Origin of the sequence: Streptomyces mangrovi, assembly GCF_900114215.1 — a bacterium.
In the GTDB taxonomy this organism is placed as follows: Bacteria; Actinomycetota; Actinomycetes; order Streptomycetales; family Streptomycetaceae; genus Streptomyces; species Streptomyces barkulensis.
On the sequence record NZ_FOSG01000032.1, the window covers coordinates 1 to 48,567 of the forward strand.

Sequence of the window (48,567 nt, forward strand, 5' to 3'; positions counted from 1 at the left end):
CCGCGTCCGGTGCCGACCATCAGGGCGGTGGGGGTGGCCAGGCCCAGGGCGCAGGGGCAGGCGATGATCAGGACGGCGACGGCCGCGGTGAAGGCCGCGGCCCACCCCCCCCCGGTGCCGAGCCAGAAGCCCAGGGTGCCCAGCGAGATCAGCAGCACCACCGGCACGAAGACGGCCGAGACCCGGTCGGCCAGCCGCTGCACCTCGGCCTTGCCGCTCTGGGCGTCCTCCACCAGCTTGGCCATCCGGGCGAGCTGGGTGTCGGAGCCGACACGGGTGGCCTCGACGACCAGCCGGCCGCCGGCGTTGAGGGTCGCGCCGGTGACCGCGTCGCCCACACCGACCTCGACGGGGACGGACTCGCCGGTCAGCATCGAGGCGTCCACGGCCGAGGAGCCCTCGACCACGGTGCCGTCGGTGGCGACCTTCTCGCCGGGGCGGACCAGGAAGCGGTCCCCGACGGCCAGCTCGGCCACGGGGACGAGCTCCTCGCGCCCTCCCCGCAGCACGGTGACCTCCTTGGCGCCCAGCTCCAGCAGGGCGCGCAGGGCGGCGCCGGCCTTGCGCTTGGAGCGGGCCTCGAAGTAGCGGCCGGCCAGGATGAAGGCGGTCACTCCGGCGGCGGCCTCCAGATAGATGTTGGCGGCGCCGTCGGTCCGGGCGATGGTCAGCTCGAAGGGGTGGGTCATGCCGGGCGTTCCGGCGGTGCCGAAGAACAGCGCCCACAGGGACCAGAGGAAAGCGGCCGAGGTGCCCACCGAGATCAGGGTGTCCATGGTGGCCGCGCCGTGCCGGGCGTTGGTGAAGGCCGCCTTGTGGAAGGGCCAGGCGGCGTAGGTGATCACCGGGGCGGCCAGGGTCAGCGACAGCCACTGCCAGTAGGTGAACTGCCAGGCCGGGACCATGGCCAGCGCGATGACGGGCACGGCCAGGATCACGGCGGTGGCCAGACGCTGCCGCAGCGGCCGCAGCTCGTCCCCCTCTTCCGCGGCGGGGGCCGCCTCGCCGGAGTCCCCGCCGGCCGCCTTGCGCTCGGGGGCGGGGGGCGTGGCGGTGTAGCCGGTGGCCTCGACGGTGGCGATCAGATCCTCCACGCCGACGCCCTCGCCGAAGGCGACCTTGGCCTTCTCGGTGGCGTAGTTGACGGTGGCGCTCACACCGTCCATGCGGTTGAGCTTCTTCTCGATACGGGCGGCGCAGGAGGCGCAGGTCATGCCGCCGATGGCGAGTTCGACCTCAGCTGCTTCGCTGGCGGTGGTGGTCATCACTGCTCCTCGGGCAGAAGTGACAGGTGCTGGGTGTGGTGCGGGTGCGGAAGAGAGGCCGGGCGGCTCGGCCGGGAGTTCGCGGCCGGTGATCTCACCGGCCGCGGTCGCGCTCCTCGTCCCCGCCGGGCGGGAGGGACGGGTGCCGGGCCCGCCGGACAGGGGGCCCGGCACGGGGGAGGCGCGTGGAGAGGACGGGTCAGGCGGCCCGGCCGGTGAGCTCGTATCCGGCCTCGTCGACGACCTCGGCGATCCGGGCGTCGTCGGGCGCGCCGGCGGTGGTGACGGTGACCCGGCCGGCCGCGACGTCGACCTCGACGTCCAGTACGCCGTCCAGCTCGCCGATGACCTTGGTGAGGGTGGCCTTGCAGTGGCCGCAGGTCATGCCGGCGACCGCGTAGACCGTTGCGGTGCCCTCGGCGGTGGCGGTCTGGGTGGCGGTGGTCGAGCAGCTTCCGTCAGGGGTGCAGCAGGACGACATGGTGTTCCTCCGGGAGATCTCGTTCATACCCCAGGGGGGTATCCCTGGTGTCGTCATGTATACCCCCCGCCCCTATGTTTGGCAAGTCCTCTCCGCCTGCTTGCGCATACCCCTCGGGGGTATATGCTTCCGTGTCGAGCCCTGTTAGGGCAGGGCACGTCCAAGGAGGGTGAGAGCACCATGAACACCGCGCTGAAGATCACCGCGTTCACCGCCGCGCTCGCGGCCGCGTTCGGGGCCGCGTACGGCGTGGGGAACGCCGTGGACCCCGTCTCCACCGAACCCGCCCCCGCGGCGCACGCCGGCCACGGGGCGGACGCGGGGCACGGGGACGCCGCGCCGGGGCGCGGGGGAGAGGGGAGCGGCCACGGGGAGGCGCGGGCCGGCGGCCTGCAGATCTCCGAGGGCGGCTACACCCTGGACCTGGACACCTCGCGGGTGAAGGCGGGCGAGGAGACGGAGCTGGGCCTCACCGTCCGGGGCGAGGACGGACGGCCGCTCACCTCCTACCGCACCGAGCACGGCAAGCAGCTCCATCTGATCCTCGCCTCGCGAGACCTGGCGGTCTACCGCCATCTGCACCCGAAGCGGGCGGCCGACGGTTCCTGGAGCGTCCCGGTGGACCTCCCCGCCGCCGGCGACTACCGCGTCTTCGCCGACTTCGTCCCGGCCGCCGAGGGCGCGAAGCCCCTCACCCTGGGCGCCGACCTCGCCGCCGTCGGCGAGTACGAGCCGAAGAAGCTCCCCGAGCCCTCCCGCACCGCCACCGTCGACGGCTACACCGTCACCCTCGACGGCTCCCTGCGCCCCGGCGCGACCGGAACCCTCGATCTGAAGGTCGCCAAGGACGGCCGCCCCGTCACCGACCTCCAGCCCTACCTCGGCGCCTACGGCCATCTGGTCGCCCTGCGCGCCGGCGACCTCGCCTACCTCCACGTCCACCCGAACGGTGAGCCCGGCGACGGCGCCACCGAACCCGGACCCACCGTCTCCTTCGCCACCACCGCCCCCAGCAGCGGCTCCTACCGCCTCTTCCTGGACTTCAAGCACGACGGGAAGGTCCGTACCGCCGCCTTCACCGTCGCCGCCGACGGCACGGCGAAGGCCGCAGAGGAGAAGGGCGGCAAGGACGCGGGCCACGACGACGGCGCACACCAGCACTGAACCGGTGCCGCCGGCCGCGGGCGGCCGCTCACCGGGTGGCGGCGGGCCGGACGCCCCGGGCGGCCTTCGGTGCGGGAGGATCCGGCGCGGTGGTCCGCCTGTACCGGCTCCTCTTCCCCGGAGCGGGGCCGCACCGCGTGACGCGGCCGGGCGTCGCCGCCGGATCCTTCGCGACCATGCTGCTGCCGCTGCTCGTCGCCTGTGGTCCGGTCCTGGGCCGACCGGGTACGGCGGCCGGGACCGTCGGCCCCTGTGCCGCGGTCGGCGCGGAGGCATCCTGGCAGTAGGCGGAACGCCGGAGCGGACGCGATGACCGCGTCGGCCGGCCCGGGAGGTGGCGGACGATGATGTTCTGGAACGGCCACGGTGTCAGCGGCTGGGAGTGGTTCGCGATGTCGGCCGGCATGATCCTGTTCTGGGTGCTGGTCATCACCGCGGCGGTCCTGCTCTTCCGCGCCCTGGACCGCCCCCGGCAGAGCCCCCGCGCACCCCAGGGGCCCGGCACGCCCGGGGTGTCCTCCGCCGAGCGGCTTCTGGCCGAGCGGTTCGCCCGCGGCGAGATCGACGAGGAGGAGTACCGGGGCCGTCTGGCCGTCCTGCACTCCTCCGGCCCACCCGCCAAATCCTGACCGGGGCGGTGATCCGCTCTCCGGATTCCGGCCCGGCCGGAGCGGTCGCCGTACGGAATGAATCACTCCTTGCGGGGTACCGGCGTGCGGACGCCCCGTGCGAGCCGGGGCGGACGACTCCGGACGGACGTTGGGCGAGGAGAACATGCGCGAGTTCCTGGACCTGGGGGCGATGCTGCTGTTCGCGGCCGGTGCGGTCGCCGCGCTGCGCCTGCTCCACCGGCTGACGGCCGTCCGGGGGGAGCCGCTGCTTGCCGCGCCCTTCCTCTCCGGGAACACTCCCGACGAGCACGCGCTGTCGCGTTTCCACGCCCGCTGGTACGCGCTGACGCTGCTGTTCCTCGCCTTCGACGTCGAGATGCTCTTCATGTATCCCTGGGCGGTCGTCGTCGCGGAGGTCGGGACGGCGGCGGTGGTGGAGATGTTCGTCTTCCTCGGCCTGCTGATGTGCGGCGTGGTGTACGCCTGGCGCGAGGGGGCCCTGCGATGGGCCTGAGCACCGCTCTGCGGAACCTGTCGGAGCGCCTGGCCGCACCGGCCGCCCGCAGCCCTCGCGTCCTGCTGGTGGCCTGTCCCGGGGCCACGGCCGTACGGCTGGCGGCGGAGGCGGCCGTGGCCGGGCTCGGCGGCCGTCCGGCCGGCTCGCCCGCGGAGGCGGACGTCCTGCTCGTGGCGGGAGAACCGTCCGAGGAGATGCGGGCCGCCGTCGACACGGTGTGGGGACAGATGCCGGAACCGCGCGTGCGGGGGGAGGTGTCGCGGCCCCGGGACGCCGGGGCGGTACTGCGCGGCCTCCTGCCCGCGCTCACCGGCCCGGGGCAGGAGGCGGAGGCCGCGCGGCGGGACGACGAGTGGGGGAGGAGCGGGGGAGAGGAGGGCCACGGCGGGCACAGGGGCGGTGGTCACGAGGGTGGTCACGAAGGCCACGGCGGGCACGGGGGCGGTGACGGTGGCGGCCACGGAGACCACGGTGGCCACGGCGGGATGCGGATGCCCGGCGGACTGATGATGGCCGACCGTGCCGAGGACCGCGACGGCCTGAAACTGGACGTGCTGCACGTACCGCTGGGGCCGGTGCTGCCCGGCTGGCCCGCCGGTCTGGTCGTCGACACCGTCCTGCAGGGGGACGTCGTACAGCGGGCCGGGGGCCGGGCGCTCCCCTCCGCGGGGCCGGTCGGTCCGCCGTTCTGGCAGGCCGACGGCGATCACCCCGTGCCTCCCGGGGCCCGTACGGCCGCCTGCCATCTGGACTCGCTGGGAAGGCTGCTCACCCTGGCCGAACGGGAGGACGCCGCGGCCGGGGCCCGCCGACTGCGCGACCGGCTGCTCGCGGGCGAGCCGGCGGAGGCGGTCCGCACGGACTTCGGACCGTGGCGGCGGCGGGTGGAGCGCTCGCGCATGCTGCGGTGGGCGACGGACGGCATCGGTGTGCTCACCCCGGCCGACGCGGTACGGCTGGGTGTGAGCGGTCCCGCCGTACGGGCCCGGCCGCCCCATGACGCGACCGCGCGGTGGCTGCGGTGGCTGGTGGAGACGGACGAGGCGCTGGCCGGCGGGCAGGCGCCCGGCGGAGGCCCGCGCGGCCACCGGGCCCCGGACGGCTCCCCGCCCTCGCGCGGCCTGCTGGACGCGGCCGTCGAGCTGATGCCGGGTCTGGAGCTGTTCGCCGCCCGGCTGCTGGTGGCGAGCCTCGACCCCGACCCGGACGAGCTGGCCGGGCCGGAGCACAGGCCGGAGCACGGGGAGGCCGAGGACGAGGCGCGGGGCGAGGAGACGGGGGAGGGCTCGCACCGGGATCACCACGGCAACAGTGAGCACGGCAACAGTGAGCACGGCAACAGTGAGCACGGCCACGGTGAGCACGGCAGCGGCGGGGGTGGTGAGCGGTGACCGTCACCGGAGCGCCGGTGTGGGCGGTGGTGCCCGCGGCCGGGGTGCTGCTGGCGATGGCGCTGGCCGCCGCCGTGCTCGACGCCCTCCTCGGCACGACGGGGACCGGCGGAGGCGGCGGAACCGCAGCGGCGGCGCGCGGCCGGAGGTGGTCCCGTCCGCTGGCCGAGTCGGCGCGGCTGATGCGGCAGCGCGGCCGGACCACGGTGGCGCCGGACCGGCTGCTGTGGCGGATCGGCACGGCGGGTCCGTTGGTGGCGGCCCTGCTGATGGCGGCGGTGGTGCCCGTGGGCGGGACGGTGGTGGCCGACCTGCCGGTGGGCATCGTCTGGTTCAACGCGGTGGACGTCACCCTCTGGGCGGTGGTGTGGCTGGCGGGCTGGGGGCCGAACAGCGTGTATCCGCTGGTCGGCGGCTACCGGTTCGTCGCCCAGGCGCTCGGCTACGAGCTGCCGCTGATGTTCGCGCTGACCGCGCCTGCGGTGGCGGCGCGGAGCCTGAACGTGGGCGAGGTGGTCCAGGCCCAGCGGGGGCTGTGGTTCGCGGTGTGGATGCCGGTGGCGTTCGTGGTGTTCCTGGGGGCTGTGGCCGCCTTCGGCATGTGGGGGCCGTTCTCCTCCCCGGTGGGCCGTGACGCGGCCGGGGGAGTGCTGGCGGAGGCGGCCGGGGTGGACCGGCTGCTGCTGCTGGCCGGGCGGTACGCGCTGCCGGCGGCCGGGTCGGGGATGGCGGTCGCGCTGTTCCTGGGCGGCGGCGCGGGGCCGTGGCTGCCGGGCTGGCTGTGGTCGCTGATCAAGACGCTGGCCGTTCTCGCGCTGCTGGTGGTGCTTCGGCGCCGGCTGCCGGTGCTGAGCCCCGAGCGGATCGTGCGGATCGGCTGGCTGGTGGCGCTTCCGGCGGTGCTGCTGCAGGTCCTGGTGGTGTCCGCCGTCGTGGTGGCGAAGGGGTGAGGTGAGGTGCAGACCGCGCTGTTCTGTGTGCCGGCCGTGGTGGCCGTCGCGTCGGGTGCCGCGGTGTTCACGGTGGACTCCATGGCCCGGGCCACCTACGCCCTGGCCCTGTCGTTCGTCGCCGCCGGTACCTCGCTGCTGCTGCTGGACCTGGCCTATCTCGGTGTGGTGACGATCCTGATGATGGTCATGGAGATGGCGATCATGGCCGTCTTCATGGTCATGTTCATGATGAACCCGGCCGGTCTCATGCCGATGTCGATGCTGCACAACAAGCGCGGAGCGGCGGTCATCTCCGGCGGGGTCTTCCTGGCCCTGGGCGCTGTCGCGCTGCTCGTCCCGTGGCCGGAGCGGCGCGGCACCACGCCCGCCGATCCGACCCGGGCGGCGGGCGAGGCGATCATGGGCTCGAAGATGCTGGTGATGACCGGTGTCGGCGCGGTGCTGTTCACCACCATCGTGTCGGCCCTCGTCCTGGCCGTCTCCCGCGGCCGGTACGGCGACGACGAGGGCGCGCAGGACGGGCACCGCGAGGGCCGCGGCCCGCACGGCGGCCACGGCGGCGGCCAAGACGCGCATGCCGGCCATACCGACCACGCCGGCCACGGCACACACGCCGCCTCCTCACCGCAGGAGGACGCCGCATGACGCTGGAACTGTTCCTGCTGCTGGCCTCGGCCCTGTTCGCCGTCGGGGTGTACGGGGCGCTGAGCCAGCAGTCCGTGGTGATGGTGATGATGGGCCTGGAACTGATGGTCAACGGCGTCATCGTGGCGGCGGCCGCCTTCTGGTACTTCCTCGCCCCGGCGGCCCCGGACGGACAGGTCCTGGTGCTGGTGGTCATCGCGGCCATGACCGTCGACATGGCCATGGGCTTCGCCGTGGTGACACTGCTGTTCCGCGCGAGGGACGCCGATATGACCGACATGGCCGCGGAGCTGAAACGGTGAGCGGGCCGAGCGCGCTGCTGTGGTCCCTGGTGCTGCTGCCCGCCGCGGCCGGAGGCGTCCTCGCCCTGTCCGGCGGCGGACGCCGCACCGCCGGGACGTACGACCGGCCCGGCGGCACAGGCCGTGCCGCGCCCGCCGTCGCGGTGGCCGTCGCGGCGGTCACCCTCGCCCTGGCGGTCGCCGCCGCCCTCGTCCGGCCCACCGCACGGGCCGGTTTCGTGGCGGGCGGGCCGCTGGAGCTGGCGGTGGACGGGCTGTCGGCCGCGGTGGTCGTGACGGTGGCGGCGGTCGGTCTGCTCGTGCTGGTCTTCGCCGCGGGCGGCATCCGCGCCGAGCGGCCCCGCTTCTTCGGCCTGATGCTGCTGTTCACCGCCGCCGTCCTGGTCACCGCCACCGCCACCACCCTGACCGCCCTGCTGCTGGCCTGGGAGGTGATGGGCGCCACCTCCTACGCGCTGATCGCCTTCCGCTGGCGCGAGGACGCCCCCGCGGCGGCCGGGACGACCGCCTTCCTCACCACCCGCGCGGGCGATCTCGGGCTGTACCTGGCGGCGGGCGCCGCCCTCGCGGCCCCGGCCGGGGGAACCGGCGCCGGTGACCGGCTCGCCCTGGACGCCCTGGCAGGCCTGGACGGCGCCTGGCCGCACCTGGCCGCCGCCGGGGTGCTGCTGGCCGCCTTCGGCAAGGCCGCCCAACTGCCCTTCTCCTTCTGGCTGTCCAGGGCGATGCTCGGCCCGAGCCCGGTCAGCGCCCTGCTCCACTCGGCCGCCATGGTGGCCATGGGCGGCTATCTGCTGCTGCGGCTGCGCCCGCTGCTGGAGTCCGCCGGCTGGGCGTCCGGCGCCGCCGCCTGGGGCGGTGCGCTCACCGCGCTCGCCCTGGGCGCGGTCGCCCTGGCCCAGCGGGACCTCAAACAGCTCCTGGCCGCGTCCACCGCCGCCCAGCTCGGCTTCGTCGTGCTGGCCGCCGGAGCCGGGAGCGTCGCGGGCGGAACCGCCCACCTCGTCGCCCACGCGGCCGTCAAGTCACTGCTCTTCCTGGCCGCCGGGGCCTGGCTGGCGGCACTGGGCACCGACGGCCTGCGGGAACTGCGCGGGGCCGCCCGCCGGGACCGGGCGACCGGTCTGCCGTTCGCGGTGGGCGCGCTCGCCCTGGCCGGGGTGCCGCCGCTGTCTCTGTGGGCCACCAAGGACGAGATCCTGGCCGCGGCGGACTCCCCGGCCCTGTACGGGGTGGTGCTGGCCGCCGCCGTCCTGTCGGCCCTGTACGCGGGCAAGGCGATCGGCCTGCTGCTGGGACCGGGCCCCGAACCGCCCGCCACGGCCGGACGGAAACCGGGGGGAGGGATCTCCGGCCCGCTTCGGACCGCGCCCCTGGCCCTCCTCGCCGCCGGAGCCGCCGTGCTCGGCGCCCTGGCACTGCCGCCACTGGCCGGAGAGCTGAAGCGGGCGGTCGGGGCGCCCGGCGAGCCCTCGGCCGGCGCGGCCACCATGGTCGCCACCGCCGTGCTCGCCCTGGCCGCGACCGCCTTCGCGGCCGCCTCGGCGCCCAGGCTGCCGGAGCCGGCCTGGGCCCGCGCCTGGCTGTACCTGGAGACGGCCGCGCACACCGTCGCCGTACGCCCCGCGCTGGCCGCCGCCCGCACCCTGGCCCGGTTCGACGACAGCGTGCTGGACCGCGCCGCCACGGGGACCGCCGCGGGGGTGCGGCGCCTGGCCTCGTGGGCGGCGGCCGCCGACCGCTCGGGGGTGGACCGGGCCGTCCGGGGCGTCGCCGACGGCGTCCGGTACCTGGGCGAGCTGGCGCGCCGCCCGCAGACCGGACAGCTCCACCAGTACTACGCCCAGGCCCTGGTCCTGCTGACCGCGGCCGCCGTCCTGCTCCTGCTGCTGGGGTGAGCATGCTCTCGCTGACCGTCTTCCTGCCGCTGGCCGCCGCCCTGGTCCTGTCGGCCCGGCGCGGCCTGCCCGACGCGGCCGTGCGGTGGCTGTGGGTGGCGGTCTCGGGAGCGGAACTGGGCCTGGTGGCCGTGCTGTGGGCCACCTACGACGGCCCGGGCATCGGCCATGAGACCGACCGGCCGTGGATCCCCGGTGCGGGCGCGGGCTACCACATCGGCGTCGACGGGCTGTCCCTGCCGCTGCTCGCCCTGACCGCCACCGTCTTCCTCGCCTGCGCGGTGTACTCGCTGCGGGGCCGCCACGCACGACACGGCATCCGCCGCTTCGCCGCCCTCTTCCTGGCCCTTGAGACCACCTGCCTGGGCCTGTTCGCCGCCCTGGACCTGATCCTGTTCTTCCTCTTCTTCGACCTGTCCATCGTCGGCATGTACCTCGTCATCGCCGGCTGGGGGCACGGGGAGCAGGCCGCCCGCTCGGCGCTGAAGTTCTTCCTCTACACCTTCGTCGGCTCCCTCGCGCTGCTGCTGGGCTTCATCGGTCTGTACACGGCCTCCGACCCGCACACCTTCGACATCACCGAACTGGCCGCCGACCCGCCGCTGGAGGGCGGCGGCGCGGCGGGCCCGCTGGTGCTGCTGGCCATCGCGGTCGGACTGGCCGTCAAGACCCCCACCTTCCCCTTCCACACCTGGCTGCCCCCGGCCCACACCGACGCGCCCGCCGCCGGGTCGGCCGTACTGGCCGCGGTCCTGCTGAAGATGGGCACCTACGGCTTCGTGCGCATCGCCATGCCGATCCTGCCGGAGGACTGGCGCGCCCACGCCATGGTCTTCGTCGCCGTCGGCGTCGTCTCCGTCCTCTACGGCGCCCTGGTCGCCCTGGCGCAGAGCGACTTCAAACGAATGGTCGCCTACACCAGCGTCAACCACATGGGCTACATCCTGCTGGCCCTGGGCGCGGCCGGGATGGTCGCCGACGCCGACGAGGCCGCCCGCTCCACCGCCGTGACCGGGGCGGTGGTCCAGATGGTCAGCCACGGACTGATCACCGGGGCCCTGTTCCTGCTGGCCGGAGTGCTGATGGAACGCGGCGGCACCTATGAGATGGACGCCTGGGGCGGGCTGGCCGGACCCATGCCGCGGTTCGCCGCGCTGACGGCCGTCGCGGCCTTCGCGGGCCTGGGGCTGCCCGGCTTCAGCGGTTTCGTCGCCGAGTTCCAGATCTTCGCCGGGAGCCTGGGGGCCGTACCGGTGGCCACCGCCCTGGCGCTGCTGGGCATCCTGGTCACCGCCGGGCTGTTCCTGTGGGCGCTGCACCGGCTCCTCCTGGGGGCCCGGCGCGAACCGAGGCCGGTCGGCGCGGACCTGCGCCCGGCCGAACTGCTGTCCGTGGCACCGCTGCTGGCGCTGTCCCTGCTCATCGGCGTCCTGCCCCGGTGGCTGCTGGACACGGTCGAGCCCGCCGCCCGCACGGTCGTCGACCTGGTCTCCCGGTGAGCGGCGTGGAGCGGGCGGGATCCTCGGGCAGGGCGCTCCGGGAAGGCGACGGTGACTGACATGCACAAGGAACCGCTGGCCCTCCTCCCGGAGATCCTGCTGCTGCTCGGCGCCGTCGCCGCACTGCTGGCCGGCTCCTTCCTGCCGCGCCGTCGCCAGTGGGCCGCCCGCGCCGGGGCCGCCGCCGCGCTCGCGGCCTCCCTGGCCGCCGCGGTGGTCCTCGCGCCCGGGGACGACCGCACCGTCTACGCCGGCACCTACGCGCTGGACGGCGCCACCGACGCGGTCCGCGTCATCGTCCCCGCCGCGGCCCTGACCGTCCTGGCACTGGCCTCGGGGCGGGTGCGCGGCGACCGGCGCGAGACCGAGTTCTGCGTCCTGGTGCTGCTCGGCTCGCTCGGCGCCGTGCTCCTGGCGGGCGCGTCCGATCTGCTGCTGCTGGCCGTCGCCTATCTGCTGGCCTCCATCCCCCTGTACGCACTGGCCGGCTGGGGGCGCGACGCGCGCGGCGCCGAGGCCGCCCTCAAGCTCTACCTGCTCGGTGTGCTGCTGGGCATCACCATGCTGCTGGGCACCGCCGTCCTGTACGGGCTGGGCGGCGCCACCGACTACGCGGCCCTGGCCGACGGGCTCCCCGGCGCGCCCAGGGCGGCACTCGCGGTGGGGACGGTGGCGCTGCTGGCCGGCCCGCTGTTCAAGGCCGGTGCCGTCCCCGCCCACTTCTGGGTGCCCGACGCCGCGTCGGGGGCGACGGTGCCGGCCGCCGCGTTCCTCACCACGGTTCCCAAGATCGGCGCGCTGGTCGCCCTGTACCGGGTGCTCACCGTCCTGCCCGAACAGGTCCTGCAGTGGCGGGTGCTGCTGGCCGTTCTGGCGGTGGCGACCATGACGCTGGGCAACCTGGCGGCCTTCGCCCAGAGGGACCCGCTGCGGCTGCTGGGCTACTCCACCGTCAGCCAGGCCGGCTATCTGCTGATGGCGGTCGCCGTCGCGGGGCGCGCCGAAGCCCTGCGCTCCCTGCTGCTCTACCTCGCGGCCTACGCCGTCACCAACCTCGGCGCGTTCGCCGTGGCCGCCGCGCTGCCCACCTCGCGCACCCTGGAGGCGTACCGCGGTCTGGGAAGGCGCCGGCCCCTGCTGGCCGCCGCGCTCACCGTCTGCCTCCTGGGCCTGGTGGGCACCCCGCCCACGGCGGTGTTCATGGGCAAGCTGACGGTCTTCTCCGCCACCTGGGACGGGGGCATGGCCTGGCTGGCCGTCGTCGCCGCCGTCAACACCGTCGCCAGCCTCTTCTACTACCTGCGCTGGATCGCGCCGGTCCTGTCGATTCGCGGCCCAGGCCGGCCCCCGCAGGACGCCGGGCCGTCCGGAGGGAACGGGCGACGGCGGGAGGCGGCGGCGGTCGCCGCCGAGCCCGGGCGCTGGGCGGCGGGCACGGCGGTGGCCGCCGCGTCGGTCACTTTGGTGCTCGGCGCCGGCGCGGGATGGGGGCTCGGCGCCCTCTCCGACGCCCTCGTACGGTGAGGCCGCCGCAAGGGGGCGGCCGGGACGGCCGGGACGGCTCGGCGGCGTAGAGGACGGCGGGCCCATGCCGCAGCGGGCGCCCCGGAGCGGGGATCCGCCGCCCTGCCGGGCACGGGCGCGCCCAGGGGGCGCTTCTTCATCCGTTCGCATCCCCTGGGAGGGACTTTTCCGCGATCGGACTGGCCAACGCATACCCCTAGGGGGTACCTTTTCGGTGCTCGGATACATACCCCCCTCCCGTATAGGAGTATGTGATGTCCTCTGCCCCGCCCTCACCCAGTCCCCGGCGCTGGAAGGCGCTCGGGCTGATCGCGCTGGCCCAGTTCATGGTGATCATGGACACCTCGATCATCGGGGTGGCCCTGCCGCAGATGCAGACCGATCTGGGCTTCTCCCAGGAGAACCTCTCCTGGGTCTTCAACGCCTACGTCATCGCCTTCGGCGGGCTGCTGCTGCTCGGCGGCCGCCTGTCGGACCTGCTCGGAGCCAAGCGCGTCTTCAGTGCCGGGTGGGCCGTACTGGCCGCCGGCTCGCTGATCGCCGGCCTGGCCGGCGAGGTGTGGGTCGAGCTGGCCGGCCGCGCCGTGCAGGGCGCCGGCGCCGCTCTGATCGCCCCGGCCGCGCTGACCCTGCTGATGATGCTCTTCGGCGGCAACCCCAAGGAGCTCACCAAGGCGTTCGCCCTGTACGGGGCCGCGGCCCCGGCGGGCGGCACCGCGGGCGTCTTCCTCGGCGGCGTCCTGACCGAGTACGCCAGCTGGCCGTGGGTGTTCTACGTCAACATCCCCATCGCCGCGCTGGTGCTGGCCCTCACACCCTCGCTGATGCCCTCCGCCCCGCCCCGCCGCGGCTCCGTCGACCTCCTGGGCGCGACCGCCGTCACCGCGGGACTGGCCGTCGCCGTCTACGCCATCGTCCGGGCTCCCGAGACCGGCTGGGGCGCGGCGCGGACCTGGCTGGTGCTGGGTGCGGGGGCCCTGCTGCTGGTCGCCTTCGTCGCACTCCAGGCGCGCCGCAGGGAGCCGCTGATGCCCCTCCGGATCTGGCGCGCCCCCAACCTGGCCGCCGCCAACATCGCCCAGCTGCTGCTGGCCGCCGCCTGGATCCCCATGTGGTTCTTCCTCAACCTCTACCTCCAGCAGGTGCTGGGGCTGGGGGAGTTCGCCGCGGGATCGGCGCTGCTGCCGATGACGGTCGCCATCATGGTCATGATGATCGTGCTGGCGCCCCGGCTGATCGCCCGCTTCGGGCCCAACCCGCTGGTCGTCGCGGGAATGCTGGTGCTCGCGGCCGGTATGTTCTGGCTGTCTCTGGTCCGCCCCGACGGCACCTTCTGGGCGGACGTGCTGCCCGCCTCGCTGGTGGCGGCGGGCGGTATGTCGCTGGCGTTCATCCCCTCGCTGGGCACCGCCGTCTCCAGCGCCCGCCCCGAGGAGGGCGGCCTGGCCTCCGGCATCGTCAACACCAGCTACCAGGTGGGCTCCGCCCTCGGCCTGGCGGCCATGACCGCGGTGGCCGCCTCCCGCGGCGCACAGGAGCTGGGCGACACGGCCGCCCTCACGGACGGCTTCTCCGCGGCCTTCCTGGGAGCCGCCGCCATCGCCGCGGCCGGAGCCGTCATCGCCTGGTTCACCCTGCGCCCCGCACCCGCGCCCGAGGCGGCCGCCGAGCCCGCCGGATCCGAGCGGGACAAGCCCCGTACGGCGGAGGCCCGCTGACGCACCGTCCCTGTCCGAACCGACCGCCGGCGCCGCCGGACACGGAAGACCCCGTGCCCGGCGGCGCCCCTGCCCCGGAGGCTCCTGATGCAGCAGATCGAGGTCTACGGCACCGACTGGTGCCCACAGGTGAAAGAGGTCCTGGCCCGGCTCGCCGGCGCCGGCGCCGCCTACCGCTACCACGACATCGACACCGACAAGAAAGCCGCCAAGGCCGTCTACCGCCTGCAGCGCGGGACCCGCCGCGTCCCCACCCTCGTCCTGCCCGACGGCACCGTCCTCGTCGAGCCCACCGACGATCAGCTCCGCGACCACCTCACCGCGGCGCCCGGCCCCGAGCGGAAGGGGGAGACGGAGTGAGGATCCCCCCGACGGCCTCCGACCTGCGCCGGGCGGTGGACCATCCGGCCACCCGCTGCCTGCTGGCCTGCCTCCTGGCCGCCATGGCACGCCGGGCGCAGGGGGCCTCCCCCTCTCCCGCCCGGAGGAACGGCTGCTCCTCCTGACCGCCATCGCCCCGAAGGCGGGCACAGACCGACGGATGTGGCCGACGGACGTACCTGCGCGACGCCACCGGTCCGCCTGAGCCGGACCGCGGTGGTGACGCGATGGTCGACATCCGCGGCCTCCAAGGCTCACCCGGCCACCTCGACGCGCTCCCCGGGCCGCTGCGGAGCGCGCCCCGGCCCCGTCAGGGCGGGCCCGGCCGCGGTGGTGCACCCGCTGTCGGCCCGCTCGTCGATACCGACGCCGACGCCGACGCCGATACCGACGTCCGGCAGTTCTCCACCGGAGGTGCCGGGACGGCCCACCGCGGTGTGGGCCGCAAGGCCCGTGTGGTCCGGGCCGATGAGGCCGAACGGCCCCCGCCCCAGGGCCACAGGACCCGGGCCCTCCCCGGACAGGTAAGCCTAACCTCACCATTGGCGGTGATCGGCTGCCGGGCACACCCGCCCGGCGCGAGGTGGTGGAGGTGCGCGTGAAGGGCACGGACGGGGTGTTCGGCGAAGCAGGCGGTCCGGGGACCACGGCCATCGGCTCCCCGCCGCTCTCCCTGGCGGATCTGGCACCCGGTACCAGCGCCGTGGTGACCGGGGTCCTCGCCGACGGCGAGCCGGCGGTCGTCCGCCGGCTGCACGACCTCGGATTCACCCCGGGCGCGGTCGTGGAGGTGGTGCGCCGGGCCCCGCTGCGTGATCCGGTCCTCTACCGGATCAAGGGCTGTGAGGTGTGCCTGCGCCGTGCGCAGGCCGTGTGCGTGCGCGTCGGGGAGGCGGCACGGTGAGCACGGGATGCCACACCGGGGACGGCACGGACCCGGCGGCCCCGCCCGGGGCACCGCGGATAGCCCTGGTCGGCGCCCCCAACTCGGGCAAGACCAGCGTCTTCAACGGCCTGACGGGCCTGCGCGCCAAGACCGGCAACTACCCCGGGGTGACGGTGTCCCGGTTCGTCGGGACCTCCCGGACGGGCCGGCACCGGCATGTGATCGAGGACCTGCCGGGCACCTACGGCCTGGAACCGGTCAGCCCGGACGAGCGGATCACCGTCGATGTGCTGGACGGCCGGCTGGAGGGCGCACGGCGGCCGGACGCGCTGCTGATCGTGGTGGACGCAACCGCGCTGGAGCGCTCCCTCGGATTCGCCGCCCAGGTCCTGGCCCGCGAACTGCCGGCCTGTGTGGTGGTCACCTTCACCGACGAACTGGCCCGCCGCCAGGGCCGCCTGGACACCGAGGCGCTCGCCGAGGCGCTCGGCGTGCCGGTACTGCCCGTGATCGGCCACCGCGCGGTGGGCGCCGCGCGGCTGCGCGAACAGCTCACCACCTGGCGCACCTGGCCGGTCCCGGCCGTGGCACCGCCCACGGAGCCGGCGGAGCGGGACGCCTGGGCGGAGTCGGTCCTGGCCTACGCCGGCTACCGGCCTCCCGAGCGCCACCGGATCACCCAACGCGCCGACGCGGTACTGCTCCACCCGGTGTGGGGCACGGCGGTGTTCTTCGCGGTGATGGCGCTGTTCTTCCAGACCGTCTTCACCCTGGCCGCCCCGCTGCAGGACAGGGTGGAGGAGCTGTTCGCGTGGCTGTCGGGCCGCGTGGACGCCCACGTCGGCAACCCGTGGCTGTCCGGGTTCCTGGGGGACGCCCTCATCGGCGGGGTCGGCGGCGTGCTGGTGTTCGTCCCGCAGATCATGCTGCTGTTCCTGCTCCTGGCCCTGCTGGAGGGAGTGGGGTACATGGCGCGGGCGGCGTTCCTGATGGACCGGGTGATGGCCCGCTTCGGTCTGGAGGGCCGGGCCTTCGTGGCGCTGCTGTCGTCGTTCGCCTGCGCGATCCCCGGCATCATGGCCACCCGCACCCTGCCCTCGGCCAGGGACCGCCTGGCCACGATGATGGCCGCGCCGCTGATGACCTGCTCGGCCCGGCTGCCGGTCTACGTGCTGCTCATCGGTCTGCTGGTCGACCCGTCCGCGCGCGTCGGCCCGTTCGGCGCGCAGGGCCTGGTCATGTTCGGCCTCTACCTGCTCGGCGCCGTCTCCGCGATGCTGGCCGCCTGGGTGTTCAAGAGTCTCGGGGACCGCCACAGCCGGCCGGTGCCGTTCTTCATGGAACTGCCGCCCTACCGGCTGCCCGCCCCGCGCGCGGTACTGGTGGCGATGTGGTCCTCCGCACGCGCCTTCCTGCGCAAGTGCTCGACCGTCATCGTCGCCACCAGCGTCGTGCTGTGGCTGCTGCTGAACCTGCCGGTGCACACGACCGGGCAACTGCGCGCCGCCGGCGACGACACCGCCGACACCACGGCCGTGTCCGCCTACACCGCCGACCACAGCTACGCCGCCGGCCTGGGCCGGGCCGTGGCCCCCGTCTTCGAACCGCTGGGCTTCGACTGGCGCGTCAACGTCGGCATACTGTCCGCCCAGGCCGCCCGCGAGACCTTCGTCGCCACCCTCGGCCAGGTCGCCGCCGCCGAGGATCCCGAACAGCCGGAACAGGCCCTGCGGGCCATGACCCACTCCGGCGGGGACCGCGCCGGGCAGCCGGTGTTCACCGCGCCCACCGTCGCCGCACTGCTGGTCTACTTCGTCTACGCGCTGCAGTGCATGGCCACCGTCGCGGTCCTGCGCCGGGAGACCGGCACCTGGAGATGGCCGGCGACCGCCTTCGCCTACCTGACCGTGCTGGCCTGGCTGATGGCCTACCTGGCCCGGACGGTCACCGGCCTGCTGGGCGGGTGAAGCCGGCCGTGGTCCCCCTGCACCCCCAGCGGATCCCCGGCCGGGCCGACCGGCTGCGCTGGATCGTCCCAGCCGGAACCCTCACCGGCACCGGCCCGCTCGCCGAGGTGCCCGAACCGCTGGCCACGCTGCTGACCGACGGCACCCTCACACGGATCGAACTGGAAGGCGAGGCGGTCGTCACCCGCCTCGGCGCGGACCGTACCTGGGCCCGGGAGGGGCCCAGGGTCCGCAGCGCGCTGCACGCCGCCCTCGGCGATCCCGCCGGATGGATCCCGGCCACCGGCGGTGCCCCCCGCGACGACGACGCACGGCTGTACGACACGGCACGCGCGGTCATCGCCGGACAGGTGGGTGACTTCGCCCGCTCCCACGGCGGCCGCATCGAGCTCGTCGGTGTGCGCGACGGCGTCGTCACCGTCCGCCTCGGCGGCGCCTGCCACGGCTGCCCCGCATCGTGGTTCACGCTGCACCAGCGCCTGGAACGTCGGCTGAGGCAACGCCACCCCGGTCTGCGCGCGGTCCGCGACGCCGCCTCGCCGACGACGCCGGCAAGCCTGTTCGGCCGCCCCCACGGCTCCTCCGGGGCATCCTCCTGAACGCGCCGGCCCGGTCGCCCGCACGCCGTGCGTCCGGCGGGGAAGGCCGTCGGCCGGGCGGCGCCCGGCACCGCGCTTCGAACCGTGCTCCAGGGCCGGAAGCCGCCGGGAGCCGCCGGACGGCCTTCCGGCCCCGTCCGGCGGGCCTCGACAGGGACCAATGGCCCCCGTACCGGGGCCCGGTCGGCGGGGGAGCCGACCGTGCCCGGCGTGCATGCTGGGCACCGACCGGATCGCAGATGCCCATCTGTACGACCGCGCTCCATGCTTGCCGGGCGGCCGGTTCCCCTGCCCCCGGCTGCCGCGGGTGCGGCGCGTACGGCGCGCGGCGCCCGGTTCGGTCGGGCGTCCGGCCGCTCACCGCGGCCGGACGCGGCATCCGCCCCGGCGGCGGGCGCCGTAGGCGCGGCCCGGCCCGCGTCGGCCGGGCCGCGCGGCCCGGCCTGCCCGGGGCACGGCCCCGAGCGTGCTCACCGTCGCCACGGCCCCCCGGGGCGCCGCCGTCCGGACGGCGCGCGGACAACGCGCCGCCGGCGCACGCACCCCCGTACCCACGGCACACGAGGAAAGAAGGAACACCCGCCATGAACAGACCCCACCGCCGGACCGGCGCCCTGCTCGGGACGGTCGGCACAGCCCTGGCAGTCGCCGGGCCGGTCATGGTGCTGCGCGGACGCGGCGGCAGGAAGGAGATCCGGGCCGAGCTGGCCGACCAGAGGATCACCTTCCCCGAACGCGGGCTCCCGGCCGAACTCGCCCCCCACGCCGGCCGGCGCGTGGAGACCGGCCCCGACGCGCACGCCTACGCCGAGTTCATCAGGGGCAACCTCGCCCACACCACCGGTGGCCGTACCTACGCGGAGATCACCGCGGAGCTGTACGCGGCCGGAGGCGACGACGAGAAACTCCTGGAGCTGCGCCAGACCGCGTTCACGGGCCAGTCCCTGCGCGCCTCGCTGATGTCCGCCTACCAGGCATGGCACCTCACGACCCTGGTCACGGGCCTGGGCGCCGCGCTGACCGGCCTGGGAGCCGCGCTGGTGGCCACCGCCGCAGCGCTGGCGGAACGTTCACCGGAGCACCCCTGACCCGTCGCGGCGGCGTGACGCGCCACCGCACGGCACGCCGCCGCGATGGCCCGTCCGGCCCTGCCGCACCCGCGGTGAGGAGGGACCGTCGGCCCTACGGGTGAAGACCATCGGCCGCCGCGCCGACCACCGCCGCCGGTGGATGCTGACGGCGACCGAACCGGAGGTATCCCGTGCACGACCACGTCGACCGCTCCCGAGGCCGCTTCCACCGCTGCCGCCCGCGGTGGCTGCCGCGCACGGTCCGGCCCGGCCACCGTCCGGCCGCCCGCCTGGTCTGCCCTGACTCCAGGACGGCCGGACGCAGCCCCAGGGCGCTGGGGAGGGCCGGACGGTGAGCGCCGCCCGGGCCATCCGCCGGCAGCGGCACGACGCGGGGGAGCGGCCCTTCATCGTCATCTGGGAGTCGACCAGGGCCTGCCCACTGGCCTGCCTCCACTGCCGCGCCGAGGCCGTGCCCGGCCGCGACCCGCGCGAGCTGGACACCGCCGCCGCCAAGGACCTGCTGCGCCAGGTGGCCGCCTTCGGGCAGCCCGCCCCGCTGTTCGTCATCACCGGCGGCGATCCGTTCCAGCGCCCCGACCTCCCCGAACTCGTCGCATACGGCCGGGAGGCCGGCGTCCGGGTGGCGGTGTCCCCGTCCGGTACCCCGACGCTCACCGCGGAGCGGCTGCGCGAGCTGCACGCGGCGGGCGCGGCCGGCCTCTCGCTCAGCCTGGACGGCTCCACCGCCGAACTGCACGACGGCTTCCGCCGGGTGCCCGGGGTGTTCGGCTGGACCCTGGACGCCTGGGACACAGCGCGCGCCCTCGGCATGAAGGTACAGATCAACACCACCGTCGCCCGGCACAACCTGCACGATCTCCCCGGCATCGTCCGCCTCGTCGCCGAGCACGGCGCGATGCTGTGGAGCGCCTTCTTCCTGGTGCCCACGGGCCGTGGCCGCACCCTCGGAGCCCTGACCGCCGACGAGGCGGAGGACGTCCTGAACTTCGTGTACGACGTCGGCCTGACCGTGCCCGCCAAGACCACCGAGGCCCACCACTTCCGCCGGGTCGCCCTGCAGCGCCAGGTCCTCGCCGCCGCCGGCGACGACCATGTGGCGGTGCTCGGACTGGGCCCGCTCTACCGGGAGTTGAGCGAGCGGGCCGCGGAGCTGGGCCTGGACACCGGAGCGCGCCGGGTACGGCGGCCGCCACTGGACGTCAACGCGGGCCGGGGCTTCGTCTTCGTCTCGCACACCGGCACCGTGCACCCCAGCGGTTTCCTCCCCCTGGCCGCCGGAAGCGTCCGCGAGACGCCGCTGACGGAGATCTACCGGGACTCGGAGCTGTTCACCGGACTGCGGGACCCCGACCGGCTGGGCGGCCGGTGCGGAGCGTGCGAGTTCCGCCGGGTCTGCGGCGGTTCGCGGTCACGCGCCTACGGCGTCACCGGCGATCCGTATGCGGAGGAGCCCTGGTGCGGGTACGTCCCGGGCTCCTTCCCCCACCGGCGGGAACTGGCCGCGCTGCTGTCCGGCGACGTCGGCGCCGGGGGCCGGCCGGTCCGCGGGCACACGGCCGGGCGCGCGCCGGACCGGAACAGCGGTACGGAGCCCCCCGGGCGCCGAGGGGCGGCATGACCGGCGCCGGGGCCGGGCGCGCCCGGCCCGCCGGACCCGACGACGCGACCGCCGGCGCGGACGGGCCCGCCAGGTACCCGAACAGGTTCAGGAACTCCGGGATGACAGCCCGTCATCTGCGCGCCCACGTCCTGATCGTGGCGTGGCTGGCAGCGGCCCTGCTCATGGTCGCGGTGCGGGAGCCGCTGCCGGCGGCCCGCTGGATGGCCGTGCACATGTTCCTGCTCGGCGCCGCCACCACGGCCGTCCTGGTCTGGAGCGAGCACTTCGCCGTGGCCATGCTGCACGCCGGGATGCCCAGCGCACGCTGGAGCGCCGCCCGGCTCGGGGCCGCCAACCTCGCCGTGGCCGGACTGCTCGCCGGTGTGTGGGCCGCCTCGCCGGTGCTGACGGCCGTCTCCGCCACGCTGCTGGTGGCCGCGGCCGTCGCGCATCTGGTGATGCTGGTCCGCCTCGGGCGGGGCGCGCTCCGGGGGCGGCTCAAGCCGATCGCCGCCTACTACCAGGCGGCCACGGCGGCCCTGATCGCCGGCGCCGTCCTCGGCGGGCTGCTGGCCACCGGCGGCGCCGGCGGGCCCGACGGGTACGCCGGGCTGCGCCTGGCCCACATCCACGCCACACTGCTCGGCTGGATCGGGCTGCCGGTCCTGGGCACGCTGTTCATGCTGTGGCCGACCGTGCTGGGCGTACCGATGAAGGACCGCACCGTGAAGGTCTCGCGGTGGGTGCTGCGGCTCACCGGCGGCGGGTTGCTGGTGGCGGTCGCCGCCCTGGCAATCGGCCGGCGCTGGCCGGCCGCGGCCGGCCTCGCCCTCTACGCCGGGGGAGCGGTCCTCACCGCGGCCCTCCTGGTCCGTACCGTACGCGGCGGCAGGCCCGTCTCCGCGGCGGCCGCCTGGATGCTCGCCGCGGCCACCTGCTGGCTGCTGATCGCGGTGGCGGCGGACCTGGTGTGGCTGGCCGCCCGGCCGCTCGCGGACGCACAGACCGGGATCGACGCCCTCCTCCCGGTGCTGCTGATCGGCTTCACCGCGCAGATCCTGATCGGAGCGCTCACCTATCTGCTGCCGGTCGTCCTCGGCGGCGATCCGAAGGACCGGGCGGCGATGCGGGCGTTGCTGGAGCGTGGCTGGCCGGTGCGGCTGGCGGCCCTCAACGCCGGTGTCGCGCTGACGGCGTTTCCGCTGCCCGGTCCGGCCGCGACGGCCGGCGTGCTGCTGGTCGCCCTGCCCGGCGCCGCGTTCCTGGCCCTGGCGGCGGCCGTCCTCGTCCGCGGTGGCCGGGTGCTGCCGCAGGAGGCGGGAAGGGAGCGCGCGGGGCGGCGTCCCGCAGTGCGGGGCACGGTCGCGGGGGCCGCCGCTCTGGCCGTCCTGACCGCTCTGGCCGTCCTGACCGTGCTCATGACCGACGGCGGCGGGGACACCCGCGAGCCGGCCGCCGCTTCCCCCGCGGGAGGCGGCGCCGCCACCGCGACCCGCACCGTCGACGTCGCCCTCACCGGCATGCGCGTCCGCCCCGCCCGGATCGAGGTCGCGGCGGGCACCGCCCTGCGACTGAAGGTCACCAACGAAGACGCCCAGCGCCACGACCTGCGGGTGGAGGGCGGCCCGGCCACCCCGATGCTCGGCCGGGGCGAGAGCGCCCGTCTGGACGTCGGAACGGTCACCGCGAGCCGTCAGGCGTGGTGCACCCTGCCGGGCCACAGGGCGGCCGGGATGACGATGGACATCGTGGTCGGGGACCGCGACACGGCCGAGGACGGCGGTGGACAGGAGGAACACGCCCCGGCGGCCGGGGCGGCCGGGCCGGATCTGGCGGCGGAGTTCTCGCCGGGCTGGGCCTCCCGGCCGGCCGGGCTGCCGCCGGCCGGTCCGGGCCGCGTCCACCGGGTGACCCTGCGCACGGTGGAGAAGGACATCGAGGTCGCTCCCGGGGTGCGGCAGCGGATGTGGACCTTCGGCGGCACCGCGCCGGGTCCCACCCTGCGCGGCCGGGTCGGCGACACCTTCGAGATCACTCTGGTCAACGACGGGTCGATCGGCCACAGCATCGACTTCCACGCCGGGGCGCTGGCCCCCGACCGGCCGATGCGCACCATCGAGCCGGGCGAGTCGCTGGTCTACCGGTTCACCGCCGGGCGGGCGGGCGCGTGGCTGTACCACTGCGGCACCGCGCCGATGCTCCAGCACATCGCCAACGGCATGTACGGGGCCGTCATCGTCGACCCGCCGCAACTGCCCGAGGTCGACCGGGAGTATCTGCTGGTGGCCTCCCAGCTCTATCTGGGCGCGGTCGGCAGTGAGGGCCGGGTGGCGAGGATGCGCGCCAACACCCCGGACGCCTGGGCCTTCAACGGGGTGGCCGGGCAGTACGCCCGGGAGCCTCTGACGGCGCGGGCGGGGGAGCGGGTCCGTTTCTGGGTGGTGGCGGCGGGGCCGGGTGGCGGGGTCGCCTTCCACGTGGTGGGCACGGTGTTCGACACCGTGTATCAGGAGGGCGCCCACCGGCTGCGTCCGGAGGATCCCGGGGGCGCCCAGGTGCTCGGCCTGTCCACCGCGCAGGGGGGTTTCGTCGAGGCGGTGTTCCCCGAGGCCGGCCGCTATCCGTTCGTCGACCACGACATGCGCCGCGCCGAGGCCGGCGCCCACGGAGCGGTGGAGGTGAGCGAGTAGTCGAACACCGCCGGCCGGCGGGCCCCGTACGGCCCGCGGGCACGGCCGCAGGCCCCATGGCCGCCGCCCGCCCGGCCGGCGGCCACGAAGCGGACAAGGAAGGGAAGGCGCCATGCGTACCCGAATCCCGCTGGACGCAGCCACCGTGGAGCCGCTGCTGGCGGCCGCCGTGGCGGCCCCGTCGATCCACAACACACAACCCTGGCGCTTCCGCCTGGACTCCGGCCATCAGGTGCTGGAGGTCCACTCGGCGCCGGAGCGGACCCTGCCGCTGACCGACCCGGCGCACCGCGCCCAGTATCTGTCCGTGGGCGCCGCGGTGTTCAACATCCGGATCGCCGCGGTCCACCAGGGCCTGCGGCCCGAGGTGAGACTGCTGCCGGACCCGTACGACCCCGGCCTGCTGGCCGCCGTGCGGCTCGCCGGTCCCCTCGGCGCGGACGACCTGCCGCCGGGCCCCGACCTCCACGCGGCCATCGCGCGACGGCACACGAGCCGGAGGCCGTTCACCGGCCGCCCGGTGCCCGAGCCGATCGTGGCGGGGATGGCGTCGGCCGCGTACGCCTGCGGCGCCCGGCTCAGCGTGCCGGACATCGTCGGCACACGGCGGCTGCTGCGGCTGACCGCCGCGGCCGAGGCACGCAACCACGCCCACCCGGACCGCACCGCCGAAACCCTCTCCTGGATCACCGCGCCGGGCAGGGGCTCCCACTACGGCATCCCCGTCACCGCCCTCGGCCCGCCGGATGCGGGCGGGCGGATGCCGATGCGCGACTTCACCGGCGCGCTGCCCACCCTCCGCCTGCCCGCCATGTGGTTCGAACGCCATGTCCAGCTCGCCCTCCTGTGGACGCCCCACGACCGGCGGGAGGACTGGCTGCGAGCCGGTCAGGCCCTGCAGTACGTCCTCCTCACGGCGACCGCAGCCGGCCTGCGCACCTCACTCCTGCACCAGGCCATGGAGTGGCCCGACCTGCGGGCCGCGACGGCCCTCCCGCGGCACGGGCGGTGCCATCCCCAGGTGCTGCTCCGGTTCGGTTACGGCCCGGACGGCGCCCGCACGCCGCGGGCCACCGGGCACCCGGCGGCCCGCACCGCGGCACCGCCCGCGACCGGTACCGGGCCGGACTGAACGCTGCGCCCCCGAGCGCGTTTTGGCCCGCGGCGGCGAGGATCAATAGGATCCGCCGATGATCAGAAAACAACGGTCGGCGATGGGCCTCGGAGCCCTGCTCGCCGTACTCGCGGCCGGGCTGGCGTTCCCGGCCGGGGCGGCCGCCGACGAGACCACCGCCGACGCGCCGAAGGTCAACCTGGTGATCGACGTCAGCGGCTCGATGCGCGAGCGGGACATCGACGGACAGTCGCGCATGGCCGCGGCCAAGCAGGCGTTCAACGAGGTGCTGGACGCCACCCCCGAGGAGGTACGGCTCGGCATCCGCACACTCGGCGCCGACTACCCCGGCGACGACCGCAGGACGGGCTGCAAGGACACCGCGCAGCTGTACCCGGTCGGCCCGCTGGACCGCACCGAGGCCAAGACGGCGGTGGCCACGCTGACGCCGACCGGCTGGACACCGATCGGACCGGCCCTGCTGAAGGCCGCCGACGACCTCGACGGCGGCACCGGCTCCAAGCGGATCGTGCTGATCAGCGACGGCGAGGACACCTGCGCCCCGCTCGACCCGTGCGAGGTGGCCCGGGAGATCGCGGCCAAGGGCATCGGCCTGACCATCGACACCCTCGGCCTGGTGCCGAACACCAAGATGCGGCGGCAGCTGAGCTGCATCGCCGAGGCCACCGGTGGCACCTACACCTCGGTGGAGCACACCGACGAGCTCACCGAGAAGGTCAACCAGCTGGTGGAGCGGGCGGCCGATCCGGTGGTGACGCCGGTGGCCGTGGAGGGCGCGGAGCGGTGCGCCGACGCGCCGGCGCTGAAGTCCGGCCTGTACACCGACCGCGAGGAGTTCGGCCAGGAGCGCTGGTACCGGGTGGACGTGGCGCCCGGCCAGGAACTGCGCGCCTCGGTGAGCGTGGCGGCGGACCGGGCGGTGAACCCGGACTACGGGGTGCTGCTGCGCGCGGTCACGGTGCACGGCCGGGAGATCGTGCGCGGCGAGGCGGCCGGCAACGGCCGCACCGACGTGATCTCCACAGGCCTGCGCTACCCCAAGCCGGAAAGCGACGGCGGAGGCGGCGACGAGGAGACCGAGGCGGAGACGGTGTGCCTGCGGGTGACGAACTCCTTCTCGGCGGCGTCCGGGGTCAAGACCAGCCCCGGCCTGCCGCTGGAGCTGACCGTGGACGTGGTCGACGGCCCGTCGCAGGCCGCTGACGTGGCCTCCTTCGGGCTCGGCCGCGGCTGGTGGCTGCTCGGTGTCCTGGTGGTGGCCGGTTTCCTCGCGGGCATGGTGTGGGGCTGGCTGTCGCGTTGGCGTGTCGCGGTGTGGAGGACCAACTGATGTGGATCACACGTGTGGTGAGCGCCGCGCTGCTGACGCTCGGCCTCGCGGCGGGGCCCGCCGCGGCCGACTCGACACCGTCGGCGAGCCCGTCCGACGACAGCGCGGCGCCCACGTCGGCGGGCACGTCGTTCCGTACGGCGACGGAGATCGACCAGGGGCGCACCGCGACGGCGAACGCCTCGGCCGGTGACTACCTGTACTGGTCGTTCCCGGCCGACACCGGTCAACGCCCAACGGTGCGGGCGACGGTGAAACTCCCCGCGCAGCACGCGGCGCAGACCTGGCAGATCGACGTCTACGACGGTCTGAGGCGCCGTCAGGCATGCCAGTACGGCGCGCAGACCCGTACGGCCGCCGCGGGCACCGAGTCGGTGGAGCTGGCGTGCGTGCTGCGCACGGTGCGGGCCTGGTCGGAGCCGTGGGCCAACGATCCGCTGCCGGGCACGTACTACCTGCGGCTGACGGCGGTGGGCGTACGGACGGCCGACCTCGGGCAGCCGATGGCCGCCGAGGTGCGGGTGGAGTCGAAGGACATGGGCGGGGCGGCGGCCGTGGACGGCCGGCTGGCCGAGCCGCTGATACCGGGCGTCGCGATGACGCAGCGGCAGGACGAGGCCGAGGAGGAGTCCGGGGCTTCGGCGGTGCTGTCGGCCATCGAGCCGGACGACGGCTGGTCGTCGGGTTGGTGGTCCGACCGCTGGGTGTGGACGGCGTCCGGCGCGGTGCTGGCGGCGCTCGCGGGCATCGGGGGATACGCACTGACGCGGGGCCCGGGACGCCCGCGGCACGTGCCGCCGAACGTCTGAGGCCACCTGGGGCCCGCCGCTCGCCGGTCCCTCACGCGTGCGCCCGGCCGGGGTTTCCCGGCCGGGCGTTTCGCACAGGCGGCCGCCGGGCCCGGAAACGACGGGGCGCGGTGAAGCCCGTTTGGTGCCCGAACGGCTGGGAAACGGGGGCTGGATGGAGAGTTCCGCAACCGAAGCACCTGTGGCCGAGCCGTGGGTCCTGCGTGACTACGCGCTGGTCGCCGACGGGGAGAGGGGGGCCCTGATCGGCCCGCGCGGTGACGTGGCCTGGATGTGCGCCCCCTCCTGGCACAGCGCCGCCGTCTTCTCGGGGTTGCTCGGCGGTCCCGGGGGCTTCCGGGTCCGCCCCCGCGACCGATGGAACGTGTGGGGCGGGTACTACGAGGACGGCACGCTGATCCGCGTCAGCCGGTGGGTGACGCGTGACGCCGTCATCTCCTGCCGGGAGGCGCTGGCCGCCCCGGCCGAACACGGACGCGCCGTGCTGCTGCGGCAGATCCGCGCGGTACGCGGTGAGGCCCGCGTCCTGATGGACCTGGACGTGCGCGCCGACTACGGGCGGCACCCCATGACCGGTCTGCGCCGCGACGGCGGCGTGTGGCAGGCGGTCAGCGGCCGGTCGTGGCTGCGGCTGACCGGTGCCGGACACGCGAGGGCGTCCTCCGACGGGCTGTGCGCGGAGCTGCGTCTGCCGGAGGGCGGCGTCCACGACCTCGTCCTGGAGGTCGGTGAGGGGACGCGGGCGGACACCGCTCCGCCCGACCCGCAGGCCCTGTGGGAGGCCACCGGCGATTGGTGGGCGGACGCGGTGCCCGACTGCGCGACCACGGCCGCCCCCCGCGACGCCCGGATGGCGTACGCCGTGCTGAACGGTCTGACCAGCACCACCGGCGGCATGGTCGCGGCGGTCACCACGTCCCTGCCCGAGCGGGCCGACACCGGACGCGACTACGACTACCGCTACGCGTGGATCCGCGACCAGGCCTACGCCGGAACGGCCGTCGCCGCCCACGGCCCCCACCCGCTGCTGGAGCGCATGGTGCGGTTCGTCACCGAGCGGGTGCTGGACGACGGCCCCGACCTGCGTCCCGCCTACACCGTCGACGGCCGGCCGCTCCCGGCGGAGCGGCTCCTGCCGCTCACCGGTTACCCCGGCGGCACGAACCGGGCGGGCAACCACGCCGGGCGGCAGTTCCAGCTCGACGTCTTCGGCGAGGTCCTGCAGCTCCTCGCCGCGGCGGACCGCCACGGGATGCTGGACGACCGGGCGGTGCGCGCCGCCCGCATCGCGGCCCGGGCGGTGAGGGACCGCTGGGAGGAGCCGGACGCGGGCCTGTGGGAGCTGGAGAAGCGCTGGTGGACGCATTCGCGGCTGACCTGCGTCGTCGGCCTGCGCGACCTCGCCCACCGGCTGGGGGACGCCCCGCCCGACGGCTGGTCACGGCTGGCCGACCGCATGCTGGAGACCACCCGCCGCCGCTGTCTGCACCGTGACGGCCACTGGCAGCGCGCCGCGGACGACACCGGCGTGGAGGCGGCCCTGCTGCTCCCCCTCGCACGGGGAGCCGTGCCGCACGGGGAGGCGAGCCCCGCCCTCACCCGGCAGGCGGTGATGCGGCACCTGACCAAGGACGGCTACGTCTACCGGTTCCGTCACGGCGGGCGGCCGCTGGGAGACGCGGAGGGCTCCTTCCTGCTGTGCGGGTTCATGATGGCCCTGGCCGCCCACGCCGAGGGCGCGCACACCGAGGCGATGCGCTGGTTCGAGCGCACCCGGTCGGCGTGCGGGTCGCCGGGCCTGCTCGCCGAGGAGTGGGACGTCTCCCAGCGGCAGTTGCGCGGCAACCTGCCGCAGGCCTTCGTCCACGCCCTGCTGCTGGAGTGCGCGGCCCGCCTCGGCCCGCCCCTCGGCGGCGATGACGGCCTCATTCCGGCCGGACGCCCCTGACCGGCGCCTGCCGCGGCGCGGCCCCTCCGCCGTGCCGCCGTCTCCGGTCGAACGGAAGCGGGCGATGTTTCGCACCGGGCGGCACGGTTACCCAAGCGGTGGCCCGCCGCCCATGGAACGGACAGGCGCCGGCTCCGCCACCGACCGCGGGGGAAGGGCGTTCACAGCGATACGGCGGCCGGGCACTTCCACGACACAGGGAACGGAGAGACGAGTGGCGAACATGAAGGTGGCCGACTACGTTCTGCGGCGGTTGCGCGAGTGGGGAGTGGACCACGTCTTCGGCTACGCGGGAGACGGCATCAACGGTCTGCTGGCCGCGTGGGGCCGGGCGGGGGACAAGCCGAAGTTCGTCCAGTCCCGGCACGAGGAGATGTCGGCCTTCCAGGCGGTGGGGTACGCGAAGTTCTCCGGCAAGGTGGGGGTGTGCGCGGCGACCTCCGGTCCCGGGGCGATCCATCTGCTCAACGGCCTGTACGACGCCAAGCTCGACCACGTTCCGGTGGTGGCGATCGTCGGCCAGACCGACCGCAGTGCGATGGGCGGCTCCTACCAGCAGGAAGTCGATCTGAACAGCCTCTACAAGGACGTCGCCTCCGACTTCTGCGAGACGGCGACGGTCCCCGAGCAGCTGCCCAACCTCATCGACCGGGCGATCCGCACCGCCTACGGCCGGCGCACGGTGACCGCGATCATCCTCCCGGCCGACGTGCAGGAGCTGGACTACACCCCGCCGGGCCACGAGTTCAAGATGGTGCCCTCCAGCCTCGGGCTGGGCAGGTCCGCGCCGGTCCCGGCGGACGAGGACCTCGCACGGGCGGCGCAGGTGCTCAACGCCGGTGAGAAGGTCGCCGTACTGATCGGCCAGGGCGCCCGGGGCGCGCGGAGCGAGGTCGAGCAGACCGCCGACGTGCTCGGCGCGGGCGTGGCCAAGGCGCTGCTGGGCAAGGACGCCCTGCCCGACACGCTGCCCTACGTCACCGGCGCCATCGGCCTGCTCGGCACCCGGCCCAGCTACGAGCTGATGCGCGACTGCGACACCCTGCTGGTGATCGGCTCCAGCTTCCCGTACACCCAGTTCATGCCCGACCTCGACCAGGCGCGCGCGGTACAGATCGACATCGACCCGCACATGGTCGGAATGCGCTACCCCTTCGAGGTGAACCTCGTCGGCGACGCGCGCGCCACCCTGGAGCGGCTGCTGCCGCTGCTGCACCGCAAGGAGGACCGCGGCTGGCGGCACACCGTCGAGGAGAACGTCTCCCGCTGGTGGGAGGTGATGCAGCGGCGCGCCGCGCTGGAGGCGGACCCGGTCAACCCCGAGTACGTGGTGCACGCGCTGGACGGACTGCTGCCCGAGAACGCCATCGTCACCGCCGACTCCGGCTCGTCCGCCAACTGGTACGCCCGCCACCTGCGGTTCAGGGGGGAGATGCGCGGCTCGCTGTCGGGCACGCTGGCGACCATGGGGCCGGGAGTGCCCTACGCCATCGGGGCGAAGTTCGCCCACCCCGACCGGCCGGTCATCGCCCTGGTCGGTGACGGGGCGATGCAGATGAACGGCCTGATGGAGATGGTCACCGCCGCCAAGTACCACTCCCGGTGGTCCGATCCGCGGCTGATCGTGTGCGTGCTGAACAACCGGGACCTCAACCAGGTCACCTGGGAGATGCGGTCGATGAGCGGCGCTCCGCAGTTCGAGGAGTCCCAGCACATCCCCGACCTGCCCTACGCCGAGATCGCCACCCGGTTCGGCCTGGACGGGGCGCGCGTGGAGAAGCCGGACGACGTCCGGCCCGCCTGGGAGCGGGCGCTGGCGGCCGACCGTCCCTTCGTCATCGACGTGCGCACCGACCCCGCCGTGCCGCCGATCCCCCCGCACGCCACCTGGGACCAGATGGAGGCCACCGCCTCCGCGATCCTGCGCGGCGACAGCGACCGGGGCTCGATGGTCCGCCAGGGGGTCAAGGCCAAGGTGCAGGAGTTCCTGCCCGGCGGCAAGCGCCCCGAGGAGGAGCAGGGCGAGTGAGCGCCCCGCCCACCGCGCTCCACGGCACCGGCACCGGCCCGGCCGTGGAGCGCCTGGAGGTGTCGGTCTTCACCGTCCCCACCGACCTGCCCGGCGGCGACGGCACCCTCACCTGGGACTCCACCACCATGGTGCTGGTCGAGGCGACCGCCGGCCGGACCACCGGCCTGGGCTGGACCTACGGCTCCCCGGCCGCCGCCCGGGTGGTCTCCGGGAAGCTGGCGGGGATCGTGACAGGGCACGACGCCCTCGACGTCCCCGGCGCCAACGAGGCCATGGCCCGGGCGGTGCGCAACACCGGCCGCCCGGGGATCGCCGCGTGCGCGATCTCCGCGGTGGACACCGCCCTGTGGGATCTCAAGGCCCGTCTGCTGGGCCTGCCGCTGGTGCGCCTGCTCGGCGCGGCGCGCGCCGAGGTCCCGGTGTACGGAAGCGGCGGGTTCACCACCTACGACGACGAGCGGATGCGGCGGCAGCTGCTCGGCTGGACCCAGGGGCAGGGCATCCCCCGGGTGAAGATCAAGATCGCCGAGTCCTGGGGGCGGCGGGAGGTCCGCGACCTTCAGCGGATCGCCCTGGCCCGGGACGCCGTCGGCGACGACACGGAACTCTACGCCGACGCCAACGGCGGCTACGGCCGCAAGCAGGCGGTCCGTGTCGCCGCCGCCTTCGCCGACGCCGGGGTGACCTGGCTGGAGGAGCCGGTCTCCTCCGACGACCTCGACGGCCTGCGGGAGGTCCGCGACCGCGTCCTGGCCGATGTGGCGGCGGGCGAGTACGGCTACGACCTGCCGTATTTCGCCCGCATGGCCCGCTCGGGGGCGGTGGACTGCCTCCAGGCGGACGTCACCCGCTGCGGGGGCGTCACCGTGTGGCTGCGCGCCGCGGCCGTCGCCGAGTCCCTCGGCCTGGAGATCTCCGGGCACTGCGCCCCGCACCTGCACGCGCACGCCGCCGCCGCGGTGCCCAATGTGCGGCATCTGGAGTGGTTCCACGACCACGTCCGCATCGAGGAGATGTTCTTCCGCGGCACCCTCGACCCCCGGGGCGGCGCCGTCATGCCGGGAGCCTCCGGCGCCCCGGGACACGGGCTGGAGTTGCGCCGGGAGGCGGCCGAGACCTACCGGGTCGGCTGACCGGGCCGACCGCGGTCTCCGGTACACCGTCCCGGGACACCCGCCCGGACACCACCGCGCCCCGGTGGCCCTGCGGCCCCGGGGGCGCGGTGGCGGTCGCCGCCGTCGTGCCCGTGCGTCATCCGCCGCCCCGACGGCGTCCGCGCCGGACGGCCGCGACGAGGGCCAGGGCGCCGGCCCCGGCCGCAGCGGCGGGCGCGAGCAGCGCCCGCGGGCCCGGCGCCGCCGGACGCCGCGGCACGGCCTCCTCGCCGCGCAGCGCGGCGGCCAGCACCTCCGCCAGATGCAGCGGGGTACGCCCGGTGCCGGCCTGTTCGACCTGGGTGCGGCAGCTGAACCCGTCGGCCAGCACCAGGGTGCCGGGGCCGGCCTCGCGGACGGCGGGCAGCAGCCCCTGCTCGGCGCAGGCCATGGACACCTCGTAGTGGCCGCGTTCGAAACCGAAGTTGCCCGCCAGCCCGCAGCACCCGGCGTCGAGCACGTCGGCCTCGACCCCGGCCCGCTCCATCAGCTCCCGGTCGGCGTCGAAACCCATGACCGCGTACTGGTGGCAGTGGCGCTGCACCACCGCACGGGCCTCCACGGCCGGAGGCCGCCAGTCCCGCGCGCGCTCGGCCAGGAGCTCGGCCAGGGTACGGGTCTGCTCCCGCAGGAGTCCTACGTCCGGGTCGTCCGGCATCAACTCGGCGGCGTCGGCGCGGAAGACGGCGGTGCAGCTGGGCTCCAGGCCGACGACCGGGGTGCCGCGCCGCAGGTCCTCACGGAGCACGTCCAGGGTGTGCCCCAGTACGCGCCGGGCGACGCCCAGCTGCCCGGTGGAGATCCACGTCAGCCCGCAGCACACGGAGCCGCCGGGCACCTTCACCCGGAAACCGGCGGCCTCCAGGACCTCCACCGCGGCCCGCCCGACCGAGGGATGGAAGTGGTCGGTGAAGGTGTCCGGCCACACCACCACCTCGCCGCGCCGGCCGTCCCCGCGCGGCCCGCCGCGCTCGCGCCACCAGTCGGTGAAGCGCTGTTCGGCGAAGACCGGCACCTGCCGCTCGGGGGCGATGCCGCCGACGGCCTTGGCGGCCCGGGCCAGGGCCGGAACCCGCAGGAGGGCGTTGACGGTCCGCGCCACCGGCGCGGCCAGCCGGGCGACGGCGGGCAGCCAGCCCATCGAGTAGTGCGCCGCCGGACGCGGCCGGCCCGCGTAGTGGTGGTGGAGGAACTCGGCCTTGTAGGTGGCCATGTCGACGCTGACCGGGCAGTCGTTCTTGCAGCCCTTGCAGGCCAGGCACAGATCGAGCGCGTCGTGGACCTCCTTCGAGCGCCAGCCGTCGTTCACCGGGGAGCCGTTGCGGACCATCTCGAACAGCAGCCTGGCCCGGCCGCGGGTGGAGTGCTCCTCCTCACGGGTGGCGCGGTAGCTGGGGCACATCACACCGCCCTCCAGCGAGCGGCACTTGCCCACCCCGACGCAGCGGGCGGCGGCCTTGCTGAACTTCCCGTCGTCGTGCGGGTAGGCGAAGGCGGTCTCCGGCTCCCAGGGCCGGTAGTCCGCGCCCAGCCGCAGGTTCTCGTCCAGCCGGTAGGGGGCGACGACCTTGCCGGGGTTCATCCGGTTGCCGGGGTCGAAGACGGCCTTCAGCCGCCCGAACGCCTCGACCAGTTCGGGCCCGAACATCTTCTCCAGCAGCTCGCCGCGCGCCTGGCCGTCCCCGTGCTCCCCGGACAGCGAGCCGCCGTAGGAGGCCACCAGATCGGCGGCACGCTCGACGAACGCCCGCATGTGGGCGACGCCGTCGGCCGAGCGCAGGTGGAAGGGGATGCGGGTGTGCACGCAGCCCTGCCCGAAGTGGCCGTAGACGGACGGGCGGCCGTAGCCGAACTCCTCGAACAGCGCCTTCAGGTCGCGCAGATAGTCGCCGAGCCCTTCGACGGGGACGGCGGAGTCCTCCCAGCCCGGCCAGGTCTCGTGCTCACCGGGGACGTGGGCGGTGGCGCCCAGGCCGGACTCGCGCACCATCCACAGCTCGCTGATGTGCTCCGGATCGTCGTACCAGGTGTGCCCCACGTTCCCGGGCTCCGCGTCGATGAGGGCACGAGCCCTGTCTCCCGCCTCCTCGATGGTGTCGCCGGCGAACTGGACCATCAGATAGGCGTCCCCTTCGGGTAGTTCCTCCAGCGCGTCGGGGTTGAGGTTCTTGACACGCTGGAAGTGCACCAGCCGGCGGTCCACGCCCTCCAGCGCGAGCGGCTCGTGCCGGAGGACGGCGGGGACGTGGTCGGCGGCCGTGGCGATGTCCGGGTAGCCCAGGACGACGAGCGAGGTGTGCGCCGGGGAGGGGACCAGATCCAGCTCGGCCCGCAACACGGTCACCAGGGTGGACTCCGAGCCGACGAGCAGCCCGGCGACGTCGAAGCCGTGCTCGGGCAGCAGGGAGTCGAGGTTGTAGCCGGACACCCGCCGGGGGATGTCGGGGTAGCGCTCCCGGATCAGGTCGGCGTAGCGGTCGCGCAGCGCGGCCAGCCGCCGGTGGATCTCCGCGGCGCGGCCCTCGCCGGCGGTCGGCCGCTCCGGCTCCTCCTCGCCGGCGGGCCCCACCCACATCCGCAGACCGTCGTAGGTGAGCACCTCCAGACGGCGGATATTGTCGACCACCTTGCCGTACGCCTGCGCCGTGGACCCGCAGGAGTTGTTGCCGATCATCCCGCCGATCGTGCAGTTCGGGTGGGTCGCCGGCCGGGGACCGTACTGAAGGCCGTGGGGGGCCAGCCGCCGGTTCAGCTCGTCCAGCACGATGCCCGGCTCCACCACGCAGGTGCGCCGCTCGGGGTCGACGGAGACCAGGCGGTCGCAGTACTTGCTCCAGTCCAGCACGACCGCGGTGTTGCAGCACTCCCCGGCCAGGCTGGTGCCACCGCCGCGCGACAGCAGCGGAGCCCCGAACTCCCGGCACACCGCCACCGCTTCCACGGCCGCCTCGGGGGTGCGCGGCAGCACCACCCCGATCGGCACCTGCCGGTAGTTGGAGGCGTCGGTGGAGTAGGCCGCCCGGGTACCGGTGTCGAAGCGCACCTCGCCGTCGACCCGTTCGCGCAGGGCGCCCTCCAGAGCCGGGACATCGACCCCGGGGTCGGGGTCGGGCCGGCGGACGACGGGCAGGGGGAGGTCGGTCGGAGCCATGCGATGCCTTTCCGGAGCTGCTGACTGCGGTGCCGGCCGGCGGGTCCGTACGGTGCGCGGGCCTCCACCGCCGAGGGGCGGGAAGCACCCGCCGCTCCACCGGCCGACGGCCGAACTCCGCCCCGGTAACCGGGAGAACGGAAACGAAACCTCCTCCGGCACCGGCGCAACGGCCGCCCACGGCCGCGGGGCGCCCTCGTACCGGCCCCGGTTACCTCCGTGCCGAAACGGTTACCCGCACCCCCGCGGGCCCGCTCGGGCGGGCCGCGTCCCACCGGACCGGGCAGAGCCGCGAAGTGAGGAGCGCATGGTGGACAAGGAACAGACGGTCCTGGTGACGGGGGCGAGCGCGGGCATCGGCCGTGCGACCGCGGTGGCCTTCGCCGCCCGGGGCGCCCGTGTCACGCTCGTGGCCAGGGGCGCCGCCGGCCTGGAGGCCGCCGCACGGGAGGTCCGGGAGGCGGGCGGGCAGGCCCTGACCGTCCCGGCCGACGTCGCGGACCCGGAGCAGGCCGAGGAGGCGGCCCGCCGGGCGGAGGAGGAGTTCGGCCCCCTGGACGTATGGGTCAACAACGCCTTCACCTCCGTGTTCGCCAAGTTCACCGACATCGCCCCGGAGGAGTTCCGGCAGACCACCCACGCCACCTACCTGGGATACGTCAACGGCACCCGGGCCGCCCTGCGGCGCATGCTGCCGCGCGACCGCGGCACCGTCGTCCAGGTCGGCTCCGCGCTCGCCTACCGCGGCATCCCGCTGCAGAGCGCCTACTGCGGCGCCAAGCACGCCATCCAGGGATTCACCGAATCGGTGCGCTGCGAACTGCTGCACGACCGGTCCCGCGTGCGGATCACCATGGTGCAGATGCCGGCCGTCAACACCCCCCAGTTCGGCTGGCTGCTCTCCCGCCTGCCCCGGCATGCCCAGCCGGTGCCGCCGATCTACCAGCCGGAGGTGGCCGCCCGTGCCGTCCTGCACGCCGCCGACCACCCCCGGCGCCGGGAGTACTGGGTGGGAACGTCCACCGTGCTCACCCTGCTGGCCAACGCCGTCGCACCGGGACTGCTGGACCGCTATCTCGCCCGCACCGGATTCGACTCCCAGCAGACCGACATGCCCACGCGGCCGGGACCGGGCAACCTGTGGGAGCCGGCGGACGAGAGGACCGACCACGGCACCCACGGCGCCTTCGACGACCAGGCCCACGGCTTCAGCCCCCAGCAGTGGGCCGCCCGCCACCCCGCCGTGACGGCCGGCGCCGCGGCCGGGCTCACCGGCGCCGGTTACGCCCTCCTGCGCCGGGCCACCAGGTGACCGCGGCCGCGCCCTTCCACCGGCGAAACCCCGGTACCGGCCGCCGGGGCGGGACTCCGGTCGGCCGAGGACGCGGACCCGACCGGCGGTCCCCCGGACGCCCCGTCCGCCGAGATCGCGGCCCCCTCCCGCCGGGACGCCGGGCATCCGGCGTTTGGCACACGGACCGGCGGGCACTGGCGTGCTTCGCGTGGTGGAGGCGAGAGAGGGCGGTCGATGTTGCTGTCGAGAAGACGAGCGCGGTGGAGGAACGAGGCACAGGAGGCGGCGCGGTACGGCTACCGGACACTGGACCGGCGGCTGCCGGTGTCCGAGGCCGGCCGCGAGCTGCTGCGCAAGGTCTTCCCCGACCACTGGTCGTTCCTGCTGGGCGAACTGGCCCTGTACAGCTTCGCGGTGCTGCTGCTGACCGGTGTCTACCTGACGCTGTTCTTCGAGCCGAGCATGGCCCAGACGGTGTACACCGGCTCGTACGCGCCGCTGCGGGGGACGCCGATGTCCGAGGCGTACGCCTCCACCCTGGACATCAGCTTCGACGTGCGCGGCGGTCTGCTGGTCCGCCAGACGCACCACTGGGCCGCGCTGGTGTTCCTCGCCGCGATCGCCGTGCACATGCTGCGGATCTTCTTCACCGGGGCGTTCCGCAGGCCGCGCGAGGCCAACTGGATGGTCGGCGTCACCCTCTTCCTGCTGGCGACGCTGGAGGGGTTCAGCGGCTACTCCCTCCCCGACGACCTGCTGTCGGGGACGGGACTGCGGATCACCGAGGGCATCATGCTGTCCGTCCCGGTGATCGGTTCCTATCTCGCCTTCCTCGCCTTCGGCGGCGAGTACCCCGGTGAGGACATCATCCCCCGTCTGTACTCGCTGCACATCCTGCTGGTGCCGGGGCTGCTGGTCGGCCTGATCGTGCTCCACCTCTTCCTGATCGTCTACCACAAGCACACCCAGTGGGCCTCGCCGGGACGCACCAACCGCAACGTGGCGGGGAAGCCGTTGTTCCCCCAGTACACCGCCAAGTCGGTCGGCCTGTTCTTCGCGGTCACCGGCGTCCTGGTGCTCGCCGGCGGCCTGGTCCAGATCAACCCCGTCTGGGCGTACGGCCCCTACCGCCCCGACAAGGTCTCCTTCGGATCCCAGCCGGACTGGTACGTGGGTTTCCTGGAGGGCTCGCTGCGGCTGATGCCCGGGGCGGAGACGACGGTCGCCGGCCACACCGTGGCGTGGAACCCCCTGGTCCCGGCGCTGCTGCTGCCCGCGGCCCTGTTCCTGGTGCTGTACGCCTATCCGTTCTTCGAGCGGTGGATCACCCACGACCCCGGTGAACACCACCTGTGCGACCGGCCTCGCGACCACCCGGTCCGCACCGGGCTGGGGGCGGCCGGCGTCACCTTCTACGCGGTCCTGCTGGCGGCGGGCGGCCAGGACGTGCTCTCCCACGTTCTGCACATCCCGCTGAACACACTGCTCTGGTTCTTCCGGGCGGCCCTGTTCCTCGCGCCCGTGCTGGTCTTCGCCGTCACCAAGCGGCTGTGCCTGGCCCTGCGGGAGCGGGACGCCGAACGCCTGGCCGAGGGCGAGCCGACGGGAGAGGTGCGGCAGTCGGTGGAGGGCGGCTTCCAGCCCTCCCACCAGGAGCTGTCCCCGCACGAGCGCGGTGTGCTGCGGGCCCGGGCGCGGCAGGTGCCGCGCCCGCTGGAGCCCGGTCCGGAGGGAAGGCGGGTGCGGCGTGTACGGGCGGCGCTGAGCCGCTGGTACTACCGGGACGCGGCACGGATGCCCATGCCCGAACGCCCCGGCGAGCCCGGCGAACTGGAGCGTGCCGGCACCCGGGAGTGACCGGTTCAGCCCCTCCGGGCGTACTGGAGGACGAAGCCGGACACCCCTGCCGCCAGGACGCCGAAACCGATCAGGAACAACCACATACCCAGCACCACCCCGGCCGCCGCCAGGGTCACGCCGAGCGCGGTGACGGGGGGCCACGGGCTGCCGTCCGGGAAGAAGTCCACCGGGCCGGCGCGGTCGGCGATCTCGCCGTCGCGCCGGTCCTCCGGCCTGCCGCCCGCCCTGCGGTGCTGCACCGCGAGGAAGAAGGCGATCAGCGAGGCCATCAGGAAGGCGACGAACAGGGCAGCGGTTCCGGCCGGGTCGTCGGCGAAGACGGCGTACACGGTGCCGGTCAGCGCGAAGAACAGCGCCACCCCGCCGAACAGGTAGGTCTCGACCTTCATTGCTTCTCCGGCTCCGGTGGCTCCAGCGGCTTGCGCTGCTCGTGCGGCGTGATCTCCGGGTGGTGCAGACGGAAGGCGGGGCCCTCGTTGCGGATGCGCGGCAGGGCGGTGAAGTTGTGCCGCGGCGGCGGGCAGGAGGTCGCCCACTCCAGCGAGCGGCCGTAACCCCACGGGTCGTTCCCCTCCGCCTTCCTCCCGTACCGGGCGGTCCACCAGACGTTGTACAGGAACACCAGTGTCGAGATCCCCAGGATCATCGCGCCGGCCGTGGAGACGAGGTGGAGGGCGGTGAAGCCGTCGGCCTCCAGGTAGTCGGCGTAGCGGCGCGGCATGCCGAACTGGCCGAGCCAGTGCTGGACCAGGAAGGTGACCTGGAACCCGACCAGGGTCAGGGCGAAGTGGATCCTCCCCAGCCGCTCGTCGAGCATCCTGCCGGTGAACTTCGGCCACCAGAAGTAGAAACCGCCGAACATCGCGAAGACGACCGTGCCGAACAGCACGTAGTGCAGATGCGCCACCACGAAGTAGGAGTCGGTCACATGCCAGTCCAGCGGCGGGGAGGCCAGGATGACGCCGGTGATCCCGCCGAGCAGGAAGGTGACCAGGAAGCCGATGGCCCACAGCATCGGCGTCTCGAAGCTCAGCGAGCCCTTCCACATCGTGCCCAGCCAGTTGAAGAACTTCACGCCGGTGGGCACCGCGATCAGGAACGACATCAGGGAGAAGAACGGCAGCAGCACCGCCCCGGTGGCGAACATGTGGTGCGCCCAGACCACCGCCGACAGCACGGTGATGGCGATCGTGGCGCCGATCAGGCCGATGTAGCCGAAGATCGGCTTGCGGCTGAAGACCGGGATGACCTCGGAGACGATGCCGAAGAACGGCAGCGCGACGATGTAGACCTCCGGATGGCCGAAGAACCAGAACAGGTGCTGCCACAGCAGCGCGCCGCCGTTGGAGGCGTCGAAGATGTGCGAGCCGAAGGTGCGGTCGGACTGGAGGGCCAGCAGCGCGGCACTCAGCGGTGGGAAGGCGATCAGCACCAGGATCGAGGTGAACAGCACGTTCCAGGTGAAGATCGGCATCCGGAACATCGTCATGCCGGGCGCGCGCAGGCAGATGATCGTGGCGATGAAGTTGACCGCGCCCAGGATCGTGCCGAGCCCAGCCACCACCAGGCCCATCGTCCACAGATCGGCGCCCAGGCCGGGCGAGTACGACTCGTTGTTGAGGGGGGCGTAGGCGAACCAGCCGAAGGACGCGGCACCGGTGGGGGTGAGGAAGCCGGAGACCACCATCAGACCGCCGAGCAGGAACACCCAGTAGGTGAAGGCGTTCAGCCGGGGGAACGCCACGTCGGGCGCGCCGATCTGCAGCGGCATCACCGCGTTGGCGAACCCGGCGAACATCGGGGTCGCGAACAGCAGCATCATGATCGTGCCGTGGATGGTGACGAGCTGGTTGTACTGGTGGTTGTTCACCAGCTGCGGCCCCGGTGCGGCCAGTTCGGCCCGCATCACCAGGGCCATCGCCCCGGCGGCCAGGAAGAAACCGAAGGCGGTGGCGATGTACAGATTGCCGATCACCTTGTGGTCGGTGGTGGTCAGCCAGCGCAGCAGCGGCCGACCCAGCCCCGCCCCGCCTCTCGCGGGCGGGGGCGCGCGATGGGCGTGCGACTCCTCGTTCACATCGGTCATGGCGCCAGGCGCCCTCCTGCCCGCTCTCGTCACCCGCACGGCCGCGCAGTGGGATACAAGCGGCCTGATACCGCGTAACCGCGCGCGCGGACGGCGAAACGGGTACGTCCGGCGGAGCCGCGCGAAAGAGGGGCGCCCGGTGTCCGCACCGGGCGCGGGAGCCTGGGCCCCGGGAGCGGTCCAGACGGAGCGGGGCACCGCGACGCCGGACCGTTCCGCGCGGTGGCGCACTCGGTTGTTTCGGTGGTGAGGCCCCGGGCACCCGCGACCCGTTCGGGCGTACGTACACGAGCCGATCGAGGACGAGGAGGGCTCATGAAGGCTGTGGTGTGGCACGGCGTCGGCGACATCCGGGTGGACGAGGTGCCGGAGCCGAAGATCCACGAACCGTACGACGCGATCGTGCGGATCACCTCGTCGGCGATCTGCGGGACCGACCTGCACTTCGTACGCGGCACGATGCCGGGCATGAAGGAGGGCCGTGTCCTGGGCCACGAGGCCGTCGGGATCGTGGAGGAGGTCGGCGCGGGCGTGCGGAACTTCCGCCCGGGCGACCGGGTGGTGGTGCCCTCCACGGTCGCCTGCGGGACGTGCAGCTACTGCCGGGCCGGCTACTACGCCCAGTGCGACAACGCCAACCCCGGCGGGCGCCGGGCGGGCACGGTGTTCTTCGGCGGTCCCGAGGCGGCCGGCGGCCTGGACGGGCTGCAGGCGGAGTACGCCCGGATCCCGTACGCGCACGTCGGGCTGGTGCCGTTGCCGGACACCGTCGACGACGCGCAGGCGATCCTGCTGTCCGACATCTACCCCACGGCGTGGTTCGGCGCACGGCTCGCCGAGATCGGCTCCGGCGACACGGTCGCGATCCTCGGCGCCGGCCCCGTGGGCCAGTCCGCGATCGCCTGCGCCCGGCTCCAGGGCGCCGGGCGGATCATCGTGGTGGACGGCGTTTCCGACCGTCTCGACCTGGCCCGCGACCAGCACGCCGAGACGATCGACTTCAACGCCGAGGAACCCGTCGAGGCGATCCTGGACCTGACCGGCGGCATCGGCGTGGACCGGGTGATCGACGCCGTCGGCGTCGACGCGCAGCGCCCCGCCCGCGGCCCGGCCGCCGAATCCCTGGCCGAACGGGCGGAGGAGTTCGACCGCGAGCGCGACGAGGCCGCCCCCGAGCAGCGGCCCGACGGCGACACCTGGGTCCCCGGCGACGCGCCGTCGCTGGCGGCCCGCTGGGCGGTGCGGATGGCGGCGAAGGCCGGCACGGTGGGAACCATCGGGGTCTATCCGCCGCAGGTGGAGCACTATCCGTTCGGCGAGGCGTTCATGAAGAACCTCACCCTGCGGATGGGCAACTGCAACCACCGCCGCTACCTGCCCCGACTGGTGTCCATGGTCGCCTCCGGCGAACTGGACCCCACCCCGCTGGTGACCCGGTGGGCGGAGACGCCGGACGCGGTCGAGGCGTACCGGACATTCGACCGCCGGGAGGCGGGCTGGACCAAGGTGGCCCTCGGCCTGGGCGGACAGGGCTCGGTCGCCCCCGGCCTCGGTGAGGCGGCCGGTACCGGGACGGCCACCACGGCGGGGAGCGGTCAGACCGGCAGCGGGTGACCGCCCCGGCGGAAGGCGCGCCCCCTGACCCCGGCCCGGCCAAGGGCCGGGGTCACGGGGCGATTGGCGCTTTCCGGCCCGGCGCTGCGTGAGGAACGCCCCGGTCGTCCGGGTGTGGCGCCGGCTCGTACGCGTGTCGACGGAGCGAGCTCAGGCGGCATGGTGCTCTCCGTCGCCGCGGGTGGTGCGGGGGTCGGCGCCGAGCGCGCCGAGGGCAGCCACGAAGGAGATGGCGGCGAGGGCGGTGAACATGTGGGGGTAGCCGCCCAGGGGTGCGGCCAGGGCCGCTCCGGCGAGGGGAGCGAGAGCGGACGCTGTGGTGGTGGGGGCGGCGAGGAGTCCGGAGAGACGGCCGTAGTGGCTGGTGCCCCACCGGTCGGTGACGGCGGTGGCCCGCAGCAGGGTGAGGTTTCCGCGGACCGCGCCGGCGGCGACGGACAGGGCGACCAGCAGACCGTAGGGGCCCGGGACGAGCGCGAGGGCGGCGGTGGTGGCGCCGCTGAGCGCGATCAGCGATGTGGTGCGCGCGGTCACCGTGGTGCGGCGGGCGAGGGTGGCGTACAGGACGCGGCCGGCGGTCTGTCCGGCGCCGCCCAGGCCCAGGGCCCAGGCGGCCTGGGTGGTGGTGCAGCCGCGTTCGAGCAGGAGGGGGACGAGGGCGATGACGGTGGCGGAGACGGTGAGGGACGACAGGGTCAGGGAGGCCGCCAGCATCCGGAACGGCCGGGTGCGTGCCGCCGCGGCGACGTCGCCGGTGGTGCGGGCGGGCTCGAAAGGGGCGGCGGGCCAGGGGGCGCGCAGGGCGAGGGCGTGGGCGGGGATGGTGACGGCGGCGAGGATCGCGGCGAGGACGACGTAGGTGGCGCGCCAGGACAGGTGGTCGGCCAGCGCCGCGGTGAGGGGTGCGAAGACGGTGGAGGCCAGGCCGCCGGCGAGGGTGACGACGGTGAGGGCGCGGATGTGGTCGGGGGCCCACCAGCGGGTCAGAGCGGCGAAGGCGGGTTGGTAGAAGGTGGCCGCCATCGCCCCTCCGGCCAGCAGCCATCCGGTGAGGAACACGGCCGGGTTCGGGGCGGCGGCGATGATCAGGAGGCTGATCGTGCCGAGGACCGAGCCCGCGGTCATGACGGTGCGCGGGCCGCGGTGGTCGATGATCCGGCCGACGCGGATCCCGGCAAGGGCGGAGACGAGCAGGGCGAGGGAGAACGCGGCCGTCGTCGCCCCGGTCGGCCAGCCGGTGGCGGCGGTGATCTCCGGGTTCAGCACGGGAAAGGCGTAGTAGACGATCCCCCAGCCGGTGATCTGGGTGACGCAGAGGGCGGGAAGTGCGGTGCGGGGCCGCGACCGGTCCCCCGATCCGGTCGCGGCCCCGCCGGGAGGGGCGGTCATGCGCCGCAGCAGCCGCCGGCCTGGGTCTGGTCGGCCGGTGCGGCCTGTTCGGTCTGCGCGGCCGGGGCCGTGGCCGGGGTGGCAGCGGCGGCGGTTGCGGTTGCGGTGAGCTGGACGGGCTGCGGTTCGGGCGCGGGGGCGCCGCAGCAGCCTCCGCCGGTCTGGTCGCCTTCGGTCGCCTCGGGGGTGTCGAAGAGTCCGGCGCCGCCGCACACCCCGGTCTCCGGCAGGGTCAGCTCCACCCGGTCGGCCGACTCCAGGTCTCCGGCGAGGGCGGCGACGACCGAGCGGACCTGCTCGTAGCCGGTCATGGCCAGGAAGGTCGGGGCGCGGCCGTAGGACTTCATGCCCACCAGGTACACGCCCTGCTCGGGGTGGGACAGCTCGCGGTGGCCGTGGGGGTAGACGGTGCCGCAGGAGTGGACGTTGGGGTCGATCAGCGGTGCCAGCTCCACCGGCGCCTGGAGGCGCTCGTCCAGGCCCAGGCGCAGCTCGGACAGGAAGGACAGGTCGGGGCGGAAGCCGGTGAGGACGATGAGCCGGTCCACCGGTTCCAGCCGCCGCCCGTCCTCCCCGGCCAGCACCAGGCGCCCGTCGCCGTCGCGCTCGATCGCCTGGGTGCGGAAGCCGGTGACCGCGTCGGCGTAACCGTCGTCCACGGCGGCCTTGGCGGCGAGCCCGAGGGCGCCGCGGGCGGGGAGCTGGTCGGCGGCGCCGCCGCCGAAGGTGGAGCCGGACAGGCCCCGGCGCAGGATCCAGGTGGCGTGGGTGTCCTTGCCGTCGTCGGTCCGGGCGAGGTCGGCCAGGTAGGCCAGCGCGGTGAAGGCGGAGGCGCCCGAGCCGATCACGGCCGTGCGCTTGCCGGCGTGGCGGGCGCGCACGTGCGGGTCGGCGAGGTCGGGGACGCGGTAGGTGATGCGGTCGGCCGCGGCGTGCTCGCCGAGCGCGGGCAGACCGTCGCCGCCGGCCGGGCTCGGGATGGTCCAGGTGCCGGAGGCGTCGATGACGGCGCGGGCCAGGGTGCGCTCCTCGCGCCCGTCGGCGTACCGGACGTGCACGGTGAAGGGCTGGTCGGCGCGGTCGGCGTCCACGACGCGGTCGCGCCCCGCCCGGGAGACGCCGGTGACGGTGGCGCCGTAGCGCACCCGCTCGCCGAGGACGTCGGCCAGCGGCTTCAGGTAGTGCTCGGCCCAGTCGCCGCCCGTGGGGTAGGCCGAGGCGTCGGGCCGGACCCAGCCGGTGGGGGCGAGCAGCTTCTCGGCGGCCGGGTCGACGACCTCGCCCCAGGGGGAGAACAGCCGCACATGGGCCCACTGCCGTACCGCGCTGCCCGCGGCCGGTCCGGCCTCCAGGACCAGCGGCTCGATGCCGCGTTCGGTCAGATGGGCGGCGGCGGCCAGGCCGACGGGGCCGGCTCCGATGACGACGACGGGCAGTTCGGCGGTGGCGGGCGCATTCACGGCGACTCCTAGGGTGTTTCGACATCTGTCGATGGCTTGCGCGGTCAGCATGGCACCTGATTCGACATCCGTCAACATAGACGATCATCGAAGCTGGGGGATGCTCATGGAGTGCTTCGACGTTGCGGTGACCGGGGGGTGGTCGGGGCTGGCCGCGGCCGGCGCCATGCGCGAGCACGGGATCGACCCGGTGATCCCGGAGGCGTCGGGGCGCGCCGGCGAGTCGTGGCAGGGATGCGGGCCGCGTCATTCCACCACCGGTCGCACACGTCCGCAGGGCCTCTTCCGCGGCCGGGCTCCGAGCTGCCGGGCGAGAGGCTGCTCCGGCAGCCCCTCGCCCTCTGGTTCGACATGTGTCAACATAGATGCATGTCGAATGCGAAGGTGCTGCCGCTGCTGGAGACCGGTTCCGTGGAGCCGTGCTGCCCGCCGCTGACCGAACGCCCCTTCACCGCCGAGGAGGCCGAGCGCGCGGCCAGGATGTTCAAGGCGCTGGGCGACCCGGTCCGGCTGCGGCTGTTCTCCGCGGTCGCCTCCCACCCGGGCGAGGAGGCGTGCGTGTGCGACATCTCCGATGTCGGCGTCTCCCAGCCGACCGTCTCCCACCACCTGAAGAAGCTCAGGGAAGCCGGTCTGCTCACCTCCGAGCGGCGCGGCACCTGGGTGTACTACCGCGTCGAGTCGTCCGTGCTCGCCGCGATGAGCCGGCTCCTGACGAGCGCGTCCGCGGTGGCCTGACCGCCGCGGACGCCGGTGAGGTCCCGGCGGTCCGCCGGAAGGCACCGGCGAGGACCGGTGAGGATCGGCGAGGGGGGTCAGCGCAGCAGGTCCGCGATCTGCCGCGCCGCTTCCCGCGCGGGGCGCCCGACGCCGATGAGGGTGGCCGAGGCGGGCCCGGTCCAGTCACCGTAGCCGAGCAGGTGCAGGCGTGGTTCCGCCGTCGCCCGGGTGCCGTCGGTGGCGATGCGGCCGCGCGTTCCGCGCAGGGCGAGCGGGGAGAGGTGGGACAGGGCGGGGCGGAAGCCGGTGCACCAGACGACCGCGTCCGCGCCGGCGGTGGTGCCGTCGGCCCAGGCGACACCGTCGGCGGTGAGGCGGGCGAACATCGGGGACGCCTTGAGCAGCCCGGCGTCCCTGGCCTCGCGCACGGGTGGCACGGCGACGATGTCGCCCAGGGAGGCCACACCGCCGGTGTCGGCGCGGCCCTCGTCCAGAGCGCGGCGCCGCGCGGTGGCGGCGTCGAACAGGGCCCGGCCGTCGATGTCGTCGGCCAGGAAGCTCGGCGGGCGAGCCGTCACCCAGGTCAGGTCCACGCCGGCCAGCGCGAGGTCGGCGGCGATCTGGGCGCCGGAGTTGCCGCCGCCGACCACGATGACGCGCCGGCCGGCGAACTGTCCGGGATTCCGGTATCCGGTGGTGTGCGACTGCCTGCCCCGGAACGCCTCGTGTCCGGGGACGGCCGGGAGGAAGGGGCGCCACCAGGTGCCGGTGGCGCTGACGACCGCACGGGCCCGCCAGGCCCCCTCACCGGTCTCGGCCCGCAGGAACGCACCGTCGCGGCGGACGGTGCGAACGCGGACGCCCCGCAGCACGGGCAGGCTGTAGCGCTTCTCGTAGTCGGCGAGGTAACCCACGACGTGGGCGGCCTCCGGGTAGGCCTCACCGGGCTGAGCGGGCATGGGCCACCCGGGCAGCGAGGAGTAGGCGGCGGGGGAGAACAGGCGCAGGGAGTCCCAGGTGTGCCGCCAGGCGCCACCGGGCGCCTCCTGGGCGTCGAGGACGGTGAAGTCCAGGCCCTGGCGGCGCAGGTGGTAGCCGACGGCGAGCCCTGCCTGGCCGCCGCCGACCACCACCACATCCGTGCGCTCCGTCATGACCCCGGCCGTGCCGCGGTGAACTTCTTGCGCCAGGCGAGGGCGACGTAGACCAGGGCGATGAGGACGGGGACCTCGATGAGCGGGCCGACGACGCCGGCCAGGGCCTGGCCGGAGGTGACGCCGAAGGTGGCGATGGCCACCGCGATGGCCAGCTCGAAGTTGTTGCCGGCGGCGGTGAAGGCCAGGGTGGTGGTGCGCTCGTAGGCCAGGCCGATGGCCTTGCCCAGGGCGAAGGCGCCGAAGAACATCAGCGCGAAGTAGACCAGCAGCGGCAGCGCGATGCGGGCGACGTCGAGCGGCTGGGAGGTGATCGTCTTCCCCTGGAGGGCGAAGAGGACGACGATGGTGAACAGCAGCCCGTACAGCGCCCAGGGGCCGATCTTCGGCAGGAAGCGCTGCTCGTAGTTCTCGCGGCCCATCCTGCGCTCGCCCAGGCGGCGGGTGAGGTAGCCGGCCAGCAGGGGAACGCCGAGGAAGACGGCGACGTTGGCGGCGATCTCCCAGGCGGAGACATCCAGGGCCGCGCCGTCGCCCAGGCCGAGCCAGCCGGGCAGCAGATCGAGGTAGAACCAGCCCAGCAGACCGAAGGCCAGGACCTGGAAGACGGAGTTCAGCGCGACCAGGACGGCGGCGGCCTCGCGGTCGCCGCAGGCCAGGTCGTTCCAGATGATGACCATGGCGATGCAGCGGGCCAGGCCGACGATGATCAGACCGGTGCGGTACTCGGGCAGGTCGGGCAGGAAGGTCCAGGCCAGGGCGAACATCACCGCCGGGCCGACGATCCAGTTGACCACCAGGGAGGAGACCATCAGACGGCGGTCGCCGGTGACGGCGTCCAGGCGGTCGTAGCGGACCTTGGCCAGCACCGGGTACATCATGATCAGCAGGCCGAGGGCGATGGGCAGGGAGATGCCGCCGATCTCGACCTTGCTCAGGGCGTCGTTCAGGCCGGGAACCAGCCGGCCCAGCCCCAGGCCGGCGGCCATGGCGGCCAGGATCCACACCGCCAGGAAGCGGTCCAGGGTGGAGAGTCTTCCGGCGATCGAGTCGTCTGTGGCGGCGGGCCCCGCGGCGGGGGGCCGGGGGGCGGGGTCGGTCGCGGTCACGGGCAGGCCCTTTTCGTCTCGGCGGCGCGGGTGGTGCGGGCGGTGCGGGCCAGCTCGGTGAAGGAGCGGCCCAGGCATTCGATGACGTCGGGGCGCAGCCGGTAGTAGGTGTACCGGCCGCACGGTTCGGTCTCCACGACGCCGGCCTCGCGCAGCACGCGCAGGTGGTTGGAGAGATTGGTCTGCTTGGCCCCGGTCTCGGCCACCAGGTGGGTGGTGCACAGGGTCTCGGTGGCCAGCAGGGTCACGATGCGCATCCTGAGCGGATCGGCGAGCACCCGGATCAGGTCAGTGTCGACTGACGTCAGCATGCACTGATACTGTCACATCAGCCCGGGGCGATACCACCCGGCCCCCTTCGACGAGCCGAAGAGAGACCCCTCATGCCCGACAAGCCGTCCGTGCTGTTCGTCTGCGTCCACAACGCCGGCCGCTCCCAGATGGCCGCCGCATGGCTGACGCACCTGGCCGGCGACCGCGTGGAGGTCCGCTCCGCCGGATCCGCACCCGCCGACCGGATCAACCCCGCCGCCGTCGAGGCCATGCGGGAGGCCGGCATCGACATGTCCGCCGAGGTGCCCAAGGTGCTCACCGTCGAGGCCGTCCAGGCCTCCGACTACGTCATCACCATGGGCTGCGGCGACACCTGCCCGGTCTTCCCCGGCAAGAAGTACCTCGACTGGAAGCTGGACGACCCGGCCGGACAGGGCGTGGACGCCGTCCGCCCCATCCGCGACGAGATCCGCGCCCGGATCGAGGCCCTGATCGCCGAGATCGACGCCGGGACCGACCCCGCGCGGAAGGCGTGAACGCCATGACGGACACCGGCGTCCGCAACGTGATCGTCATCGGCTCCGGGCCGGCGGGATACACCGCAGCGCTCTACACCGCCCGCGCCGCCCTGAAGCCGCTGGTCTTCGAAGGCTCGGTGACCGCCGGCGGCGCGCTGATGAACACCACCGAGGTGGAGAACTTCCCCGGCTTCCGCGACGGCATCATGGGACCGGACCTGATGGACAACATGCGCGCCCAGGCCGAGCGGTTCGGCGCCGAACTGATCGCCGACGACATCACCGCCGTCGACCTCGAGGGCGAGATCAAGACCGTGACCGACTCGGCCGGCACCACCCACCGGGC

The 48,567-nt window shown here is 74.4% G+C and carries 43 protein-coding genes; 32 read left to right on the top strand and 11 right to left on the bottom strand.

The genetic code is table 11. From position 1 onward, the window contains the following. Together BM237_RS27325 and BM237_RS27330 are read right to left on the bottom strand one after the other, a co-directional pair. The coding region (locus BM237_RS27325; RefSeq protein WP_175541154.1) for a heavy metal translocating P-type ATPase at positions 1–1,265 on the bottom strand (1,265 nt) is incomplete at its 3' end. A gap of 199 nt (positions 1,266–1,464) precedes the next feature. Next, positions 1,465–1,746, bottom strand: coding sequence for a heavy-metal-associated domain-containing protein (locus tag BM237_RS27330; protein WP_093852456.1), 282 nt, complete (start codon positions 1,744–1,746; stop codon positions 1,465–1,467). 180 nt (positions 1,747–1,926) lie between these two features. On the opposite strand from BM237_RS27330, the gene BM237_RS27335 reads away from it, so the two are divergent. The 14 genes from BM237_RS27335 (at position 1,927) to BM237_RS29475 (ending at position 14,474) form a co-directional block, all read left to right on the top strand. Continuing rightward, positions 1,927–2,910, top strand: coding sequence for a DUF8832 domain-containing protein (locus BM237_RS27335; protein ID WP_093852429.1), 984 nt, complete (start codon positions 1,927–1,929; stop codon positions 2,908–2,910). Between the two features lie 89 nt (positions 2,911–2,999). Continuing rightward, a complete protein-coding gene (locus BM237_RS29470) occupies positions 3,000–3,197 on the top strand; it encodes a hypothetical protein (RefSeq protein ID WP_175541155.1) in 198 nt (65 codons plus the stop codon). A 57-nt stretch (positions 3,198–3,254) separates the two neighbouring features. After that, positions 3,255–3,539, top strand: a complete 285-nt coding sequence (locus BM237_RS27345) for an SHOCT domain-containing protein (RefSeq protein ID WP_093852431.1) — start codon at positions 3,255–3,257, stop codon at positions 3,537–3,539. A 145-nt stretch (positions 3,540–3,684) separates the two neighbouring features. Continuing rightward, complete coding sequence (locus BM237_RS27350; protein WP_425443747.1) at positions 3,685–4,035, top strand: NADH-quinone oxidoreductase subunit A; 351 nt, start codon at positions 3,685–3,687, stop codon at positions 4,033–4,035. Next, complete coding sequence (locus BM237_RS27355; RefSeq protein ID WP_175541156.1) at positions 4,026–5,429, top strand: hypothetical protein; 1,404 nt, start codon at positions 4,026–4,028, stop codon at positions 5,427–5,429. The genes BM237_RS27350 and BM237_RS27355 overlap by 10 nt, the downstream gene beginning before the upstream one ends. Next, the gene (locus BM237_RS27360; RefSeq protein ID WP_245794078.1) at positions 5,426–6,379 is read left to right on the top strand and encodes a complex I subunit 1 family protein; all 954 of its coding nucleotides are present in this window, start codon (positions 5,426–5,428) and stop codon (positions 6,377–6,379) included. Before BM237_RS27355 ends, BM237_RS27360 begins: the two co-directional genes overlap by 4 nt. A gap of 6 nt (positions 6,380–6,385) precedes the next feature. Further along, a complete protein-coding gene (locus BM237_RS27365) occupies positions 6,386–7,027 on the top strand; it encodes an NADH-quinone oxidoreductase subunit J (protein ID WP_245794079.1) in 642 nt (213 codons plus the stop codon). Continuing rightward, positions 7,024–7,329: an NADH-quinone oxidoreductase subunit NuoK gene (locus tag BM237_RS27370; RefSeq protein ID WP_093852432.1), complete on the top strand. Its 306-nt coding sequence runs from the start codon at positions 7,024–7,026 to the stop codon at positions 7,327–7,329. The genes BM237_RS27365 and BM237_RS27370 overlap by 4 nt, the downstream gene beginning before the upstream one ends. Then, positions 7,326–9,227, top strand: a complete 1,902-nt coding sequence (locus tag BM237_RS27375; RefSeq protein ID WP_093852433.1) for a proton-conducting transporter transmembrane domain-containing protein — start codon at positions 7,326–7,328, stop codon at positions 9,225–9,227. Before BM237_RS27370 ends, BM237_RS27375 begins: the two co-directional genes overlap by 4 nt. 2 nt (positions 9,228–9,229) lie before the next feature. After that, complete coding sequence (locus BM237_RS27380; protein ID WP_093852434.1) at positions 9,230–10,726, top strand: complex I subunit 4 family protein; 1,497 nt, start codon at positions 9,230–9,232, stop codon at positions 10,724–10,726. Positions 10,727–10,786: 60 nt separating this feature from the next. Then, positions 10,787–12,250: an NADH-quinone oxidoreductase subunit N gene (locus BM237_RS27385; protein ID WP_093852435.1), complete on the top strand. Its 1,464-nt coding sequence runs from the start codon at positions 10,787–10,789 to the stop codon at positions 12,248–12,250. 254 nt (positions 12,251–12,504) lie between these two features. Beyond that, positions 12,505–13,968: an MFS transporter gene (locus tag BM237_RS27390; protein WP_093852436.1), complete on the top strand. Its 1,464-nt coding sequence runs from the start codon at positions 12,505–12,507 to the stop codon at positions 13,966–13,968. 87 nt (positions 13,969–14,055) lie between these two features. Then, the gene (locus BM237_RS27395; protein ID WP_093852437.1) at positions 14,056–14,328 is read left to right on the top strand and encodes a glutaredoxin family protein; all 273 of its coding nucleotides are present in this window, start codon (positions 14,056–14,058) and stop codon (positions 14,326–14,328) included. Next, a complete protein-coding gene (locus BM237_RS29475) occupies positions 14,325–14,474 on the top strand; it encodes a hypothetical protein (RefSeq protein WP_175541157.1) in 150 nt (49 codons plus the stop codon). Before BM237_RS27395 ends, BM237_RS29475 begins: the two co-directional genes overlap by 4 nt. A 129-nt stretch (positions 14,475–14,603) precedes the next feature. On the opposite strand, the gene BM237_RS27400 is transcribed toward BM237_RS29475, so the two are convergent. Next, positions 14,604–14,849, bottom strand: coding sequence for a hypothetical protein (locus tag BM237_RS27400; protein ID WP_093852438.1), 246 nt, complete (start codon positions 14,847–14,849; stop codon positions 14,604–14,606). A 98-nt stretch (positions 14,850–14,947) separates the two neighbouring features. Between BM237_RS27400 and BM237_RS27405 the strand changes: the two genes are divergently transcribed. The 12 genes from BM237_RS27405 to BM237_RS27460 all read left to right on the top strand — a co-directional run bounded on the left by BM237_RS27405 (position 14,948) and on the right by BM237_RS27460 (position 31,572). Next, positions 14,948–15,253, top strand: a complete 306-nt coding sequence (locus tag BM237_RS27405; protein WP_217655938.1) for a FeoA family protein — start codon at positions 14,948–14,950, stop codon at positions 15,251–15,253. Beyond that, entirely contained in the window at positions 15,250–17,202 is a 1,953-nt protein-coding gene (gene feoB / locus BM237_RS27410; protein WP_093852439.1) for a ferrous iron transporter B, read from the top strand. Before BM237_RS27405 ends, feoB begins: the two co-directional genes overlap by 4 nt. 8 nt (positions 17,203–17,210) lie before the next feature. After that, complete coding sequence (locus tag BM237_RS27415) at positions 17,211–17,801, top strand: NifU family protein (RefSeq protein WP_093852461.1); 591 nt, start codon at positions 17,211–17,213, stop codon at positions 17,799–17,801. Positions 17,802–18,385: 584 nt separating this feature from the next. Next, on the top strand, positions 18,386–18,889 hold the full coding sequence (locus tag BM237_RS27420) for a hypothetical protein (protein WP_093852440.1): 504 nt from the start codon (positions 18,386–18,388) through the stop codon (positions 18,887–18,889). A gap of 334 nt (positions 18,890–19,223) precedes the next feature. Then, on the top strand, positions 19,224–20,513 hold the full coding sequence (locus BM237_RS27425; protein ID WP_217655939.1) for a TIGR04053 family radical SAM/SPASM domain-containing protein: 1,290 nt from the start codon (positions 19,224–19,226) through the stop codon (positions 20,511–20,513). A gap of 101 nt (positions 20,514–20,614) precedes the next feature. Beyond that, positions 20,615–23,185, top strand: a complete 2,571-nt coding sequence (locus tag BM237_RS27430) for a multicopper oxidase domain-containing protein (protein ID WP_093852463.1) — start codon at positions 20,615–20,617, stop codon at positions 23,183–23,185. Positions 23,186–23,297: 112 nt separating this feature from the next. Continuing rightward, the gene (locus tag BM237_RS27435) at positions 23,298–24,317 is read left to right on the top strand and encodes an Acg family FMN-binding oxidoreductase (protein WP_093852441.1); all 1,020 of its coding nucleotides are present in this window, start codon (positions 23,298–23,300) and stop codon (positions 24,315–24,317) included. Positions 24,318–24,375: 58 nt separating this feature from the next. Next, positions 24,376–25,650 carry a VWA domain-containing protein gene (locus tag BM237_RS27440; protein ID WP_093852442.1) on the top strand — a complete coding sequence of 425 codons (1,275 nt, stop codon included), beginning with the start codon at positions 24,376–24,378 and terminating at the stop codon, positions 25,648–25,650. Then, on the top strand, positions 25,650–26,459 hold the full coding sequence (locus tag BM237_RS27445) for a hypothetical protein (RefSeq protein ID WP_093852443.1): 810 nt from the start codon (positions 25,650–25,652) through the stop codon (positions 26,457–26,459). The genes BM237_RS27440 and BM237_RS27445 overlap by 1 nt, the downstream gene beginning before the upstream one ends. 154 nt (positions 26,460–26,613) lie before the next feature. Further along, a complete protein-coding gene (locus BM237_RS27450; protein ID WP_093852464.1) occupies positions 26,614–28,407 on the top strand; it encodes a glycoside hydrolase family 15 protein in 1,794 nt (597 codons plus the stop codon). Positions 28,408–28,630: 223 nt separating this feature from the next. Further along, entirely contained in the window at positions 28,631–30,436 is a 1,806-nt protein-coding gene (locus tag BM237_RS27455; RefSeq protein ID WP_093852465.1) for a thiamine pyrophosphate-requiring protein, read from the top strand. Continuing rightward, positions 30,433–31,572: an enolase C-terminal domain-like protein gene (locus BM237_RS27460; protein ID WP_245794080.1), complete on the top strand. Its 1,140-nt coding sequence runs from the start codon at positions 30,433–30,435 to the stop codon at positions 31,570–31,572. Before BM237_RS27455 ends, BM237_RS27460 begins: the two co-directional genes overlap by 4 nt. A gap of 118 nt (positions 31,573–31,690) precedes the next feature. On the opposite strand, the gene BM237_RS27465 is transcribed toward BM237_RS27460, so the two are convergent. After that, on the bottom strand, positions 31,691–34,744 hold the full coding sequence (locus BM237_RS27465; RefSeq protein ID WP_093852444.1) for an FAD-binding and (Fe-S)-binding domain-containing protein: 3,054 nt from the start codon (positions 34,742–34,744) through the stop codon (positions 31,691–31,693). A gap of 307 nt (positions 34,745–35,051) precedes the next feature. On the opposite strand from BM237_RS27465, the gene BM237_RS27470 reads away from it, so the two are divergent. Together BM237_RS27470 and qcrB are read left to right on the top strand one after the other, a co-directional pair. Beyond that, positions 35,052–36,056, top strand: a complete 1,005-nt coding sequence (locus tag BM237_RS27470; protein WP_093852445.1) for an SDR family oxidoreductase — start codon at positions 35,052–35,054, stop codon at positions 36,054–36,056. Between the two features lie 216 nt (positions 36,057–36,272). Further along, the gene (gene qcrB, locus BM237_RS27475; protein WP_093852446.1) at positions 36,273–37,895 is read left to right on the top strand and encodes a cytochrome bc1 complex cytochrome b subunit; all 1,623 of its coding nucleotides are present in this window, start codon (positions 36,273–36,275) and stop codon (positions 37,893–37,895) included. A gap of 5 nt (positions 37,896–37,900) precedes the next feature. Here qcrB and ctaF read toward each other — a convergent pair whose 3' ends face one another. Together ctaF and ctaD are read right to left on the bottom strand one after the other, a co-directional pair. Continuing rightward, positions 37,901–38,287 (bottom strand): aa3-type cytochrome oxidase subunit IV, encoded by a 387-nt coding sequence (gene ctaF, locus BM237_RS27480; RefSeq protein ID WP_093852447.1) that lies wholly within the window; start codon positions 38,285–38,287, stop codon positions 37,901–37,903. Beyond that, entirely contained in the window at positions 38,284–39,984 is a 1,701-nt protein-coding gene (gene ctaD, locus BM237_RS27485; protein WP_175541158.1) for an aa3-type cytochrome oxidase subunit I, read from the bottom strand. Before ctaD ends, ctaF begins: the two co-directional genes overlap by 4 nt. A 315-nt stretch (positions 39,985–40,299) precedes the next feature. Between ctaD and BM237_RS27490 the strand changes: the two genes are divergently transcribed. Beyond that, complete coding sequence (locus BM237_RS27490) at positions 40,300–41,598, top strand: zinc-dependent alcohol dehydrogenase (RefSeq protein ID WP_093852448.1); 1,299 nt, start codon at positions 40,300–40,302, stop codon at positions 41,596–41,598. 150 nt (positions 41,599–41,748) lie between these two features. Here BM237_RS27490 and BM237_RS27495 read toward each other — a convergent pair whose 3' ends face one another. Both BM237_RS27495 and BM237_RS27500 read right to left on the bottom strand, forming a co-directional pair. Then, positions 41,749–42,987, bottom strand: coding sequence for an MFS transporter (locus BM237_RS27495; RefSeq protein WP_093852449.1), 1,239 nt, complete (start codon positions 42,985–42,987; stop codon positions 41,749–41,751). After that, positions 42,984–44,447: an FAD-dependent oxidoreductase gene (locus BM237_RS27500; RefSeq protein ID WP_093852450.1), complete on the bottom strand. Its 1,464-nt coding sequence runs from the start codon at positions 44,445–44,447 to the stop codon at positions 42,984–42,986. The genes BM237_RS27495 and BM237_RS27500 overlap by 4 nt, the downstream gene beginning before the upstream one ends. Before the next feature lie 369 nt (positions 44,448–44,816). On the opposite strand from BM237_RS27500, the gene BM237_RS27505 reads away from it, so the two are divergent. Further along, positions 44,817–45,185, top strand: a complete 369-nt coding sequence (locus BM237_RS27505; protein ID WP_093852451.1) for an ArsR/SmtB family transcription factor — start codon at positions 44,817–44,819, stop codon at positions 45,183–45,185. A 77-nt stretch (positions 45,186–45,262) separates the two neighbouring features. Here the strand turns inward: BM237_RS27505 and BM237_RS27510 are convergent, their stop codons facing one another. Genes BM237_RS27510 through BM237_RS27520 form a run of 3 tightly spaced genes read right to left on the bottom strand, consistent with a single transcriptional unit; the run spans position 45,263 to position 47,741 of the window. Beyond that, complete coding sequence (locus BM237_RS27510) at positions 45,263–46,321, bottom strand: ArsO family NAD(P)H-dependent flavin-containing monooxygenase (RefSeq protein WP_093852452.1); 1,059 nt, start codon at positions 46,319–46,321, stop codon at positions 45,263–45,265. Continuing rightward, positions 46,318–47,430: an ACR3 family arsenite efflux transporter gene (gene arsB / locus BM237_RS27515; protein WP_281253983.1), complete on the bottom strand. Its 1,113-nt coding sequence runs from the start codon at positions 47,428–47,430 to the stop codon at positions 46,318–46,320. The genes BM237_RS27510 and arsB overlap by 4 nt, the downstream gene beginning before the upstream one ends. Then, positions 47,427–47,741: an ArsR/SmtB family transcription factor gene (locus tag BM237_RS27520; RefSeq protein ID WP_093852454.1), complete on the bottom strand. Its 315-nt coding sequence runs from the start codon at positions 47,739–47,741 to the stop codon at positions 47,427–47,429. Before BM237_RS27520 ends, arsB begins: the two co-directional genes overlap by 4 nt. Before the next feature lie 72 nt (positions 47,742–47,813). Between BM237_RS27520 and BM237_RS27525 the strand changes: the two genes are divergently transcribed. Next, positions 47,814–48,239, top strand: a complete 426-nt coding sequence (locus BM237_RS27525) for an arsenate reductase ArsC (protein WP_093852455.1) — start codon at positions 47,814–47,816, stop codon at positions 48,237–48,239. A 5-nt stretch (positions 48,240–48,244) separates the two neighbouring features. Next, positions 48,245–48,567: NAD(P)/FAD-dependent oxidoreductase (locus tag BM237_RS27530; protein WP_139238193.1), on the top strand; the 323-nt coding region annotated here is incomplete at its 3' end.

Bases quoted from the DNA above. Each gene is read 5' to 3' on its own strand.
- BM237_RS27465 (WP_093852444.1), bottom strand. From the start codon at position 34,744: ATGGCTCCGACCGACCTCCCCCTGCCCGTCGTCCGCCGGCCCGACCCC.
- qcrB (WP_093852446.1), top strand. From the start codon at position 36,273: ATGTTGCTGTCGAGAAGACGAGCGCGGTGGAGGAACGAGGCACAGGAG.
- BM237_RS27490 (WP_093852448.1), top strand. From the start codon at position 40,300: ATGAAGGCTGTGGTGTGGCACGGCGTCGGCGACATCCGGGTGGACGAG.
- BM237_RS27370 (WP_093852432.1), top strand. From the start codon at position 7,024: ATGACGCTGGAACTGTTCCTGCTGCTGGCCTCGGCCCTGTTCGCCGTC.
- BM237_RS27440 (WP_093852442.1), top strand. From the start codon at position 24,376: ATGATCAGAAAACAACGGTCGGCGATGGGCCTCGGAGCCCTGCTCGCC.
- BM237_RS27510 (WP_093852452.1), bottom strand. From the start codon at position 46,321: ATGACGGAGCGCACGGATGTGGTGGTGGTCGGCGGCGGCCAGGCAGGG.
- ctaD (WP_175541158.1), bottom strand. From the start codon at position 39,984: ATGACCGATGTGAACGAGGAGTCGCACGCCCATCGCGCGCCCCCGCCC.
- BM237_RS27390 (WP_093852436.1), top strand. From the start codon at position 12,505: ATGTCCTCTGCCCCGCCCTCACCCAGTCCCCGGCGCTGGAAGGCGCTC.
- BM237_RS27420 (WP_093852440.1), top strand. From the start codon at position 18,386: ATGAACAGACCCCACCGCCGGACCGGCGCCCTGCTCGGGACGGTCGGC.
- BM237_RS27330 (WP_093852456.1), bottom strand. From the start codon at position 1,746: ATGTCGTCCTGCTGCACCCCTGACGGAAGCTGCTCGACCACCGCCACC.
- BM237_RS27350 (WP_425443747.1), top strand. From the start codon at position 3,685: ATGCGCGAGTTCCTGGACCTGGGGGCGATGCTGCTGTTCGCGGCCGGT.
- BM237_RS27335 (WP_093852429.1), top strand. From the start codon at position 1,927: ATGAACACCGCGCTGAAGATCACCGCGTTCACCGCCGCGCTCGCGGCC.
- BM237_RS27505 (WP_093852451.1), top strand. From the start codon at position 44,817: ATGTCGAATGCGAAGGTGCTGCCGCTGCTGGAGACCGGTTCCGTGGAG.
- BM237_RS27445 (WP_093852443.1), top strand. From the start codon at position 25,650: ATGTGGATCACACGTGTGGTGAGCGCCGCGCTGCTGACGCTCGGCCTC.
- BM237_RS27450 (WP_093852464.1), top strand. From the start codon at position 26,614: ATGGAGAGTTCCGCAACCGAAGCACCTGTGGCCGAGCCGTGGGTCCTG.
- BM237_RS27345 (WP_093852431.1), top strand. From the start codon at position 3,255: ATGATGTTCTGGAACGGCCACGGTGTCAGCGGCTGGGAGTGGTTCGCG.
- BM237_RS27520 (WP_093852454.1), bottom strand. From the start codon at position 47,741: ATGCTGACGTCAGTCGACACTGACCTGATCCGGGTGCTCGCCGATCCG.
- BM237_RS27355 (WP_175541156.1), top strand. From the start codon at position 4,026: ATGGGCCTGAGCACCGCTCTGCGGAACCTGTCGGAGCGCCTGGCCGCA.
- BM237_RS27495 (WP_093852449.1), bottom strand. From the start codon at position 42,987: ATGACCGCCCCTCCCGGCGGGGCCGCGACCGGATCGGGGGACCGGTCG.
- BM237_RS27435 (WP_093852441.1), top strand. From the start codon at position 23,298: ATGCGTACCCGAATCCCGCTGGACGCAGCCACCGTGGAGCCGCTGCTG.
- BM237_RS27470 (WP_093852445.1), top strand. From the start codon at position 35,052: ATGGTGGACAAGGAACAGACGGTCCTGGTGACGGGGGCGAGCGCGGGC.
- BM237_RS27525 (WP_093852455.1), top strand. From the start codon at position 47,814: ATGCCCGACAAGCCGTCCGTGCTGTTCGTCTGCGTCCACAACGCCGGC.
- BM237_RS27385 (WP_093852435.1), top strand. From the start codon at position 10,787: ATGCACAAGGAACCGCTGGCCCTCCTCCCGGAGATCCTGCTGCTGCTC.
- BM237_RS27380 (WP_093852434.1), top strand. From the start codon at position 9,230: ATGCTCTCGCTGACCGTCTTCCTGCCGCTGGCCGCCGCCCTGGTCCTG.
- BM237_RS27430 (WP_093852463.1), top strand. From the start codon at position 20,615: ATGACAGCCCGTCATCTGCGCGCCCACGTCCTGATCGTGGCGTGGCTG.
- BM237_RS27395 (WP_093852437.1), top strand. From the start codon at position 14,056: ATGCAGCAGATCGAGGTCTACGGCACCGACTGGTGCCCACAGGTGAAA.
- ctaF (WP_093852447.1), bottom strand. From the start codon at position 38,287: ATGAAGGTCGAGACCTACCTGTTCGGCGGGGTGGCGCTGTTCTTCGCG.
- BM237_RS27455 (WP_093852465.1), top strand. From the start codon at position 28,631: ATGAAGGTGGCCGACTACGTTCTGCGGCGGTTGCGCGAGTGGGGAGTG.